This is a genomic window from Tessaracoccus flavescens (assembly GCF_001998865.1).
Taxonomy (GTDB): domain Bacteria; phylum Actinomycetota; class Actinomycetes; order Propionibacteriales; family Propionibacteriaceae; genus Arachnia; species Arachnia flavescens.
On the sequence record NZ_CP019607.1, the window covers coordinates 2,449,068 to 2,503,114 of the forward strand.

At 67.6% G+C, this 54,047-nt stretch carries 60 protein-coding genes, 1 tRNA gene and 3 pseudogenes (2 of these 64 cut by a window edge); 35 read left to right on the plus strand and 29 right to left on the minus strand.

What is annotated here, in order from left to right; genetic code table 11:
• Both BW733_RS11685 and BW733_RS11690 read right to left on the minus strand, forming a co-directional pair.
• A protein-coding gene (locus tag BW733_RS11685) for an IS256 family transposase (RefSeq protein WP_077348548.1) crosses the window boundary here: on the minus strand, nucleotides 1-692 show its 5' portion. It extends 607 nt beyond the left edge of the window; the window shows 692 of its 1,299 coding nt (coding positions 1-692); it begins with the start codon at nucleotides 690-692; its stop codon lies beyond the left edge, outside the window.
• A gap of 127 nt (nucleotides 693-819) precedes the next feature.
• A complete protein-coding gene (locus tag BW733_RS11690; protein WP_077352942.1) occupies nucleotides 820-1,656 on the minus strand; it encodes an integrase catalytic domain-containing protein in 837 nt (278 codons plus the stop codon).
• Nucleotides 1,657-1,897: 241 nt separating this feature from the next.
• On the opposite strand from BW733_RS11690, the gene BW733_RS11695 reads away from it, so the two are divergent.
• The 3 genes from BW733_RS11695 (at nucleotide 1,898) to mfd (ending at nucleotide 6,683) form a co-directional block, all read left to right on the plus strand.
• On the plus strand, nucleotides 1,898-2,521 hold the full coding sequence (locus BW733_RS11695; RefSeq protein ID WP_077350675.1) for a 50S ribosomal protein L25/general stress protein Ctc: 624 nt from the start codon (nucleotides 1,898-1,900) through the stop codon (nucleotides 2,519-2,521).
• A complete protein-coding gene (pth, locus tag BW733_RS11700) occupies nucleotides 2,518-3,102 on the plus strand; it encodes an aminoacyl-tRNA hydrolase (RefSeq protein WP_077350677.1) in 585 nt (194 codons plus the stop codon). The genes BW733_RS11695 and pth overlap by 4 nt, the downstream gene beginning before the upstream one ends.
• Nucleotides 3,103-3,194: 92 nt before the next feature.
• Nucleotides 3,195-6,683 (plus strand): transcription-repair coupling factor, encoded by a 3,489-nt coding sequence (gene mfd / locus BW733_RS11705; RefSeq protein ID WP_077350679.1) that lies wholly within the window; start codon nucleotides 3,195-3,197, stop codon nucleotides 6,681-6,683.
• Here mfd and BW733_RS11710 read toward each other — a convergent pair whose 3' ends face one another.
• A complete protein-coding gene (locus BW733_RS11710; protein ID WP_152024685.1) occupies nucleotides 6,684-7,184 on the minus strand; it encodes an SRPBCC domain-containing protein in 501 nt (166 codons plus the stop codon).
• 155 nt (nucleotides 7,185-7,339) lie between these two features.
• On the opposite strand from BW733_RS11710, the gene BW733_RS11715 reads away from it, so the two are divergent.
• From BW733_RS11715 to BW733_RS11750, 8 genes are all read left to right on the plus strand, one after another.
• Nucleotides 7,340-7,849, plus strand: a complete 510-nt coding sequence (locus BW733_RS11715) for a hypothetical protein (protein WP_077350683.1) — start codon at nucleotides 7,340-7,342, stop codon at nucleotides 7,847-7,849.
• A 2-nt stretch (nucleotides 7,850-7,851) separates the two neighbouring features.
• Nucleotides 7,852-8,466 (plus strand): nucleoside triphosphate pyrophosphohydrolase, encoded by a 615-nt coding sequence (locus BW733_RS11720; RefSeq protein WP_077350685.1) that lies wholly within the window; start codon nucleotides 7,852-7,854, stop codon nucleotides 8,464-8,466.
• A gap of 264 nt (nucleotides 8,467-8,730) precedes the next feature.
• Nucleotides 8,731-10,011 (plus strand): phosphopyruvate hydratase, encoded by a 1,281-nt coding sequence (eno, locus tag BW733_RS11725; RefSeq protein ID WP_077350687.1) that lies wholly within the window; start codon nucleotides 8,731-8,733, stop codon nucleotides 10,009-10,011.
• Between the two features lie 159 nt (nucleotides 10,012-10,170).
• Nucleotides 10,171-10,662 (plus strand): FtsB family cell division protein, encoded by a 492-nt coding sequence (locus BW733_RS11730; RefSeq protein ID WP_152024686.1) that lies wholly within the window; start codon nucleotides 10,171-10,173, stop codon nucleotides 10,660-10,662.
• Nucleotides 10,663-10,695: 33 nt separating this feature from the next.
• A complete protein-coding gene (locus BW733_RS11735) occupies nucleotides 10,696-11,208 on the plus strand; it encodes a DUF501 domain-containing protein (RefSeq protein WP_077350691.1) in 513 nt (170 codons plus the stop codon).
• Nucleotides 11,205-12,125 carry a Ppx/GppA phosphatase family protein gene (locus BW733_RS11740; RefSeq protein ID WP_077350693.1) on the plus strand — a complete coding sequence of 307 codons (921 nt, stop codon included), beginning with the start codon at nucleotides 11,205-11,207 and terminating at the stop codon, nucleotides 12,123-12,125. The genes BW733_RS11735 and BW733_RS11740 overlap by 4 nt, the downstream gene beginning before the upstream one ends.
• Before the next feature lie 154 nt (nucleotides 12,126-12,279).
• Nucleotides 12,280-14,853, plus strand: a complete 2,574-nt coding sequence (gene ptsP / locus BW733_RS11745; RefSeq protein WP_077350695.1) for a phosphoenolpyruvate--protein phosphotransferase — start codon at nucleotides 12,280-12,282, stop codon at nucleotides 14,851-14,853.
• 10 nt (nucleotides 14,854-14,863) lie between these two features.
• The gene (locus BW733_RS11750; RefSeq protein WP_077350697.1) at nucleotides 14,864-16,642 is read left to right on the plus strand and encodes a PTS transporter subunit EIIC; all 1,779 of its coding nucleotides are present in this window, start codon (nucleotides 14,864-14,866) and stop codon (nucleotides 16,640-16,642) included.
• A gap of 138 nt (nucleotides 16,643-16,780) precedes the next feature.
• Here BW733_RS11750 and BW733_RS11755 read toward each other — a convergent pair whose 3' ends face one another.
• A complete protein-coding gene (locus tag BW733_RS11755) occupies nucleotides 16,781-18,055 on the minus strand; it encodes an integrase catalytic domain-containing protein (protein WP_202970180.1) in 1,275 nt (424 codons plus the stop codon).
• A 164-nt stretch (nucleotides 18,056-18,219) separates the two neighbouring features.
• On the opposite strand from BW733_RS11755, the gene nrdH reads away from it, so the two are divergent.
• The 7 genes from nrdH to BW733_RS11790 all read left to right on the plus strand — a co-directional run bounded on the left by nrdH (nucleotide 18,220) and on the right by BW733_RS11790 (nucleotide 23,487).
• The gene (gene nrdH / locus BW733_RS11760) at nucleotides 18,220-18,456 is read left to right on the plus strand and encodes a glutaredoxin-like protein NrdH (RefSeq protein ID WP_077350699.1); all 237 of its coding nucleotides are present in this window, start codon (nucleotides 18,220-18,222) and stop codon (nucleotides 18,454-18,456) included.
• A gap of 10 nt (nucleotides 18,457-18,466) precedes the next feature.
• A complete protein-coding gene (gene nrdI, locus BW733_RS11765) occupies nucleotides 18,467-18,901 on the plus strand; it encodes a class Ib ribonucleoside-diphosphate reductase assembly flavoprotein NrdI (protein WP_237268175.1) in 435 nt (144 codons plus the stop codon).
• On the plus strand, nucleotides 18,886-21,039 hold the full coding sequence (gene nrdE / locus BW733_RS11770; protein ID WP_237268176.1) for a class 1b ribonucleoside-diphosphate reductase subunit alpha: 2,154 nt from the start codon (nucleotides 18,886-18,888) through the stop codon (nucleotides 21,037-21,039). The genes nrdI and nrdE overlap by 16 nt, the downstream gene beginning before the upstream one ends.
• Nucleotides 21,040-21,053: 14 nt before the next feature.
• Nucleotides 21,054-22,019, plus strand: a complete 966-nt coding sequence (gene nrdF, locus BW733_RS11775; protein ID WP_077352946.1) for a class 1b ribonucleoside-diphosphate reductase subunit beta — start codon at nucleotides 21,054-21,056, stop codon at nucleotides 22,017-22,019.
• 200 nt (nucleotides 22,020-22,219) lie between these two features.
• On the plus strand, nucleotides 22,220-22,402 hold the full coding sequence (locus BW733_RS11780; RefSeq protein WP_077350703.1) for an Rv3202a family protein: 183 nt from the start codon (nucleotides 22,220-22,222) through the stop codon (nucleotides 22,400-22,402).
• A gap of 125 nt (nucleotides 22,403-22,527) precedes the next feature.
• Nucleotides 22,528-22,659, plus strand: coding sequence for a PAS domain-containing protein (locus BW733_RS18300; protein ID WP_161490219.1), 132 nt, complete (start codon nucleotides 22,528-22,530; stop codon nucleotides 22,657-22,659).
• Between the two features lie 162 nt (nucleotides 22,660-22,821).
• Nucleotides 22,822-23,487, plus strand: coding sequence for an ANTAR domain-containing protein (locus BW733_RS11790; protein ID WP_202970192.1), 666 nt, complete (start codon nucleotides 22,822-22,824; stop codon nucleotides 23,485-23,487).
• A 26-nt stretch (nucleotides 23,488-23,513) separates the two neighbouring features.
• Here the strand turns inward: BW733_RS11790 and BW733_RS11795 are convergent, their stop codons facing one another.
• The 4 genes and pseudogenes from BW733_RS11795 to BW733_RS19660 form a co-directional block, all read right to left on the minus strand.
• On the minus strand, nucleotides 23,514-24,308 hold the full coding sequence (locus tag BW733_RS11795) for a sigma-70 family RNA polymerase sigma factor (RefSeq protein ID WP_077350707.1): 795 nt from the start codon (nucleotides 24,306-24,308) through the stop codon (nucleotides 23,514-23,516).
• Between the two features lie 107 nt (nucleotides 24,309-24,415).
• Nucleotides 24,416-24,685 carry an SDR family oxidoreductase gene (locus BW733_RS19730; RefSeq protein ID WP_250638012.1) on the minus strand — a complete coding sequence of 90 codons (270 nt, stop codon included), beginning with the start codon at nucleotides 24,683-24,685 and terminating at the stop codon, nucleotides 24,416-24,418.
• Nucleotides 24,628-24,897, minus strand: a complete 270-nt coding sequence (locus BW733_RS19735; RefSeq protein ID WP_250638006.1) for an SDR family oxidoreductase — start codon at nucleotides 24,895-24,897, stop codon at nucleotides 24,628-24,630. The genes BW733_RS19730 and BW733_RS19735 overlap by 58 nt, the downstream gene beginning before the upstream one ends.
• Nucleotides 24,898-24,928: 31 nt before the next feature.
• Nucleotides 24,929-25,321, minus strand: a pseudogene (locus BW733_RS19660) (SDR family NAD(P)-dependent oxidoreductase); the annotation flags it as partial.
• 142 nt (nucleotides 25,322-25,463) lie between these two features.
• Here BW733_RS19660 and BW733_RS11805 point away from each other — a divergent pair.
• Nucleotides 25,464-26,291, plus strand: coding sequence for a MerR family transcriptional regulator (locus BW733_RS11805; RefSeq protein WP_077350709.1), 828 nt, complete (start codon nucleotides 25,464-25,466; stop codon nucleotides 26,289-26,291).
• Nucleotides 26,292-26,363: 72 nt separating this feature from the next.
• Here the strand turns inward: BW733_RS11805 and BW733_RS11810 are convergent, their stop codons facing one another.
• The 3 genes from BW733_RS11810 to BW733_RS11820 all read right to left on the minus strand — a co-directional run bounded on the left by BW733_RS11810 (nucleotide 26,364) and on the right by BW733_RS11820 (nucleotide 29,046).
• Entirely contained in the window at nucleotides 26,364-27,884 is a 1,521-nt protein-coding gene (locus BW733_RS11810; RefSeq protein WP_077350711.1) for a flotillin family protein, read from the minus strand.
• 38 nt (nucleotides 27,885-27,922) lie between these two features.
• Nucleotides 27,923-28,435 carry an NfeD family protein gene (locus BW733_RS11815; protein ID WP_077350713.1) on the minus strand — a complete coding sequence of 171 codons (513 nt, stop codon included), beginning with the start codon at nucleotides 28,433-28,435 and terminating at the stop codon, nucleotides 27,923-27,925.
• A 140-nt stretch (nucleotides 28,436-28,575) separates the two neighbouring features.
• Complete coding sequence (locus BW733_RS11820) at nucleotides 28,576-29,046, minus strand: Hsp20/alpha crystallin family protein (RefSeq protein ID WP_077350715.1); 471 nt, start codon at nucleotides 29,044-29,046, stop codon at nucleotides 28,576-28,578.
• A 188-nt stretch (nucleotides 29,047-29,234) separates the two neighbouring features.
• Between BW733_RS11820 and BW733_RS11825 the strand changes: the two genes are divergently transcribed.
• Together BW733_RS11825 and BW733_RS11830 are read left to right on the plus strand one after the other, a co-directional pair.
• Nucleotides 29,235-30,221 carry an SPFH domain-containing protein gene (locus tag BW733_RS11825; RefSeq protein ID WP_077350717.1) on the plus strand — a complete coding sequence of 329 codons (987 nt, stop codon included), beginning with the start codon at nucleotides 29,235-29,237 and terminating at the stop codon, nucleotides 30,219-30,221.
• Between the two features lie 31 nt (nucleotides 30,222-30,252).
• Nucleotides 30,253-30,471: a type II toxin-antitoxin system antitoxin gene (locus BW733_RS11830; protein ID WP_077350719.1), complete on the plus strand. Its 219-nt coding sequence runs from the start codon at nucleotides 30,253-30,255 to the stop codon at nucleotides 30,469-30,471.
• Here BW733_RS11830 and BW733_RS11835 read toward each other — a convergent pair.
• Entirely contained in the window at nucleotides 30,442-30,975 is a 534-nt protein-coding gene (locus BW733_RS11835; RefSeq protein ID WP_077350721.1) for a hypothetical protein, read from the minus strand. The two genes, BW733_RS11830 and BW733_RS11835, sit on opposite strands and share 30 nt — an antisense overlap.
• A gap of 28 nt (nucleotides 30,976-31,003) precedes the next feature.
• Here BW733_RS11835 and BW733_RS11840 point away from each other — a divergent pair.
• Nucleotides 31,004-31,077 (plus strand) — tRNA-Leu (locus BW733_RS11840).
• Between the two features lie 11 nt (nucleotides 31,078-31,088).
• Here the strand turns inward: BW733_RS11840 and BW733_RS18305 are convergent.
• Nucleotides 31,089-31,247 carry a hypothetical protein gene (locus BW733_RS18305; RefSeq protein WP_161490220.1) on the minus strand — a complete coding sequence of 53 codons (159 nt, stop codon included), beginning with the start codon at nucleotides 31,245-31,247 and terminating at the stop codon, nucleotides 31,089-31,091.
• 275 nt (nucleotides 31,248-31,522) lie between these two features.
• Between BW733_RS18305 and BW733_RS11845 the strand changes: the two genes are divergently transcribed.
• Nucleotides 31,523-31,957 carry a DUF3060 domain-containing protein gene (locus tag BW733_RS11845; protein ID WP_077350723.1) on the plus strand — a complete coding sequence of 145 codons (435 nt, stop codon included), beginning with the start codon at nucleotides 31,523-31,525 and terminating at the stop codon, nucleotides 31,955-31,957.
• Nucleotides 31,958-31,962: 5 nt separating this feature from the next.
• Here BW733_RS11845 and BW733_RS11850 read toward each other — a convergent pair whose 3' ends face one another.
• Both BW733_RS11850 and BW733_RS19880 read right to left on the minus strand, forming a co-directional pair.
• Complete coding sequence (locus tag BW733_RS11850; protein ID WP_335755077.1) at nucleotides 31,963-33,126, minus strand: ATP-dependent DNA ligase; 1,164 nt, start codon at nucleotides 33,124-33,126, stop codon at nucleotides 31,963-31,965.
• Between the two features lie 12 nt (nucleotides 33,127-33,138).
• The gene (locus BW733_RS19880) at nucleotides 33,139-33,486 is read right to left on the minus strand and encodes a hypothetical protein (RefSeq protein WP_335755078.1); all 348 of its coding nucleotides are present in this window, start codon (nucleotides 33,484-33,486) and stop codon (nucleotides 33,139-33,141) included.
• Between the two features lie 164 nt (nucleotides 33,487-33,650).
• On the opposite strand from BW733_RS19880, the gene BW733_RS11855 reads away from it, so the two are divergent.
• A complete protein-coding gene (locus BW733_RS11855; protein ID WP_335755079.1) occupies nucleotides 33,651-34,316 on the plus strand; it encodes an MFS transporter in 666 nt (221 codons plus the stop codon).
• Between the two features lie 61 nt (nucleotides 34,317-34,377).
• On the opposite strand, the gene BW733_RS19480 is transcribed toward BW733_RS11855, so the two are convergent.
• The 3 genes from BW733_RS19480 to BW733_RS19785 all read right to left on the minus strand — a co-directional run bounded on the left by BW733_RS19480 (nucleotide 34,378) and on the right by BW733_RS19785 (nucleotide 35,955).
• Nucleotides 34,378-34,689, minus strand: coding sequence for an MBL fold metallo-hydrolase RNA specificity domain-containing protein (locus BW733_RS19480; RefSeq protein ID WP_237268177.1), 312 nt, complete (start codon nucleotides 34,687-34,689; stop codon nucleotides 34,378-34,380).
• Between the two features lie 28 nt (nucleotides 34,690-34,717).
• Nucleotides 34,718-35,743, minus strand: a complete 1,026-nt coding sequence (locus BW733_RS11860; RefSeq protein ID WP_237268178.1) for an MBL fold metallo-hydrolase — start codon at nucleotides 35,741-35,743, stop codon at nucleotides 34,718-34,720.
• A gap of 83 nt (nucleotides 35,744-35,826) precedes the next feature.
• Nucleotides 35,827-35,955 carry a hypothetical protein gene (locus BW733_RS19785; protein ID WP_257787446.1) on the minus strand — a complete coding sequence of 43 codons (129 nt, stop codon included), beginning with the start codon at nucleotides 35,953-35,955 and terminating at the stop codon, nucleotides 35,827-35,829.
• Between the two features lie 678 nt (nucleotides 35,956-36,633).
• Between BW733_RS19785 and BW733_RS19790 the strand changes: the two genes are divergently transcribed.
• Nucleotides 36,634-36,762, plus strand: a complete 129-nt coding sequence (locus tag BW733_RS19790; RefSeq protein ID WP_257787447.1) for a hypothetical protein — start codon at nucleotides 36,634-36,636, stop codon at nucleotides 36,760-36,762.
• Between the two features lie 8 nt (nucleotides 36,763-36,770).
• Here BW733_RS19790 and BW733_RS20130 read toward each other — a convergent pair.
• Nucleotides 36,771-36,887: pseudogene (locus BW733_RS20130) on the minus strand (hypothetical protein); the annotation flags it as partial.
• Between BW733_RS20130 and BW733_RS11870 the strand changes: the two are divergent.
• Together BW733_RS11870 and BW733_RS11875 are read left to right on the plus strand one after the other, a co-directional pair.
• On the plus strand, nucleotides 36,862-37,143 hold the full coding sequence (locus BW733_RS11870) for a hypothetical protein (RefSeq protein WP_152024689.1): 282 nt from the start codon (nucleotides 36,862-36,864) through the stop codon (nucleotides 37,141-37,143). The pseudogene BW733_RS20130 and the gene BW733_RS11870 sit on opposite strands and share 26 nt — an antisense overlap.
• 597 nt (nucleotides 37,144-37,740) lie before the next feature.
• Complete coding sequence (locus tag BW733_RS11875; RefSeq protein ID WP_077350731.1) at nucleotides 37,741-38,586, plus strand: Bax inhibitor-1/YccA family protein; 846 nt, start codon at nucleotides 37,741-37,743, stop codon at nucleotides 38,584-38,586.
• Here BW733_RS11875 and BW733_RS11880 read toward each other — a convergent pair.
• Nucleotides 38,576-39,271 (minus strand): NUDIX hydrolase, encoded by a 696-nt coding sequence (locus BW733_RS11880; protein WP_237268179.1) that lies wholly within the window; start codon nucleotides 39,269-39,271, stop codon nucleotides 38,576-38,578. The genes BW733_RS11875 and BW733_RS11880 overlap by 11 nt on opposite strands.
• A gap of 136 nt (nucleotides 39,272-39,407) precedes the next feature.
• Between BW733_RS11880 and ypfJ the strand changes: the two genes are divergently transcribed.
• On the plus strand, nucleotides 39,408-40,289 hold the full coding sequence (gene ypfJ / locus BW733_RS11885) for a KPN_02809 family neutral zinc metallopeptidase (RefSeq protein ID WP_077350733.1): 882 nt from the start codon (nucleotides 39,408-39,410) through the stop codon (nucleotides 40,287-40,289).
• On the opposite strand, the gene BW733_RS11890 is transcribed toward ypfJ, so the two are convergent.
• Entirely contained in the window at nucleotides 40,286-40,753 is a 468-nt protein-coding gene (locus BW733_RS11890; protein ID WP_077350735.1) for an aminoacyl-tRNA deacylase, read from the minus strand. The genes ypfJ and BW733_RS11890 overlap by 4 nt on opposite strands.
• Nucleotides 40,754-40,772: 19 nt before the next feature.
• The gene (locus tag BW733_RS11895; protein WP_152024690.1) at nucleotides 40,773-41,783 is read right to left on the minus strand and encodes a hypothetical protein; all 1,011 of its coding nucleotides are present in this window, start codon (nucleotides 41,781-41,783) and stop codon (nucleotides 40,773-40,775) included.
• 234 nt (nucleotides 41,784-42,017) lie between these two features.
• Here BW733_RS11895 and BW733_RS11900 point away from each other — a divergent pair, with 234 nt between their 5' ends.
• From BW733_RS11900 to BW733_RS11910, 3 genes are read left to right on the plus strand one after another with little or no spacing between them, the layout of a single operon-like run.
• Nucleotides 42,018-42,614: an HdeD family acid-resistance protein gene (locus tag BW733_RS11900; protein WP_077350739.1), complete on the plus strand. Its 597-nt coding sequence runs from the start codon at nucleotides 42,018-42,020 to the stop codon at nucleotides 42,612-42,614.
• On the plus strand, nucleotides 42,611-42,964 hold the full coding sequence (locus BW733_RS20135; RefSeq protein WP_077350741.1) for an acylphosphatase: 354 nt from the start codon (nucleotides 42,611-42,613) through the stop codon (nucleotides 42,962-42,964). Before BW733_RS11900 ends, BW733_RS20135 begins: the two co-directional genes overlap by 4 nt.
• Entirely contained in the window at nucleotides 42,915-44,039 is a 1,125-nt protein-coding gene (locus BW733_RS11910; RefSeq protein ID WP_077350743.1) for a cytochrome P450, read from the plus strand. Before BW733_RS20135 ends, BW733_RS11910 begins: the two co-directional genes overlap by 50 nt.
• 1 nt (nucleotide 44,040) lies before the next feature.
• On the opposite strand, the gene BW733_RS11915 is transcribed toward BW733_RS11910, so the two are convergent.
• On the minus strand, nucleotides 44,041-44,862 hold the full coding sequence (locus BW733_RS11915) for a phosphotransferase (RefSeq protein WP_077350745.1): 822 nt from the start codon (nucleotides 44,860-44,862) through the stop codon (nucleotides 44,041-44,043).
• A 307-nt stretch (nucleotides 44,863-45,169) separates the two neighbouring features.
• Here BW733_RS11915 and BW733_RS11920 point away from each other — a divergent pair, with 307 nt between their 5' ends.
• Entirely contained in the window at nucleotides 45,170-46,183 is a 1,014-nt protein-coding gene (locus BW733_RS11920) for a tyrosine-type recombinase/integrase (RefSeq protein ID WP_077350747.1), read from the plus strand.
• 68 nt (nucleotides 46,184-46,251) lie between these two features.
• On the opposite strand, the pseudogene BW733_RS11925 reads toward BW733_RS11920, so the two are convergent.
• Nucleotides 46,252-47,557: pseudogene (locus BW733_RS11925) on the minus strand (ISL3 family transposase).
• A 572-nt stretch (nucleotides 47,558-48,129) separates the two neighbouring features.
• Nucleotides 48,130-48,333, minus strand: coding sequence for a hypothetical protein (locus BW733_RS17925; RefSeq protein ID WP_152024691.1), 204 nt, complete (start codon nucleotides 48,331-48,333; stop codon nucleotides 48,130-48,132).
• Nucleotides 48,334-48,441: 108 nt separating this feature from the next.
• On the opposite strand from BW733_RS17925, the gene istA reads away from it, so the two are divergent.
• Together istA and istB are read left to right on the plus strand one after the other, a co-directional pair.
• Complete coding sequence (gene istA / locus BW733_RS11935; protein WP_202970175.1) at nucleotides 48,442-49,749, plus strand: IS21 family transposase; 1,308 nt, start codon at nucleotides 48,442-48,444, stop codon at nucleotides 49,747-49,749.
• Nucleotides 49,746-50,552 (plus strand): IS21-like element helper ATPase IstB, encoded by an 807-nt coding sequence (istB, locus tag BW733_RS11940; protein WP_077348793.1) that lies wholly within the window; start codon nucleotides 49,746-49,748, stop codon nucleotides 50,550-50,552. The genes istA and istB overlap by 4 nt, the downstream gene beginning before the upstream one ends.
• A gap of 513 nt (nucleotides 50,553-51,065) precedes the next feature.
• Here the strand turns inward: istB and BW733_RS11945 are convergent.
• From BW733_RS11945 to BW733_RS11960, 4 genes are read right to left on the minus strand one after another with little or no spacing between them, the layout of a single operon-like run.
• Nucleotides 51,066-51,668, minus strand: coding sequence for a hypothetical protein (locus BW733_RS11945; RefSeq protein ID WP_077350751.1), 603 nt, complete (start codon nucleotides 51,666-51,668; stop codon nucleotides 51,066-51,068).
• Nucleotide 51,669: 1 nt separating this feature from the next.
• Complete coding sequence (gene msrA / locus BW733_RS11950; protein ID WP_152024692.1) at nucleotides 51,670-52,335, minus strand: peptide-methionine (S)-S-oxide reductase MsrA; 666 nt, start codon at nucleotides 52,333-52,335, stop codon at nucleotides 51,670-51,672.
• Between the two features lie 58 nt (nucleotides 52,336-52,393).
• Entirely contained in the window at nucleotides 52,394-52,597 is a 204-nt protein-coding gene (locus BW733_RS11955) for a hypothetical protein (protein WP_077350753.1), read from the minus strand.
• Between the two features lie 4 nt (nucleotides 52,598-52,601).
• Nucleotides 52,602-53,291 carry a uracil-DNA glycosylase gene (locus tag BW733_RS11960; RefSeq protein WP_077350755.1) on the minus strand — a complete coding sequence of 230 codons (690 nt, stop codon included), beginning with the start codon at nucleotides 53,289-53,291 and terminating at the stop codon, nucleotides 52,602-52,604.
• A gap of 116 nt (nucleotides 53,292-53,407) precedes the next feature.
• Between BW733_RS11960 and BW733_RS11965 the strand changes: the two genes are divergently transcribed.
• On the plus strand, nucleotides 53,408-54,047 hold the 5' portion of the coding sequence (locus tag BW733_RS11965; protein ID WP_077350757.1) for a hypothetical protein. Its footprint extends 170 nt past the window's final position; 640 of the gene's 810 nt are visible here — the first part of the coding sequence; its start codon is at nucleotides 53,408-53,410; its stop codon lies beyond the right edge, outside the window.

Genomic DNA, 54,047 nt, shown 5'->3' on the forward strand with positions numbered 1-54,047 from the left:
GCCCACGACTCCGAGGATTCCCGGAACCCGTCGGCCAGGGCGATCAGCTCCTTGCGGCCATCAGAGCGGACGCCGATCATGACGAGCAGGCAGACCTTGTCCTGGTCCAGACGGACCTTCAGGTGGATCCCATCGACCCACATGTAGACGTAGTCCGACCCCGCCAGGGACCGTTCGTTGAAGGCCCGGGCCTCGTCTTGCCACTGCCTGGTCAACCGGGTGATCACCGCCGGCGAGAGGCCCTTGCCGGTGCCCAGGAACTGCTCCAACGCGGGGGCGAAGTCATTGCTCGACAGGCCGTGCAGATACAACAGCGGCAGCACCTCGGCGACCTGGGCCGATTTGCGCGCCCACCTGGGCAGGATCGCCGAAGCGAACCTTGCCCGCTTACCGGTGGCCTCATCGACGCGCTTATCGTTGACCCTGGGCTGGCGGACCTCGACCGCGCCAGCGGCGGTGGTCACCAGCCGCTGGGCGTGGTAGCCGTTGCGCACCACCAGCCGGCGGCCCTGCTCGTCCACCTCCGCCTGGAACTGCTCGATGTAAGCGTCGACCTCGGCCTGCAACGCCGCAGCCAGCATCCGCCGGGCACCATCACGCACGATCTCATCAAGCACCGGCCCGTCTCCCTCTCGAGCCTCGGTCGGCTGCCCCTGGTTGGCCTCCCAGCCCTCGGGAACTACATTGGACATGGACGCACCTTCCCGGACCAACGCTTCCAACGTCGGCCCATGATCAGAATCTCTGTTACTGAAAGATCATCCCCGAGAAGGTGCGTCCCTCGCACCCCAGCCCCCGGGGACCATCCACAGGATTTGATCATTCCTCATCGTTTTTCTTGTAAGGCCGCGACCGGGTGAAGAACACCTCTCGTTGGCCGGCCCAGCCGATCAGGTCGTGGTTGATGAACTCCGAGCCGTTGTCACAATCGATCCCGGTGACCGCGAACGGGACCTGGGCGATGAAGTGGTCGAACGCGGTCCGGATGTGGAGGTGGGCGTTGTTGCGGATGGAGTAGGTGAAGCTCCAGCCGGTGTGCATGTCGGTGAAGTTCACGCTGCGGGCGAACTCGCCCTTCAGCGTGGGGCCGCAGTGGGCCACGGTGTCGACTTCGAAGAACCCGGGTTCGGCTTCGACCTCGTCACCGGCTTTACGCACGGTGATCGAGTTTCGTAGCAGGCTGCCGGGCTTGGTGGCGGTCTTTCCTCGGATCGGGTCCTTCGCCCGCGCCGGTGCGAGGTACCGGTCGATCGTGGCCGCCGACATCGATTCCAGCTCGGCCCTGACCTCGGCGCTGTAACGGTCCTGGCTAGGCACCAGTTCGCCTTCGGCTTCCATCGCATCGATCAGATCGCTCATGGATGCGGCGAGGTACTGCCCGCAGCTGCCCCCCGAGGCCGCCCATACCCGCTGCAGGATCAGCCTGGCGTCGTAGGAGTACTTACACGCCTTGGTCTTGCGCCGATCGATCACCGCGACCGTCGCGGTGGCCCGTCCCGGGGCCTGTTTCAACCGGGCCACCAACTGCTGGCGGGCATGGTCACGGTTCCAGCCGGTGATCTCGACCACGTGGTCGAGGATCTGGGACTTGCCCTTCTTCGGGGCCGCGGCATAGGCCTTGGCGTACTTCTTCGTGATCTCGACTCGGGCTGCCATCGACAGCTTCTCTCCAACCTCCACACCCCATCGTGGCCGGTCACTGTTTCCCGGGGAAAAGTATGTGAGGTACGGCCCCTTCGTTCGCGGGGACTATGTATGAGTGTCGTCGTCGGCTTGGTCGCGCCGCCGGGGGCGGTGTAAGCTGACACGGTTGCCTGGCGAGGGGCCGAACGGCCCGTGATCGACTAGCTCTTTCCTCGCTCGGCGTCCGCTTAACCCAGAGCTTGAGGAGTTCCCCATGGCAGACGTCACCCTGAACGCCACCACCCGTACCGAGTTCGGCAAGGGCGCCGCCCGTCGCCTGCGTCGCGACGGCCAGACCCCCGCCGTTCTCTACGGTCACGGCACCGATCCCGTGCACCTGGCACTCCCGGCGCAGGAGACCTTCCTGGCGCTGCGCGCCGCCAACGTGCTGCTCGAGATCGTCGTCGACGGCGGCAAGAAGGCCGTCCTCGCGCTGCCGAAGCAGGTTCAGCGCGATCCGATCTCCCCGCTCATCGAGCACGTCGACCTCCTGCTGGTGAAGGCAGGCGAGAAGGTCGCCGTCGACGTTCCGCTGGTCCTGGTCGGCGAGGCCGAGCGCGGCTCCATGATCAACCACGACCTCACCTCGCTGCCGGTCCTTGCGCCCGCCACGAACATCCCCAACGAGTTCGAGGTCTCCGTCGAGGGCATGGAGATCGGCGACCAGATTCTGGTCTCCGACGTCAAACTGCCTGAGGGTGTCGAGGTCAACACCGATCCCGAGGCCCTGGTGCTCTCGGTCGTGGTGATCCCGGTCGTCGAGGAGCCCGAAGAGGGCGAAGAGGCCGAGGCCGCTGAGGGCGACGCCGAGGCTGAGGGCGACGCCGAGTCCGAGTGACGAACTCCCCGTACCTCGTGGTCGGGCTCGGAAATCCGGGCCCGACCTACGACTTCACCCGACACAACGTCGGGTTCTGGGCCGTAGCGGACCTCGCGGATCGCTACGGTTCCTCCTTTTCCCTCAACACGCGCCAGCGTGCGGAGGTGGCCAGCGTCACGCTTCCCGGGCCTGAGCAGGTGAAGCTGGTGCTTGCCCGGCCCACCACCTTCATGAACGACTCCGGAGTCGCGGTGAAGGCGATCGCGGCCTTCCACAAGATCGCGCCCGATCACGTCATCGCGGTGCACGACGAGCTCGACCTTGATCCTGGCCGGCTCCGCGTCAAACTTGGTGGCGGCGACAACGGCCACAACGGCCTGAAGTCGATGCGCGCACATCTCGGCACGGGCGACTTCTATCGGGTCCGGGTCGGGATCGGCAGGCCCCCCGGTCGGCAGGGCGCGGCAGACTATGTGCTGAACAAGCTGAAGCCGGCCCAGGCCGACGAGATGCGGGTCGACGCGGCCGTCGCGGCCGACGCCGTCGAGTTCCTCGTGCGCGAGGGGCTCACCGCCACGCAGAACCGCTTCAACGGCTAGGAGTCGCTGGGGCGACCCACCTGATCATCTTCCGGACCCGCCTGCCGACGGGGTTTCGGAGGCGCAAGGACCACCGACGTAAGGATGAACCCGTGAAGTATCCCGGCCTGGTCTCGCTGCTCGAAGCCGACCACGGGTTCGCCGCCACCCTCGCCGATTCCCGCCGACCCGGCGTCACGACCCTTGACGTCACAGCCGTCCCCTCGTTCTTCCCGCTGCTGACCGCCTCCATCGCGGAGGCGTCGGCGCAGACGGTGCTTCTCGTGACCTCCACCTACCGCGAGGCTGAGCAGTATGCGGCCGAGGTCGGCGGGCTGATCGGCGAGGAGGACGTCGCCTACTACCCGGCCTGGGAGACACTCCCGCACGAGCGGCTCTCACCCCGCGCCGACACCGTCGGCCGACGGCTCGCCGTCCTGCGTCGGCTCTCCGGCAAGGACGAACAGCCGCCTCCCCGGGTGGTCGTCGCGCCGATCCGCTCGGTGCTGCAGCCTCAGGTCAAGGGCCTCGCGGAGATGGCTCCCGTGCGGATCACGGTGGGGGAGACCTATGAGCTCGGTCAGTTGCTCACAGATCTGACCGACGCCGCCTACAACCGGGTCGACCTGGTCGAGCGGCGCGGCGAGTTCGCCGTGCGTGGCGGCATCGTCGACGTGTTCCCGCCGACGGCGGAGCATCCGGTGCGCATCGACTTCTTCGGCGACGACGTCGACGAGATCCGCTACTTCACCGTCGCAGATCAGCGCTCCACCGGCGACACCCTGAACTCCGTCGTCTGCCCGCCGTGCCGCGAACTGCTGCTCACCCGGCAGGTCCGGGCACGGGCCAGGCAGCTCGCCATGGAGCACCCCGAGCTGAGCGACATGCTTGCCCGCATCGCCGAGGGGCAGGCGGTCGAGGGCATGGAGGCACTGACCCCGGTGCTGGTCGACGGGCTGGAGTTGCTGGTCGACGTGCTGCCGAAGGGCTCGCTGATCCTCGCCGCCTCCCCGGAGCTGATCCGCGCCCGCGCGGCCGAGCTCGTCCAGACCAGCCAGGAGTTCCTGGAGGCCAGCTGGGCTGCCGCGGCAGGAGGCGGCACCTCACCGATCGACCTCGGGGCCTCCGCCTACTGGAGCCTCGCCGATGTCCGGCAGCACGCCCTCAGCCTGGGCGAGCGCTGGTGGTCGCTCTCCCCGTTCGCCGCAGGCGACGAGGAGGTGGCCGTCCATGACGCCGACTCCGTGCACACCCGCACGCTCGGCATCAGCCCCTCCGAGACGTTCCGCGGCGACACCGACGCGGCGACCCGGCACATCGCGGCCCGCGTCAAGGCAGGGTGGCACGTCATCCTCGTCGTCGAGGGAAAGGGCCTCGCGCAGCGTCTGATCGAGCTGCTGGGGGAGGCGGGCCTCACGGCCCACCTCGATGATCTCGACACCACGCCCGAGCGCGGCCACATCTCCGTCGTGCTCAGCTCACTGCGGCAGGGGTGGCGGGCAGACGAGGCGCAGGTCGAGGTGATCACCTCCGCCGAGCTCACCGGCCAGCACACCGTCGACCGGGCCGAGCGGAAGCTCCCGTCGCGGCGCAAGGCCACGATCCAGCCGCTCGAGCTGAAGGCCGGCGACCCCGTCGTCCACGAGCAGCACGGCGTCGGCCGGTTCGTCGAGCTCGTCCAGCGCGTCGTGCAGGGAGCAACCCGCGACTACCTCGTGATCGAGTACGCGCCGAGCAAGCGCGGCCAACCCGGCGACCGGCTGTTCGTGCCGATGGATCAGCTCGACCAGCTCAGCCGCTACGTCGGCTCCGAGTCGCCGGCTCTCGACAAGATGGGCGGCGCCGACTGGACCAAGCGCAAGGCGAAGGCGCGCAAGGCCGTCCGCGAGATCTCCTCGGAGCTGATCAAGCTCTACGCCGCCCGCCAGGCGACGAAGGGCTACGCCTTCGGGCCGGACACCCCCTGGCAGCGGGAGCTGGAGGACGCGTTCAGCTACGTCGAGACGCCCGACCAGCTCTCGGCCATCACCGAGGTCAAGGCCGACATGGAGAAGGTCGTCCCCATGGACCGGCTGATCTGCGGCGACGTTGGCTACGGCAAGACCGAGATCGCGGTCCGAGCCGCGTTCAAGGCGGTGCAGGACGGCAAGCAGGTCGCCGTGCTCGTGCCGACGACGCTGCTCGTCACGCAGCACTACCAGACGTTCGCCTCGCGGTTCGCGGGCTTCCCCGTCCACCTGGCCCAGCTGTCGCGTTTCCAGAGCGACGCCGAGGCCAAGAAGGTCATCGACGGTCTCGCCACCGGCAAGGTCGACGTCGTGATCGGCACCCACCGGCTGCTCGGCAAGGAGATCCAGTTCAAGGACCTCGGCCTCGTCATCATCGACGAGGAGCAGCGCTTCGGCGTCGAGCACAAGGAGCGGCTCAAGTCGATGCGGGTCAACGTCGACGTACTGTCCATGTCGGCCACACCCATCCCCCGCACGCTGGAGATCGCGATCACCGGCATCCGCGAGATGAGCGTGATCGCCACGCCGCCGGAGGAGCGCCACCCAGTGCTCACCTTCGCCGGGCCCTACGACCAGGCGCAGGTCAAGGCGGCCATCCGCCGAGAGCTCGCTCGCGAGGGTCAGGTCTTCTTCCTGCACAACCGGGTCGGCACCATCGAGAAGACGGCCGCGGCCCTGCGTGAGCTCGTGCCTGAGGCCCGCGTCGCGACGGCGCACGGCCAGATGAGCGAGAAGCGCCTCGAGCAGGTCATGCTCGACTTCGGTGAGCGTCGGGCCGACGTGCTGGTGTGCACCACCATCGTCGAGGCTGGCCTCAACATCCAGAGCGCCAACACGCTCGTGATCGACCGGGCCGACATGCTCGGCCTCTCTCAGCTGCACCAGCTGCGCGGCCGCGTCGGTCGTTCCCGCGAGCGCGGCTACGCCTACTTCCTGTATCCGCCGGACAAGCCGCTGACCGAGGCCTCGCACGAGCGCCTCGCCACGATGGCTGCCAACACCGACCTCGGCGCGGGCATGGCGATCGCCATGCGCGACCTCGAGCTGCGCGGAGCGGGCAACCTGCTCGGCGGCGAGCAGTCCGGCCACATCGAGGGCGTCGGCTTCGACATGTACCTGCGCATGGTCGGCGAGGCGGTCGCCCACTACCGCGGCGATGCAGAGGAGCCGGAGCCGACGATGCGGGTCGAGATCCCCGTCGACGCCCACCTGCCGGAGGACTACATCGCCTCGGAGCGCCTGCGGCTCGAGATGTACAAGCAAATCGCCGAGATCCGCGGCGACGCCGACATCGAGGCCGTCCGCGCGGAGCTGGCCGACCGCTACGGCGAGCTTCCCGCTCCGGTGGAGGCCCTGCTCGGGGTGGCTGCGCTGCGCAACCTCGCGCGCGAGCACGGCATCCAGGAGATCGTCCCGCAGGGAAGGGTGGTGCGGTTCTCGCCGATGACACTTCCCGAGTCGAAGCAGGTGCGCCTGCAGCGGCTGTACCCGGGCTCGACGGTCAAGTCTGCGCTCGACCAGATCCTCGTCCCGAAGCCGGAGGGCGACTACCTCGCCTGGGCGACGACCTTCCTCACCCAGATGTACGCCTGATCAGAACGTCATCTGATCGGCGAGGCGCGCGTAGTAGCCGCCCTGGGATGGGTGGTAGCCGTCGAAGTTGATCGTCGCCGGGTCGCGGCCGTTCTCCACGGCGACGAGCCGGTCGAGGTAGTACTCCCAGCCGGGGCCGATCCTGTCGATCCGGTCGGCGGAGTCGAAGGTCTGCACCAGCGTCAGCGTCGTGAAGCCCTCGATCTCGGAAAGGTCGACCGCGAGCACCCAGGTCGGTCCCTCGCCGAGGGTGCGCACGGCATAGCCGGACGGCTTGTCGCAGCGTTCGACCCGGACCGGGCTGCCCTCCCGGTCGCCCTCCGCCGTCATGAACAGGCGCACCTCGCCGGTGGCCGGGTCTCCGGTGAACGTGCCGTACCAGCGGTCGAGCAGTTCCGGCACGGCGACCGCGTCCCAGACGTGCCCGATCGGGGCGTTGAAGGTGCGGCTCCACGCCAGCTGCGACGTTCCGCGCAGGTGGCCGGTCGGGGCGGCGGTCATGGCGTCTCCTTCGTCGTCGCTTCCAGTGTCACAGCCAGTCGCCGGCCGGTCACGGTTTTCGGCCGATCCGACGCGGATCGGTCGGCGGCGGGCCATGCGGTACTCTGACGGAGGTGCGCTGAGCGCCCGAACACCTGCCATGTGAGAGGACCACCGTGAAGCTGACCCGCGTCATTCCCGCCGTCGCCGCCGTCGCGCTGCTCGGCGCCTGCAGCCCGATGCCGGGCACCGCCGCGGTGCTTGACGGGAAGACCTACTCGCACGCCGACGTCGACCGGATGGCCGACGCGTGCAACAAGGTGCTCGGTGCGGACAGCCTGAACGGGCAGTTCGTGATGACCTCCCTCGTCGGCGGTTTCCTGTTCGAGAAGGTCGCCGAGGCGGCCGGTGCGGAGATACCGGACGAGCAGATTGACGCGATGCTCGTGCAGAGCGTCGACGGGGCCCAGGCACTGCTCGACGAGGAGGACTGCGCGCCCGTGATGCGCGCCTACGCCAAGTCCGCCAATCTCGCCCAGCTCGACCAGGCCGCGGTGCAGTCGGTCGCGCAGGACGCCGATGTCGAGCTGAACCCCCGCTACGGCCGCTGGGATCCCAACGCCGCCTCGCTGCTCGCCCAGAGCGGCTCGCTCTCTGTCCCCGCAGCGGAGCAGGCCCAGCAGTAACCATGTCCGAGCTGGAGCGGCTGCGCCAGATCATGGTCGACCTGCGTGACAGGTGCCCGTGGGACGCGGAACAGACGCACGCCTCGCTGCTCAACCACCTCGTCGAGGAGACCGCTGAGGTCGTCGACGCAGTCGAGACCGGCACCGACGACGACCTGCGCGAGGAGCTCGGCGACCTGCTGCTCCAGGTCTACTTCCACGCCCGGATCGCCGAACAGGAGGGACGCTTCTCACTCGAGGACGTCGCCCGCGGCATTTCGGACAAACTCGTGCGCAGACACCCCCACGTCTTCGCCGACGAGGACGTCCCCGACGACATGTGGCAGTCCTGGGAGGAGCGCAAACGGGCCGAGAAGGGCCGCACCTCCGCCCTCGAGGGCATCGCCGGGTCGCTCAACGTCGTTCCCCGCACCCAGAAGGTCATCTCGCGCTCACGGTCCCACCAGGTTCCGCTCGAGCTGCCGACCGAACCCATCGACGAGGCGTCCTTCGGCGACGAGTTGCTCGCCCTGATCGCCCGCGCCCAGGCGAGCGGCATCGACGCGGACGCGGCCGCCCGGTCGGCCCTGCGTCGGTTGGAGGCCGACGTCGTCGCGGCCGAGGAGACGCAGCGGTAGAGGCTGGGGCGGGATCGCGATGAGCACTTTCCCGGACTCGTTGCGTCTGCTACCGCTAACACGGCGGCTCGAGATGAACGAACCCGGAAAAGTGCTCAAGGTGTCAGCCCGCGGCGCGGCTGATCCGGACGCGGTCGTCCGCGGAAGCGGGCGTCGTCAGCCGCCCTTCGCGGCGGTTGCCTGCAGATGACCCCGAGACGTACATCTCGGTCGGGTGACGGTAGGCTGAGCCACGAAAGAGAAGACTCTTTGAAAGGGAGCTACATGGCATCCATCGAATACATCCAGGCTCGCGAGATCCTCGATTCCCGCGGCAACCCGACCATCGAGGTCGAGGTGGAGCTTGACTCCGGCGCCAGCGGTCGCGCCGCTGTCCCCTCGGGTGCCTCGACCGGCGCCTTCGAGGCAGTCGAACTGCGCGACGGCGACGAGTCGCGCTACGGCGGCAAGGGCGTCCTGACCGCCGTCAAGAACGCCACCGAGATCATCGGTGAGGAGATCCTCGGCCTCGAGGCAGACGAGCAGCGTCTCGTCGACCAGGCCATGATCGAGCTCGACGGTACCGACAACAAGGCCAAGCTCGGCGCCAACGCGATCCTCGGCGTCTCGCTCGCCGTGGCGCACGCCGCCGCCGAAGAGGCAGGCCTCCCGCTGTACAAGTACGTCGGCGGCCCCAACGCGCACATCCTGCCCGTTCCCATGATGAACATCCTCAACGGTGGGTCGCACGCCGACTCCAACGTCGACGTCCAGGAGTTCATGATCGCCCCGATCGGCGCCGAGTCGTTCGCAGAGGCCCTCGAGATGGGCGCCTCTGTCTACCACGAGCTGAAGAAGGTCCTCAAGGCCCGCCAGCTCAACACCGGCCTGGGTGACGAGGGTGGCTTCGCCCCCAACCTCGACAGCAACCGCGAGGCCCTCGACCTCATCCTGACCGCGATCACCGACGCCGGCTACAAGCCCGGCACCGACATCGCGCTCGCCATGGACGTGGCCGCCTCCGAGTTCTTCGAGGACGGCGCCTACAACTTCGAGGGCGAGAAGAAGACCTCCGAGCAGATGGTCGACTACTACGCCGAGCTCGTCGACGCCTACCCGCTGGTCTCCATCGAGGATCCGCTGAACGAGGAAGACTGGGACGGCTGGAAGCTGATGACCGAGCGCCTCGGCGACAAGGTCCAGCTCGTCGGCGACGACCTGTTCGTCACCAACGTCACCCGCCTGCAGAAGGGCATCGACACCGACACCGCGAACGCGCTGCTGGTGAAGGTGAACCAGATCGGTTCGCTGACCGAGACCATCGACGCCGTCGACCTCGCTCACCGCAACGGTTTCCGCACCATGATGTCGCACCGCTCCGGTGAGACCGAGGACACCACCATCGCCGACCTGGCCGTCGCCCTCGGCTGTGGCCAGATCAAGTCCGGCGCCCCGGCCCGCACCGACCGTGTCGCCAAGTACAACCAGCTCCTGCGCATCGAGGACGACCTGGACGAGGCGGCGGTTTACGCCGGTCGTTCGGCCTTCCCGCGTTTCAAGGGCTGACATCTGGGGGGTGTGAGGAATACTTGACGGGTGCCTCAGACCCCTCGCAACAAACCGGTAACCAGTGGTCCGGGTCGCGGAACCCCGCGGTCCCGGACCACTGCGCGTCCGGGGGAGCGGACGGGGCGCTCCCGCGTCAGGGCCCTCGAGCCTGACGCCGTGCCCCAGGCGATGTCCGCCGACCCGACCCCCGTTCCCCGATCCCAGCGCGCGATGACGGCCACCTGGCGGCTCGCGGTCCTCGTGGTCGTGAGCGCCGGGATCGCGCTCGTGCTGGCCAACTCGCTGCGCGTCTACTTCGCGCAGGCGAGTGAACTCGCCGAGGTGCGAGGCCAGATCGCCGCGGAGAAGGACCGGATCGCCGATCTGGAGGACAAGCTCAAGCGCTGGGAGGACCCCGAGTACGTCAAGTCGATCGCCAGGGTGCGCCTCGGCTGGGTGATGCCCGGTGAGGTCGGCTACCGCGTGATCGGCGCAGACGGCCAACCCCTCGACGGCGCGGCCATCGAGGAGAAGGCCGAGGAGCCGCCCGGCCAGTGGTGGGAGAAGATGTGGGGCTCGGTCCGGGTCGCCGACCAGCCGGCCCTCGCTCCGGAGGACGAAGCCACCCCACAGCCGACGCCAAGCCCAACGCCAAGCGAGACCCCGTAGCGGGCACCGCCCGGGAACGAGAACGAGGAACCCCTGTTGACCGAACCGACCGAAGCCGACCTGGCCATCGTCGAGGCCCAGCTCGGCCGCGAGCCGCGCGGCGTCGCCGCCGTCGCCTGGCGCTGCGCCTGCGGAAAGCCCGGCGTGGTCAAGACCATGCCCCGGCTGCCGAACGGAACGCCGTTCCCCACGACCTACTACCTGACGAACCCGCAGCTCGTCTCCGCCGTCTCGACGCTGGAGGCCTCGGGCCTCATGACGCAGATGAGCGAGCGCATCGCCTCCGACGAGGACCTCGCGGCCCGCTACCTGGCCGCCCACGAGGCCTATCTCCGCGACCGTGAGGAGCTCGGCCACGTCGACGAGATCGACGGGATCAGCGCGGGAGGGATGCCCACCCGCGTGAAGTGCCTGCATGTTCTGGTCGGCCACGCCCTCGCGGCGGGTCGAGGCGTCAACCCGATCGGGGACGAGGCGCTCGACCTGCTCGGCGACGAGTGGCACGTCGCCTGCGCAGCCGAGACCGCGGCCGGAGACCGGGAATGAGCCGCACCGTCGCCGTCGTCGACTGCGGCACCAACTCCGTCCGCCTGCTGGTCCTGCGGCGGCTCGATGACGGCACCGTCGAGGAGCTGACCCGGCAGACCCGGCTCGCCCGGCTCGGCCAGGGCGTCGACGCGACCGGCGAGTTCCACCCGGACGCGCTGGAGCGCACCTTCGCCGTCGTCGACGAGTACGCCGCCCTCATCGCTGGCCTCGGCGTCGACGAGGTCCGGTTCGTCGCCACCTCCGCCGCCCGCGACGTCAGCAACCGGGACGTCTTCTTCGACGGCGTGCGGAAGCGCCTCGGCGTCGGGGTCGACGTGATCAGCGGCGACGAGGAGGCCCGACTCTCGTCGGCTGGCGTCCTGAGCGGGGTCGAGTCCCCGCGCCCCACCCTGATCTTCGACATCGGAGGCGGCTCGACCGAGCTCGTCGTCGTCGGCGAGGGCGAGGCCATCGTGTCGGCCGTGAGCCTCAACATCGGCGCGGTCCGGATCAAGGAACGCTTCCTGCTCACCGAGCCGCCGACCGCGGAGGAGCGGGAGGCCGCGCGCGGCTTCATCGACGCCCAGCTCGACGGCTCGGGAACCGACTTCGCCGTCGCCTCGGCCATCGGCGTGGCGGGAACGGTGACCAGCGTGGCGGCCGACTTCCTCGGCCTGCAGCAGTACTCGCGCGACGCCGTGCACCGCACCGTCCTGACCACCGGAGCGATCGACGCAGCCAACCGGCGCTGGCTGGGCCAGACCACCGACGAGATCGCCAAGCATCCGCTGCTGCCGCCGCTGCGGGCCGCGGTGATCGGTGCCGGCTCGATGATCCTCGCCGAGATCGCCCGCCGTGTGCCGTCGGGTGCGATCATCGTCAGCGAGACCGACATCCTCGACGGCATCGCACACGAACTGCTCGACCGTTCCTGAGCGGTCGCGGGACACCGGGTCCCGGGTCAACGACCAACTTTCGGCGACGAATCGGGTCAACTGCCTTGTGACGTCGGTGCGCTGACGTAGGCTGTTCCTACACCGCGCAGGGTCGCGACGGGACAAGCGGCCGCGCCAGACGGGAAGGCGCGCCATGAGCGAGCAGTTGACCCAGATCCGCACCCAGATCGCCGCGCCGATCTCCGGCATTCTCGTGCCGCTCGACCAGGTGCCGGACCCCGTCTTCGCGAAGAAGATGGTCGGTGACGGCTTCTCGATCGACCCGCTTTCCAACCTCCTCGTCGCACCGGTCCCGGGCGAGGTGGTCGACCTGCAACCCTCCCACCACGCCGTCACCATCCGGTCCGAGGACGGGTTGGAGATCCTGATGCACATCGGGCTCGACACCGTCTCCCTCCTGGGCGAGGGGTTCACGCCGAAGGTCAGGGAGGGCGCCACCGTCGCCGTCGGGGACCCCCTCATCGAGTTCGACCTCGACGCCGTGGCCAAGGCCGCGAAGAGCCTGCTCACCCAGGTCGTCATCACGAACATGGACCTCGTCGACGGCCTCGATGTCCAGACGGGACTGGTCAGCCACGGAGACCTGGTCGCCACCGTCGAGCTCAGGGCCGCGGGCGGGGAAGACGCCGACTCGGGCGTCGCCACGACTGCCACGTCCGAGGCGATCATCGTGCCGAATCCCACCGGCCTCCATGCCCGGCCGACCGCGACGCTGGTGAACCTCGCCAAGCGTTACCGATCCGACATTCGGCTGCGCCGTGGAGACGACTCGGCCAACGCCAAGTCCATCGTCTCCATCATGGGCCTGGCCGTAGGCCGGGGCGAGAAGGTCGTGGTCACCGCACACGGGAGCGACGCCGCCGAGGCGGTGGCCGAGGTCGCGAAGGCGATCAGGGAGGGGCTCGGCGAGGAGGCTCCGCCGGGCGCGGGCACCGAGGACACCGCCCCTCTACCTGCCGTCGCCCCGGAGCCGGAGCCCGTGAAGGAGGCTCCCCGCTCCGGAGACCCTGACCTGCTGATCGGCGTGGCCGCGTCCCCCGGGCTGGGGATCGGCACCGTCGTGCAGTTGCGCCACGACGACATCGTCGTCGCCGAGTTCGGCGACGACCATCACACGGAGCGGCGCAAGCTCAACTCGGCGATCGACCGTGCCTCGCTCGACCTGTCCGCGCTCGAGCGGAAGCTCGAACGCGACGCCTCCCCGGACAAGGCCGCGATCTTCGCCGCCCACCGCGAGATCCTGCAGGACCCGGAACTGCTCGACATCGCTGTCAGCGCCATCGACAAGGGCAAGAGTGCACCCTACGCCTGGCGGGCCGCCTACAACTCGTTCGCCGACCAGCTCGCGGGCCTCTCCAACGAGGTCCTCGCAGGGCGCGCCAACGACGTGCGAGACGTCGGGCAGCGCGTCCTCGAGGAACTCACCGGGCAACGCGGCGAGAAGCCGCAACTGCCCGCGGAGACCATCCTCATCGCAGAGGACCTGACGCCGTCGGACACCGCCCAGCTCGACCGGACGAGGGTCGTCGGGTTCGCCACCACAAGCGGAGGCGCCTCGTCGCACGTGGCCATCATCGCGAGGTCCCTCGACATCCCGGCCGTGGCAGGCATCGAGTCGCGCGCCCTAGACATCGCCGAGGGCAGCCGGGTCGTGCTCGACGGGACCAACGGCCAGCTGAGACTCAACCTGACCGATGCCCAGATCGACGACATCGCCGCGCGGCAGCAGAGGATCGCCGAGCGGAGGGCGCGCGAGGACCTGCTCAAGGATCAGCCGGCGGTCACTCCGGACGGGCACCGGGTCAAGGTTGTCGCCAACATCGGAGGCGTCGACGATGCCGTCGAGGCGATGACGATGGGCGCAGAGGGGGTGGGCCTCCTGCGCTCGGAGTTCGTCTTCATGGGGCGCGCGACGGCCCCCACGGAGGCGGACCAGGCGAAGGTGTACGCCGACTGCGCGAAGGCGCTGCGGCGCGGCGACCCGCTCGTCATCCGGACCCTGGACGTCGGCGGTGACAAGCCGCTGACCTACCTGCCGATCCCCAAGGAGGAGAACCCGTTCCTCGGGATCCGGGGCGTCCGGGTCGGGCTTGAACAGCCCGAGGTGCTGCGCACTCAGCTCCGCGCGATCCTCGCCGCGGCCGACGACGGGGCCGAGCTGTGCGTGATGTTCCCGATGATCGCCACCATCGCGGACTGGCGCTCGGCGAAACGGATCTTCGACGAGGTCCGCGCCGACTCCGACGTGAACGCGAAGGTGAGCGTCGGGATCATGATGGAGGTGCCCTCGGTGGCGGTGATGGCAAAGCAGTTCGCCGCCGAGGAGGGCTGTGACTTCTTCAGCGTCGGCACCAACGACCTGACCAGCTACACGCTCGCGATGGATCGCGGACACCCGAAGCTGGCGTCCCAGGTCGACCCGTGCAACCCCGCCGTCCTGACCCTGATCGGCAACGCCGCCGAGGCGCTCCATGAGCGGGGCAAGTGGCTTGGAGTGTGTGGCGGCGTCGCCTCCGACCCACAGGCCGTCCCGATCCTCGTCGGTCTCGGCGTCGACGAGCTGAGCTGCTCCATCCCGGCGATCCCGTCGGTCAAGGCGGCCGTCCGCGCCTACCCGCTCGACATGTGCACGACGTTGGCCGAAAGGGCCATCGCCTGCTCCACCCCTGAGGAAGTCCGAGCCCTCGTCCCCCAGAGCGACGAGTGAGGAGATCGCCATGAGCACCGCAGAAGAGATCGTCGAGGCAGTCGGCGGCCCGGACAACATCGTCAGCCTGACCCACTGCGCCACCCGACTGCGCTTCCAACTCGCCGACGCCTCCGGCATCGACACCCCGAAGGTGGAGTCCATCAAGGGGGTGATGGGCGCCGTCCCGCAGGCCGGTGAGCGCTACCAGATCATCATGGGCGGCGCCGTCCAGAACACCTACCAGGCGATCAACGAGCTGCCCGAGATGCAGGGACGGCGCGAACTCACCGACGCCGAACTCAAGGCCGCGGCCCGGGCCGGGGGAGTGCGCGGGAAGTTCGCCTGGATCGACTCGTTCTTCGAGTTCCTCTCCGACTCGTTCCGGCCCATCCTCGGCGCGCTGCTCGGGGCATCGCTGTTCATCACGTTCATGTCGCTGATGTCGACGCTGGGCGTGATCGGCAACTGGGCCGATCCGCGCACCGAGCTTCCGCCGTCGTGGCAGTTCGTCAACCTGCTGTGGCAGTCGGTGTTCGTCTTCCTCCCACTGATGGTCGCCTACAACGCGAGCAAGAAGGTCGGGGCCGACCCCTGGGTCGGGTTCGCCATCATGGCGCTGGTGATGCTGCCGGGCTTCACCGGCCTTGGCGCCTCGGAGGCCGCCTACACCGCCAGCGTGGCGGGAAGCGAGGTCACGCTGATCGACATCTTCGGCGTGCCGCTGACCATCTTCAGCTACAACTCGCAGGTGTTCCCGCCGCTGCTGATGGCCGGGCTGTTGGGCCCCCTGTACAAGCTCCTGAAGAAGATCATCCCCGACAATCTCCAGCTCATTTTCGTGCCATTCCTCGCGATGCTGATCATGCTCCCGCTGACGGCCTTCCTGATCGGTCCGATCGGGGTGTTCATCGGTGCCTGGGTCGCGGGTGGTCTCGGCGCGATCAACGCACTCAACCCGCTGATCTTCGCCATCATCATCCCGCTCGCCTACCCCTTCATGGTGCCGCTCGGCCTGCACTGGCCACTCAATGCGGTGATGCTGCTCAACATCCAGAACCTGGGGTACGACTACATCCAGGGGCCGATGGGTGCGTGGAACTTCGCGTGCTTCGGTGCGACGGCCGGCGTGCTGTTCCTTGCCTGGCGCGATCGTGACGTCCAGATGCGTCAGACCGCGACCGGAGCGCTGGCGGCAGGCCTCCTCGGTGGTATCTCGGAGCCGAGCCTGTATGGCATCCATCTCCGGTTCAAGAAGATCTATCCGCGGATGTTGGTGGGCTGTCTCGTGGGTGGTCTGATTCTCGGTATCGGGGGGTGGCTGACGACGCCGGTGCATACCCAGGCCTTCGTGTTCACGTCGCTGCTGACCATCCCCGCGTTCACGAATATGCCGCTGTATGCGCTGGCGATCGGGGCCGCGTTCTTCACGTCGATGATCCTGGTGATCATCTTCGACTACCGCACGCCCGAGCAGAAGGCCGCGGCCAAGCTCACGGGCGACGCCGACGTCCCGGTCGAGGCGGAACCGCGCGTCATCGTGGTCGGGGACGTGGAGACGAACCAGGCGAGGCAATGGGTGGCGGCGCTCGGAGGAGAGTCGAACATCCTCGCCGTGGAGCCGGTCGCCGAGACGAGGATCCGGGTCGAGGTCAGAGACACCGACGCCGTCGACGCGGAGGCCCTGCGACGTGCGGGTCTGGCCGGCGCGGTCCAGGTCGCGCCGGGGGTGTGGCATCTGGTCGCCGGGCTCGAGGCCGACCAGTACGCGGAGGGGATGCGCCGACGTCTGGCGGCGGTCAACGCCTGACGAACCGCTTGTTCCACGAGGGTCCCGGCCATGCGAGATGGCCGGGATCCTCGTCGTTGCGCGGGTTGTGCGCGTCCCCCATGGTCCAGGAATGACACCCGTGCAACTACTACTGCTTGTGGTGCCCGTTGCCTCATGTCAAGATGCCCGCTTGGTTTGAGTCGTTGCCTCATCTGAAGATGCCCGCGTGATTTTGGTGCGGGAGAGGTAGACGTGGTTGCGTTTCGCGCGTCGCTGGACGGCTCCGCGGCGTTTGGCGAGGTCGAGCAGGTTGCCTTGGATCACAGCGATCTGGTCGCCGAGTTCGATGGGGTCGACGGTGTCGAGGCGGTCGTGGAGGGCAGCGTGCTCGGCTGGGGTGAGCGTGTCGGGGTGGTCGCGAAGGAGCCGGTCGGCTGGTGTGGTGGCGGTGTCGTGGCGTTTGGTGACTTTCGCGCCGGTGCGGGTTTTCGAGATCAGTTTCTGGCTGGGCATCAGCAGGTTGTTTCGGGTGTTCCAGGCGGGCCAGAGGTGGTTGAGGAGGTCAAGTTCGCGGGCGGTGTCGTAGCGCCAGTAGCCGACGGCGCGGCGCACGATCGACCAGTTCTTTTGCTCGATGTGGGCTTGGTCGTTGGAGTGGGAGGGCCGGCCGCGGGTGAAGGTGATCTGGCGCAGGTTGCAGTAGCGGGAGAGGTGGTGGTTGATGAACTCGGATCCGTTGTCGGAGTGGATTCCCAGGATCAGGAACGGGAACCGGCCGATGAGTTGGTCGAGGCCAGCGGCGACGATGCGTTCGCCTTTGGAGCGCACGGTGCAGGTTTCGGTCCAGCCGGTGGCGATGTCGGTGGCGTTGAGGCTGTAGTGGAAGGTGCCGTTGTTGTCGCCGCCTTCGTGGCCGACCAGGTCGATCTCGATGAACCCGGGTTCGGTGTCGTTCCACTCGGCCCAGGTCTTGAGCGGAATCGAGGACTTCAACAACGAGCCGGGTTTGGTGTGGGCGATGCCTTTGGCAGCGATCAGTCCGGTGCGGTAGGGCTGCAGGTGCCGGTCCATGGTGGCCGGTGACATGGCCAGGAGCTGGTCACGGACCTCGACGCTCATGTCGAGTCGGTCGAGGCGTTCCAGCGCGGCCAGCAACCGTGGCAAGGCGGCTGCGAGACGTTTCGAGGCGATCCCGTCGAGCATGGCCCAGCACCGCACCAATGCTTCGGTGACGTGTGTGTCGTAGCGCCTGATCGCCTCTCGGGGTTTGCGGGGCCCGGGCATCTGACCGGTCGCGGCGCGGCGCAGCATCTTGCGGGCATGATCGCGATGCCAGCCGGTGACCTGGACCACCGCGTCCAGAATCGCGGCCTTCTCCGCCTTGGTCGCCTTCGTCCATGCCTTCGCCTGGGCCGTGGTGATCGCTTTGCGCTGGGCCATCGTCAACTCCATCCTCGTAGCGTGCCGCTACGCGGGCATGTTGAGATGAGTCAACGAATCGACCTACGCGGGCATCTAGCGTGAGTCAACTCGTGGTGTTGACCTGACGCGACCCCTATATGTAGTGTGAGTGCTCCCGGTTGGGCTCAACTGGTGCCGACGCAGAGGAGCAACGAATGACGATCACCGTGTACACCAAGCCCTCGTGCGTGCAGTGCCGCGCCACCTACCGCGCTCTGGACTCCAAGGGCCTGAGCTACACCGTGCTGGACCTCACTGAGAATGACGCGGCGATGGATATGGTCAAGGCGCTTGGGCACCTGCAGGCGCCCGTCGTCATCACCGATGACGACCACTGGTCGGGCTTCCGCCCCGACAAGATCGCGGCGCTCGCTGCGCGCGCCGTGGCCTGACTCATCGGTCGTGTCCGCCAACGCCCCGGGGGTCCCGCAACTCGTCTACTTCTCCAGCGTCTCGGGCAACACCGCCCGGCTGGTCGAGAAGCTCGGGCTTCCGGCGCTGAGGATCCCGATCCTGGCGACCAAGCAGCCCTTGCGGGTCGACGTCCCGTTCGTGCTGGTGACGCCCACCTATGGCGGTGGTCAGGGTAGGGGCGAGGAGAAGGGGGCCGTCCCCAAGCAGGTCATCCGGTTCCTGAACGACGAGCGAAACCGGAGCAGCATCCGAGGTGTCATCTCGGCAGGCAACACCAACTTCGGTGAGGCGTTCTGCGTCGCTGGAGACATCATCAGTCGCAAGTGTCAGGTGCCGCACCTGTACCGCGTGGAACTCTTCGGCACGCCCGAGGACATCAGGTCGATTCGTGAGGGATTGGAACAGTGGTGGAGACAGCAGTGACCGAGGCTGGGTTCAAGACCGATCCGGCGTACGCGGGGATGGACTTCCACGCGCTGAACGCCATGCTCAACCTGTACGACGCCGACGGCAGGATCCAGTTCGACGCGGACAAGAGGGCTGCGCGGGAGTACTTCCTGCAGCACGTCAACCAGAACACGGTGTTCTTCCACTCCCTGCGTGAGCGCATCGACTACCTGGTCGAGAAGGGTTACTACGAGGCCGAGGTCGTCAATGCCTACCCCTTCGCCTTCGTGGAGGAGCTGACCGACCGTGCGTATGCGGCGAAGTTCCGCTTCGAGACCTTCCTGGGCGCCTTCAAGTACTACACGAGCTACACCCTGAAGACGTTCGACGGGACCCGCTACCTGGAGCGGTTCGAGGACCGGGTCGTCATGACCGCCCTGACCCTGGCAGCCGGCGACGAGGACCTCGCCCGACACATCGTCAACGAGGTCATCTCCGGACGCTTCCAGCCCGCCACCCCCACGTTCCTCAACGCTGGGAAGGCCCAGCGCGGGGAACTCGTCTCCTGCTTCCTGCTGCGCATCGAGGACGACATGGAGTCGATCGGTCGCGCCATCAACTCGGCGCTGCAGCTGAGTAAGCGTGGCGGAGGCGTCGCCCTCCTGCTGAGCAACATCCGCGAGGTGGGTGCCCCCATCAAGCAGATCCAGAACCAGTCCTCGGGCGTCATCCCCGTGATGAAGCTCCTCGAAGACAGCTTCAGCTACGCCAACCAGCTGGGGGCCAGGCAGGGAGCGGGAGCCGTGTACCTGTCGGCCCACCACCCCGACATCATGCGGTTCCTCGACACCAAGCGTGAGAATGCGGACGAGAAGATCCGCATCAAGACGCTGTCGCTCGGCGTCGTCATCCCCGACATCACCTTCGAGCTGGCGAAGAACGGTGAGGACATGTACCTGTTCTCGCCCTACGACGTGGAGCGACTCTACGGGGTGCCGTTCGCCGACATCTCCGTCACGGAGAAGTACCGCGAGATGGTCGACGACCCGCGCATCCACAAGACCAAGATCAATGCCCGCAAGTTCTTCCAGACGCTCGCCGAGATCCAGTTCGAATCCGGCTATCCGTATGTCGTGTTCGAGGACACGGTCAATGCGGCCAACCCCATCAAGGGCCGGATCAACATGTCGAACCTGTGCTCCGAGATCCTCCAGGTCAACACGCCCTCGGCGCTGAACGACGATCTGTCCTACGAGGTCATCGGCAAGGACATCTCCTGCAACCTGGGATCGCTCAACATCGCGCTCGCCATGGATTCGCCCGATCTGGGTGCCACCATCGAGACGGCCATCAGGGCCCTGACCGCGGTGAGTGATCAGAGCCACATCGGATCCGTCCCGTCCGTCGCCGCCGGCAACGACCGCTCACATGCCATCGGCCTCGGGCAGATGAATCTCCACGGTTACCTGGCGCGTGAACGGGTGCACTACGGCTCCGAGGAGGGTATCGATTTCACCAACATCTACTTCCTCACTGTGCTGTTCCATGCGCTCAGCGCGTCGAACCGCATCGCCATCGAGCGGGGCGTGACGTTCGAAGGTTTCGCCGACTCGAAGTACGCGTCCGGGGAGTTCTTCGACAAGTACCTCGATCGGGACTGGGAGCCGCAGACGCAGCGGGTGCGTGAGCTGTTCGAGGGCCACCACATCCCCACCCGAGATGACTGGGCCGAGCTGAAGGCGTCCATCCAGGCGCATGGCATCTACAACCAGAACCTGCAGGCCGTTCCGCCGACCGGCTCGATCTCCTACATCAACAACTCCACCAGCTCGATCCACCCGATCGCAGCCAAGATCGAGATCCGCAAGGAGGGCAAGCTCGGGCGCGTCTACTACCCGGCTCCCTTCATGGACAACGACAACCTGGAGTTCTACAAGGACGCCTACGAGATCGGGTACGAGCGGGTCATCGACACCTATGCCGCCGCGACCCAGCACGTCGACCAGGGCCTGTCCCTGACGCTGTTCTTCACCGATGCCGCGACCACCCGCGACATCAACAAGGCCCAGATCTACGCTTGGCGCAAGGGCATCAAGACCATCTACTACATCCGGCTTCGGCAGCAGGCCCTTGAGGGCACTGAGGTCGAGGGCTGCGTCAGCTGCACGCTGTGACGGGGGAGAGCACCATGAACAATCACCTAGCGCATGTCCAGGCGATCAATTGGAATCGGATTCCCGATGACAAGGATCTCGAGGTCTGGAACCGGCTCGTCAACAACTTCTGGCTGCCCGAGAAGGTGCCGCTCAGCAACGACATCCAGTCATGGCAGAGCCTCTCCCATGAGGAGCAAGAGCTGACGATGCGGGTCTTCACCGGTCTCACGCTGCTCGACACCATCCAGGGCACCGTCGGCGCCGTTTCCCTGATCCCGGACGCGCTCACGCCCCATGAGGAGGCGGTTTACACCAACATCGCATTCATGGAGTCCGTCCACGCGAAGAGCTACTCCTCCATCTTCTCCACGCTCTGCTCGACCCAGGAGATTGATGACGCCTTCCGCTGGTCCGTCGAGAACGAGAACCTGCAGCGCAAGGCCAGCATCGTCCTGTCCTACTACGAGGGCGACGAGCCGCTCAAGCGCAAGGTCGCCTCGACCCTGCTGGAGTCGTTCCTGTTCTACTCAGGCTTCTACCTGCCGATGCACTGGTCCAGCAGGGCCAAGCTGACCAACACCGCTGACCTGATCCGACTGATCATCCGCGACGAGGCGGTGCACGGTTACTACATCGGGTACAAGTTCCAGAAGGGCCTCGAGCGCGTCGACGCTGCCAAGCGTGAGGAGATCAAGGACTACACCTTCTCGCTGCTGTTCGAGCTCTACGAGAACGAGGTGCAGTACACCCAGGACCTGTACGACGCAGTCGGGCTGACCGAGGATGTGAAGAAGTTCCTTCACTACAACGCCAACAAGGCCCTGATGAACCTCGGATACGAATCGATGTTCCCGGCCGCGGTGACGGACGTCAACCCTGCGATCCTGGCTGCGCTTTCGCCGAACGCCGACGAGAACCACGACTTCTTCAGCGGTTCGGGGTCGTCGTACGTGATCGGCAAGGCTGTGGCCACGGAAGACGACGACTGGGACTTCTAGTCGACCATGCGGGGGATACCCGGGGCGGGGCTCGGACACCGACATCCAGTCGGATGAGGCGTTGCCTGACGGGATCTGAGCTTCGAGAAGCCCGGTCCTGATCGCCCTGGGCCCTGATGCGGACGGAGTCCACCGAAGCCGATCAGGTGCGGGAGGCGGCAGGTATCGTGGGTGACAACGCCCAAGGTAGGAGGCACGCCATGTCATCCGAGCAGACGGGACCTGAGGTCAACGAGGCAGACCTCGCCGAGCAGCGCGCCGGGATCGACAGCAATGAGGAGCGGGAGCCCGCTGATGGCAGCGCGCCGCCTCTGGTTGACGAGGCGGACTGGCTCGAACAACAGATCGATGCGCCGCTTGAGGACGACGGACCAGAGCGTTGACGCAGACATCCCCCGACTCCGGAAGAGGGGCGGTCGGGCCGCAGGTCGCGATGCCACGCCAGGCAGTCGGGACACCGTTCCCGCTGGAGTCTTGTGCTCTCGAGCGGGGGTGGCGCGTGGCCCTGATGGATGCCATCGATGACGCCGTGGTCATTCTCGATGATCGGGGAACGGTGCTGGCCATGAACACCGCGTTCGCCGAGCTCACCGGCTTCAGTCTCGACAGCGGCCCCCATGTGCCGCCCTACCCCTGGTGACCGACCGCCTGCGAGGACCCGCGGGCCCACACCGACCTCGATCACAAGCTCGCTGCGGTACTGGAAGGCGAGCCGACCGTCCACGAGTTCCAGCTCTACCGACCAGACCGCTCCCGACGGTGGGTCGAGTCGAATGGGACATGCATCGATCATGGCTCCGGTGTGGTCACGCATCTGCGGATCCTGCGCGACATCTCCACCGGACAATCGGCCCATGGTCGGCGTGCAGCCGCTGCCGAGGTCAGTCGAGATTTCGCCACGGCGCAGGACATGGGCGATCTGATCAGCCTCGCAGAGCACGGCTTTGGCCTCCTGTTCGACGGTGAATGCACCATCCGTCTCAGTGACGGCACCGACCTGCACTGGTTCAACGCGCTCGATGTCGTCGAGCCCTCGGGGCTGTCCGCTGCGGTCCTCCACGGTCTCGACGGCAGGGTCAGCGCCGACTCCGCCAGCCTGCGCCCCGGCATCCTGCTCATCCCACCGCCTTCCGATATCGAGGCGAGGGCCTGGGTGCAGTTTCCGCGCCCACGGAGGATCAGCGTTGAGGAGATGATCGCCGCGGACGTGATGGCGGCTGCCTTCGCTGCGGGGCTTCAGCGGATGTCGGCTGCCCATGAGGCGGCGGGCAGGGAGGCCGACCTGAGACGCGCCGTCGAGAGCCACCGTCAGATCGGCCAGGCGACGGGGATCCTCGTCGAGCGGCATCGGTTCTCGACAGTTGAGGCATTCAACGAGCTTCGCCGAGCGAGCCAGGACCGCAACGTGAAGCTGCGCGATCTCGCGGCCAGGATCATCGAGACGGGTCTCGAACCGGGTGAGGCGTGACCGGTCGTAGCCTGGCACCCTTTCGGCTACGCTGCCTGCCCCTCAGGCTCATGGAGCCGTGACCGGAGCAGCCTGAGGACTCGACGCAGCTGCCGTGAGACCTGCATCTGCGAGACTCCCAGACGTGAGGCTATCTGGGTCTGGGAGAGGGACTCAACGAACCGCAGCCGGATCAGCAGACGGTCCTGAGCCGGCAGGCTCTGCACCGCACGATCGAGCCAGATCCGGTCGATGAGGTGATCGACGACGTCTTCAGCCGGGAGGGTCTCGATGAGACGCACAGAGGAGTCGGGATGCGTCGCACTATCCAGCGAGATGGGGTGGAAGCCGGTGGGCGCGCCCATGCACGCCGTCACCCGCCCCACTTCCACTCCGAGGTGGCGGGCAATCTCGGCGAGCGTAGGAGGATGCCCCAGCTCCTGCTCCAGCACCCTGCGGGAATCGACCACCCGGGGATGCAGCTCCTGGATCGAGCGGGGTGGGCGGACGATCCAGCACTGGTCCCGGAAATGGCGCTTGAGCTCGCCGGATATCGTGGGCACTGCGAAGGATGCGAAGGCTGGGCCCCTTCCGGGGCGGTACCGCCGGATCACCAGCAGTAGCCCGACCCTGGCGACCTGAATGAGGTCATCACGGTCATTACCGCGGCCGAAGAATCGGCTTGCGACGGCGGTGCAGAGCGGAAGGTTGAGCTGGGCGATCTCCCGGGTGAGGAGTTCGCGTTCGCTCTGCGCCCTGGTTACCAGGAGCTCCTGGAACAGGGTGTGCGTGCGGCTCTCTCGCGCTTGATGTGGGGTTGCTGCGGTTTGGGCACGTGGCATGGCAAACCTTCCGGACAGGTTCGCAAGTTAGGCACGTGGTTTGACCCCTTGACGCGTCCAACGATGCCACGGCACCGGTGCAGATGTGGCAACCGGAGGCATGTAGATCAGAACACCGGCCTACCGCCCGTGACGCCAAGGACAGTGCCAGAGACGTAGGACGCTTCGAGGTCGGAGGCGAGGAACACGAAGGCTCCGGCCAACTCCGCGGGCTGGCCCGGCCGGCCCAGCGGCGTGTCCTCACCGAAACCCGGGATGGTTGATGGTTCGCGGGTGGCTGGTTGTAGCGGTGTCCAGATGGGGCCGGGGGCAACCGCGTTCACCCGGATTCCACGTGGCCCGAGCTCGGCGGCGAGGTTGACCGTGAAGTTGTTGATCGCCGCCTTGGTGGCTGCGAGTCGATCAGCGGGACCGAAGGGTCGTAGGCCTGGATCGAGCTGACGTTGATGATGCTGGATCCCTCGCCCATGGCGCCAAGCGCCTGCTGGGTGACCCAGAACAGGGCGTAGAGGTTGGTCTTGAAGACCCGGTCCATCTCGTCGGTGGTCAGATCCTCGAGCCCGTTCTCTCGCCTGGCCCATTGATGCATTGTTGACGAGGATGTCCAGCCCGCCGAGCTGTGCGACGGCGTCATCGACGGCCCCGCGCGCCGTCTTCTCGTCGGTCAGGTCGCCCGGCAACAGAATGCACCGCCGGCCCGCCTTCTCAACCCATGCTGCGACATCGTCCGCATCGCTCTGTTCCTGCGGGAGATAGCTGATGGCCACGTCGCAGCCTTCGCGCGCGAAGGCGATTGCGACGGCCCTGCCGATACCCGAGTCACCGCCCGTGATCAGCGCCGTGCGCCCCTTCAGCCGGTCGCGCCCCGTCCAGGTCTCCTCGCCATGGTCCGGAACCGGCGTCATGTCGGTCGTGAGACCCGGCGGCTGCTGCTCCTGTTCGGGGAGGCCTCCGTCCCTTGTCGCCTTGTCCTGTGCTGTCTCCTTGGGCCCATGAGGTGTGTTCGTGTTCATGTCCCTCCCTTACCCAACGGTGCCGCGAGTGACACACATGGGCAGTGGGCCTTCTGTCGGCGGTCGCCCGTCTGGATGTCCCAGCGGTGGCCTTGTGGCGACGGGTTGCTTCTGACACGGTGTCAGCATGTGTGCTGGTCGCATGGAGAGTCGAAGTGGAGACGAGCTGCTGCGGATCGGGGTCTTCTCAAACCTGAGCAGGATCAGCGTGAGGATGCTGAGGCATTATCAGGACAACGGGATCCTCGAACCCGACTCGGTCGACCCGTACACAGGTCACCGCTACTACCGGGCGGAGCAGCTTGTCACCGCCCACTGGGTGGTGGCGATGAGGGATGCGGGCCTTCCGGTGGCAGACATCGCTCAGGCACTGATCCACCGCGACAATCCTGAACGCCTCAGAGAGCTGTTGACCCACCAGCGAAGGCGGATCGCCGCCGAACGCGAACGGGTCGTCAACTTGGAGAACGCGTTCGACCGCATCAACACCTATCTTCAGGAGTCCCCGATGGACATCAACGTCCGCACCGAAACCCTATCCGCACACACCGTTGCCGCCATCCGTCGCATCATCCCCACCTATTCCGACGAGGGAGCGTTGTGGTCCGAGCTCTCGAACCTGCTGCCGGTCAGCACCGCTGTACCATCGCCTCATGGCCTGGGCGGGGCCACGTTCTACGACGCGGAGTTCCGCGAGGCTGACGTCGATGTGGAGGTGTGGCTCCAGGTCGAGGCCCCCTTTGTCGCCGTCGCGCCGCTCGCGTGTCAGGTGCCCGCGGTCGATGTGGTGATGGCCACCCTCAAGGGCGGCTACGAAGGCTTGCCCGAGGTCACCGCTGCCATCGGCGCCTACATCGCGGCCAACGGGCTGGAGACGGGAACGATGTCCAACATCTACCGCGTAAGCCCGGCGCAGAATCCGGACCCCGCCACCTGGGTGACCGAGGTGTGCTTCCCGATCCACAGCTGAGCCGCGTTCCCGACCCCGGATGTGAAAGGACGCGCCGACCGGCCAGGTCGGCGCGTCCGGTCAGGAGAGGTCTCAGGCCAGATCGCCCTTGACGACGTCCGACTCCTGGTCGTCCTTCTTGGCGCCCGAGAACCGGTCGATCAGGTTCGACAGGTCGAAACCGGTGGTGTCCTTCAGGAGCTGGATGGTCTGCAACACGTTGTCGTTGACCTGACGCGGGAGAGTCGACGCGCCGTCCGAGGAGATCACGGTCAGCTTGTCGATGCTGCTCATTGGCGCAGCGATCCTGCCTGCCATCTCCGGGAGCACCTCGATGAGCATCTGCAGCACAGCGGCATCGTTGTAGTGCGCGAATGCCTCGGCCCGCTTGTCCATCGCCTCCGCCTCGGCCTGGCCGACCGCGAGGACCGCGGCGGCCTTGGCCTCACCCTCAGCCCTGACGGCCTCCGCCTCCGCGATACGGCGGGCCTTTTCTGCCTCGCCCCGCTTGGCGCCCTCGATGGCCTCCGCCTCTGCGAGCGCCGATCGCCTCGACTTTTCGCCGACACCCGTGAGGCGGGCCTTCTCAGCGTCCGCCTCCGCGTTGGCGATGCTGGCCGCCTTGCGTGCCTCGGCCTCGAAGATGGCAGCGTTGCGCTGAGCCTCTGCTGCCGTCTCCACCCGGTACCGCTCGGCGTCTGCCGGTCGACGCACCTCGGTGTCGAGCTGGCGCTCCTTCAGGGCGGCCTGCGCGACGGCAACCTTCTCTTGCTCCTGCAGGATGGCCTGGTCCCGATCAGCCTGGGCGAGGGGCCCTGCGGCCGCGGCCGTGGCGCGGGCTGCGTCGGTCTCCGACTGGATCTCTGCCTGCTTCAGCACCAACTCGCGCTGCGAGATGGCGATCTGCTGCTCGGCGGCGATCGTCGCCTGCTCGGCCTCACGGCGGGCCTCGGCCTCTGCAACCGCTGCCATGCGGCCGAGCTTGGCCGACTCCGGCCGACCGAGGTCGCTCAGGTAGGAGCCGTCGTCGGTGATGTCCTGGATCTGGAAGGTGTCCAGTACAAGGCCCTGGCCTGTCAATGACGACTCCGACTCGTCGGTGACCCGCTGCGCGAAGGCGGCGCGGTCACGGATGATCTGCTCGACCGTCAGCGAGCCGACGATCGAACGCAGCGAGCCCGCCAGGGTCTCCTGGGTGAACGTCTCGATCTCGTCCTGCTGGGAGAGGAAGCGTTGCGCGGCCGCGCGGATCGAGTCCTCGTTGCCGCCGACCTTGACGATGGCGACGCCGTCGACGTTGAGCTTGATGCCCTGGCCGGACACGGCGTTGCGGATGGTGACCATGATGCGGCGCGACGACAGGTCGAGCACGTGCAGGCGCTGGATGAACGGGACGACGAACACGCCGCCGCCCATCACGACCTTCTGGCCGCTGAGGTCGGTGGAGACGAGACCCGTCTCCGGGTTGCGCACCTCCTTGCCCTTACGGCCGGTGATGATGAACGCCTCGCTTGGCTTGGCGACCTTGTAGCGGCTCGCGATCAGCAGACCCACGAGCAGGAGGAGGACCACCAACCCGATGATGGCGATCGCGATGGGACTCAGTGTTGGCATGGCAGCCTTTCTTTCTGGCGGTTCGGTGCGCTGGTGGATCAGGCGGTGAGTTCTGGGGTGGTGGGGGTGACCTCTACGGCGGTGGGGGAGAGGATCGCTGAGACCCAGACCTCCTGGCCCGGCAGGACGGGCTCGGTGGCCTTTGCGCTCAACTTGCGGACGTGGCCCCCGGCCGAGATGCGGATCTCTCCGTAGCCGCCCTCGGGGATCGCGGTGATCACCTGGCCGGAGTGGCCGATCATCGAATCGGAGCGGAAGCTGGCCGCGTCCTCACCGGACTTCAGTGCCCTGGTCAGCGAGATCGCTCCCCACGCTGCGAGCGCTCCGACCACGAGTCCGACGATGACGGCGACGAGCATGTTGTCGATCAGGGCGAGCCCGATGGCGCCGCCGAAGCCGAAGGCGCCGACGAAGGCGGCGAGGCTGGAGATGGAGAAGAGGTCGCCACCGAGGACATCGAGATGCAGCAGTCCGTCGAGGAGGTCACCGACGACGAGCGTGACGAGCACCAGCGCCACGCCAATGGCCCCGATGGTGAGAAAAGTCGTCACTGTGCCCCTCGTTTGCTCTCTTCCACAGGGTAGCGGGCGTCCCGTCCACTGGGATCAGACCCCGGTCCCGGGTTGTCTGCCTGGACATGGCGACGGCCACGGGGGCATCGCGCCACCCGTGGCCATCGCCGTCGAAGAGGTCAGTTCTCAGACAGGTTCTCGTCCTCGGAGGCGACCTCGCCCTTGACCGTGTCCGGCTCGATCTCTCGGCTGGCCTGCGTGTGTTGCACGGAGATCTTCCGCGGCTTCGACTCCTCGGCCACCGGGATGGTGAGCGTCAGTACGCCGTCGGAGTAGTCGGCGGCGATTTGCGCCGAGTCGACGCCGCGGCCCAGCGAGAGCTGGCGGGCCACAGTGCCGTTCGCGCGCTCGCGGACGAGCCACTGCTCGGCCTCGCCCGCGCGGCTGGTGCGCTCGGCGCGGACGGTCAGCGTCCGGTCGTCGATGTCGATGTCGATGGACGAGGGGTCGACACCCGGCAGGTCGAACTCGGCCACGAAATTGTCGCCGCTGCGGTAGAGGTCCATCGCCAGGCCCGGCTGGGACGCCGTCCGGGCGACCTCATCGAAGAGACGGTCCATGTCGCGGAAGGGATCGAAGGTGCGTGCCATTTGGGAACTCCTCTCGTTGAAATGGCGGGTTGAGTGTTCTGGGCTCAACTTTAGGACGTATTCCTTGAACCGTCAAGCCCAAGTTGAGTTGAGTTCGCTCAAGGTTGAAAACCGGCCCTGGTGTCCTTGACCGCCCCGTGAAAAAGTGTCGATATCACTTTGATATCGACTACTTGAAAGGCGACACCATGAGCAACCCGCTCGTCCCCGCTCCCTCCACCGATCCCGACGGCGACTCCGTCGGTGGTCACCCCGCCGGCCGCCCGGTCGGGCGCGAGGGGACCCGAGTCGACATCCAGGAGAAGAAGGCCTGGTACATCGACGGCCTGCTCGCGTTCGCCGTCGCCGTCGTCCTCCTCGGCGTTGCCGTCTCGCAGGTCGTGCCGGCCACCATCCAGCTCGACGCCGGCACCGGCGGTGGCCCGCAGTTGGTGCTGGCCATGCTCCTGTTCATCCTCGCGATGGTCGTCTTCTCCAGCCTCACCATCGTCAGCCCCGGCGACACGAAGGTGGTCCAGTTCTTCGGCCGCTACATCGGCACCATCCGCCGCTCCGGCGTGCTGATGACAGTGCCGTTCACCACGAAGAAGAAGGTCTCGGTCAAGGTCCGCAACTTCGAGACCAACGAGCTCAAGGTCAACGACGCCGACGGCAACCCCGTCACCATCGCCGCCATCGTGGTGTGGCAGGTGGCCGACACCGCCAAGTCCGTGTTCGCCGTCGAGAAGTACGATGAGTTCGTCGCCGTCCAGGCCGAGTCGGCGCTGCGCCACGTCGCCACCACCCACCCCTACGACTACGCCGGCCCGGGGGAGGAGAGCCTCCGCGGCTCCACAGAGCTCGTCGCCAAGGAACTGTCCGAGGAAGTGGCCGCGCGCATCGCGATGGCCGGCCTCGAGGTGGTGGAGACCCGCATCTCGTCGCTCGCCTACGCCCCCGAGATCGCCCAAGCGATGCTGCAGCGCCAGCAGGCGTCGGCCATCATCGCGGCCCGCGAGAAGATCGTCGAGGGCGCCGTGTCGATGGTGGAGACCGCTCTGGAGCGGCTCGAGTCCAACAACGTCGTCTCCCGGGACGACAAACGCAAGGCCGCCATGGTGTCCAACCTGCTCGTGGTGCTCACCGGTGACTCTCGCGTCACCCCCGTCGTCAACGCGGGCACACTCTACAACTGATGATAATCGTGGCGACGGCGGAGGTCCTGTGATGGCGGAGCGCAAGAGCGTCCTGCTCCGCCTGGACCCCGCCGTGCACGACGCCCTCGCCCGATGGGCGGCCGACGACATGCGCTCCGTCAACGCGCAGATGGAGGTACTCCTCCGAGACGCCCTCAAGCGCGCCGGGCGGATGCCCAAGGCCGCCGGAGACCTGCTGGTGAGGGGCCGTCCGCCGAGGTCATGCTCCGACGGCGACGCCGTCGGCTAAGCGGCGCCGTCGGCCGATCGCCAGCAGCCCGCCGATCAGCGCGACGGCGCCCCCCGCGGCGAGCAGCCAGACGTACTCGAGGAAGCCGCCGACGAACACGCCGTAGTAGCCCATGGCGACGACGTGGTCGATGTAGGCTCGCCACTCCTCGTCGACCCTGGCCAGGGCCTCCTCATCGACGTAGGGCGCCTCGGGGAGCAGCACCTGTTCGAGCGCGCCCGAGGTGTGCTGGTAGTCCGTCTGTGCCTCGTAGGCGGCGAGGTCCGCCACCCCGCCGACGGCGCCCGTCTCGACGAAGCGGTGCTCGAGTGCCGGGGTCTCGCCCAGCCCGGCGATGGTGTCGGGAACCACCTCGTCGACGGCGCTGGCCTGCTCCGCCGGGACCTCCTTGTCCCTGCACTCGATGGCGAGAAAGCCCGTCAACGCCTGGCTGATGAGGAACCCCAGCACGAGGGACAGGTCGAGGACGACGATGGACCCGGCTGCGTGGCGGCGAATGGCCACACTCTGCCTCACTAGACTGACAAGACACGCCCTCGTAGCCCAACTGGCAGAGGCAGGCGGCTTAAACCCGCCCGAGTGCGGGTTCGAATCCCGTCGGGGGCACCGAGGCTGGCTCACGCGGCGGCGGAGCGCAGCCTTCCGAGTGCGGCGACCTGGCTCCCGGCGAACAGGGCGACGTCGATCGCGACGGCGAGCCCGACCAGCAGCACGACAAGCGGCGCGAGCGTTGCGGAGAAGACGGCAAGCGCCAGCGCGGCGCCGACGTTGCCCACAACACGGTCCGCAGGGCCGAGGCGAGGCGGACCCGGGCCCGGACCAGCTCCACGACGCCGGCCCAGAGCACGACGCCAGCCCGGTGACGGTCACAAGAGGCACGGGGAGGGCGACAGTGTCGGCGATCGGACGCCGGCGATCGCGATGATGAGGCCGAGCAGAAGGCAGTAGAGGGCGTCGAGTCGCAGGCTGAGTCTGCCGAGTCGGGTGCCGTCCGTGGTTCAAGCCTAAGTCAGCGGCGCCGACCGCTCAGGCGAGCGCCTAGGCTGAGCCCATGCTCCGTCGCTGCCTATCGCTGCTCGCCCTGCTTGTCGTGGGCTGCAGTGCCATCCCCGAGCCGACGGTCACGCCGAGCATCGATGCGCCGAGTGTCTCGGCCGACGGGCTGCTTGACCGCGCCGCAGTAGCCGCGGCGATCGACGACGAACTCGACTGCTCGTCCGGAGAGGTGACGATCGACGAGTTCGACGACACGGTCAAGATCGTCGGCGACTGCGAGAAGGTCACCATCAGCGGGGAGTCTGTGCTCGTCGTCGCTGAAAGCATCGGTTCGCTGCGGATCACGGGTTACGGCAGCGTCGTGATCGCACGCAGCCTCGACGAGGTCAGGATCGAGCCCGGAGGGCAGGCATCGCTCGTCCAGTACGAGCAGGGAGCACCGCAGGTGGACAACAGGGGCGAGATGTCGGTGGTGCGGAAGGCCGAATGAGGCCTTCAGGTCCGCAGAAAGGCCCGGACCGCGTCGATGGTGTCGGCCTCGTCCGCCCGCTTGTCGTCCCGGTAACGCAGGACCCGCGCGAAGCGCAGAGCCACGCCGCCCGGATAGCGCCGCGACCGCTGCACGCCGTCGAAGGCGATCTCGACCACCTGCTCGGGGCGCACCGAAACGGTCCACCCGTCGTCGCCCGTCGAGAGCTCGGTGAAGCGCCGCGTCTGCCACGCGAGCATGGCGTCGGTCATCCCCTTGAACGTCTTGCCGAGCAGCACGAAGCCGCCCGTGTCCGGGTCCCGGGCGCCGAGGTGGATGTTGGAAAGGGTCCCCTTCCGGCGACCGCTGCCACGTTCGACGGCCAGCACCACCAGGTCGAGCGTGTGCACCGGCTTCACCTTCACCCACGCCGATCCGCGTCGTCCCGCCGCGTAGGGCGACTCCAGGTTCTTCACGACGACGCCCTCGTGCCCGGCGGCGAGCATGTCGCGCGCGAAGTCCTCTGCCACGGCCGCATCGTCGGTGACGATCCGGGCCACCCTCAGCGGTTCCGGGACGATCCGCTCCAGCTCGGCGAACCTGACGTGGGCGGGCTCGTCCAGCAGGTCACGGCCGTCGACATGCAGCGCGTCGAAGAAGAATGTCGTGATCTCGGTGCCCGCGTCGGCCGCGGTGCGTGCTGCCGTCTCCTGGAAGGCCATCGCTCTTCCGTCCGGATCCAGCGCGATGGCCTCCCCGTCCAGCACGCAGCGCGTCACGGGCAGCGCGAGCACCGCCTCGACGACCTCCGGCAGCCGCGCGGTCACGTCCTGCAGGGTGCGGGTGGCCAGCCGTACGACGTCTTCGTCGCGATGGACCTGCAGCCGGATCCCGTCGAGCTTCGCGTCGACGGCCACCGCGCCTCCTGACCCGCCCGTCGCCTTCGCAACTGCCGCCTCGACGGTCTTCTCGGAGGCGGCCAGCATCGGAAGGACCGGCCGTCCGACCTGCAGACCCACCGCGCTCAGGGCGTCCCGGCCGCCGGTCAGCGCCAGGCGTGCAGCGGTCGCGACAGAGCCGGAGAGCATCGCCGCCCTGCGGATCTCGGCGAGCGGGACCCCTGCCGCTTTCGCCGCCGCGTCGAGCACCATCGCGTCGAGGGCGCCCTGTCGCAGGTTCCCCGTGACCACGGCGGCGAGCCACTACTGCTCGGAGGCGGTCGCCGCCCCGAAGAGGTCGCGGAGCTCCTCCTTCCTTGCCGCGACCGAGCCCTGGCCGGAGAGGGCGGCCAGGCGATCGAAGGCCGCGTCGACGGCGGCGACGTCGAGGGTGGCCCCGACGGCGGGTGTCGGCCGCTCGCGCAGCGATCCCCAGTCGACCCCGGTGCGACGTTGCCGAAGCGTGCCTGCCAGATAGTGCGCGACCAGGTCGACGTCCTCGGGTGGCACCCTGCCCAACAGGTCGGCCAGCACCGCCACCTTCACCCCTCGGGCGCTCGCAGCGGAGACCTCAGAGGAGGCCCGCACGACCTCGGTCAGGAGAGTGGACACGAAACAATTGTGCTCGTGTCATGCGTCGTCCGCTGAAGATTCCCCCCTCGTTTCCTTGTCTCTGTCACACCTCGGGCGTAGATTTCGCGGGGCGCGTCGGACGGTGCGCAGATCTGGAGTGCACTGTGGACGCCGCGCGATCCCCATGGCCGGGATTCCTGTCCATGATCATCGGCTTCTTCATGATCCTGGTCGACTCGACGATCGTCACGATCGCGATGCCGCACATCATGAGCGCCTTCGGGGCCGACCTGAACAACGTGATCTGGGTAACGAGCGCCTACCTCCTCGCCCACGCGGTCCCGCTGCTGATCACCGGGCGGATGGGCGACCGGCTCGGCCTCAAGACCGTCTTCATCGCGGGGCTCTTCGTGTTCACCGCGTCGTCGCTGTGGTGCGCTCTGGCGGGCAGCATCGAGATGCTGATCCTCGCCCGCGTCGTTCAGGGGCTCGGCGCGGCGCTGATGGCTCCGCAGACGATGGCCGTGATCATGCGGACCTTCCCACCAGAGCGCCGCGGCGCGCCGATGGGGCTGTGGGGAAGCGTCGCGGGCCTCGCCATGCTGGTCGGTCCGCTGCTCGGCGGTTTCCTCGTCGACGCCTTCGGCTGGGAGTGGATCTTCTTCATCAACGTGCCGGTCGGGATCGCGGGCATGGTCCTCGTCGCAGTCAATGTGTCGAAGTTGGAGACGCACAGCCATTCGTTCGACTGGCTCGGCGTCGCCCTGAGCGCACTCGGGCTCTTCCTGATCGTCTTCGGCATCCAGGGCCCGCGGCTGGCAGGCTTTGCGTCATTCAAACCCCTTGTGAAGGGCCGGTCAACCCCCTGAACTCGGCGGACGCACGGCAAACCGGCCTTGACAAGGGGCGGGATTTGAAACGCTTTCCTGACTAGGGGACGTCGAGGCTGACCACCTCTCCGTGGTGCGGCACGACGGCTGGGTAGCCGAGTTCCTGTTCGATGTCGGTGGCGAACGACGCGGCGACCTGCGGCTCGCCGTGCACGACGAAGACGATCTTCGGGGCGGGATCGAGGGCCTTGAGCCAGTCGAGCAGGTCGGACCGGTCGCCGTGGACCGAGAACTCCCTGTCGCGCACGATCTCGGCCCTGACCGGGACGTAGCGACCGTTGATCTTGACGGTGTGCGCCCCGTCCTCGAGTTGGCGCCCGCGGGTTCCGACCGCCTGGTAGCCGGTGATCACGACGGTGTTGCGCGGGTCGGGGAGCAGTCTAGAGCACGCGGCCCCCCTCGGCCATCCCCGAGGAGGAGATGATGATCATCGGATCGCGGCGACGGTTCAGCTTGCGCGACTCGGCCCCCCTGCGGGTCTCGGTCAGGTTGAGGCCGGTGAAGTCGGCCACGGTGATGTCGTCGTGCAGTTCGTCGTGCGAGTCGCGGTAGACGTCGAGCGCGGCGAGCGACATGGGGCCGTCGACGACCACCGGCACATCGGGGATCCGCCCCTCGCGTCGCATCTGGACCAGCGCGTGCAGCACCGTCTCCGTCCGGTCGATGGCGAAGGCGGGCACGACGACCTGTCCCCCGCGATCGATGGTCCGGCGGATCGCGTCGGCGAAGATCTCGTGCGCGACCTCCGGCTCGGGATGCTCGCGGTCGCCGTAGGTCGACTCGCAGAGGACGACATCGGCTCCCTCCGGGGTCTCCCTGTCCCTGAGGATCGGGTGATCGTGGCGGCCCAGATCACCGGAGAACAGCACGCTGTACGGGCCGGCCTCGACATGGATGCTCGCCGATCCGAGGATGTGGGCCGAGCGCGCCCAGCGCGCCCAGGCGACGCCTTCGACGTCGATGTTGGTGTTCCACTCGACGGCGCGGAACAGGGGGAGGGTCGCCTCGACATCCGCGGTGGTGTACAGCGCCTCCGGGTTGTCGTGCTTGGACCAGCCACCGCGCACGGCGTCGTCGGTCGCCTGTTCCTGCAGCTTTCCCGAGTCGCGCAGCACGATCTCCGCCAATCGGATCGAGGCCTCGGTCGCGTAGATCGGTCCGGAGAAGCCGTGCTTGACAAGGGCGGGCAGGTAGGACGAGTGGTCAGCGTGGGCGTGGGTGAGCAGGATCGCGTCGATCGAGGCCGGGTCGACGGGGAACGGTTCGCGGTTGCGGTTGCGCCACTGCTTCTCGCCCTGGAACATGCCCGCGTCGACCAGCAGCCGGGTCTCGCCGATGGTCAGGAGGTACTTGGATCCGGTGACGGTGCCTGAGGCGCCGAGAAAAGTCAGGGTTGGTGCGCTCATACCCGATCGTCGCACGCAACGCCGTTGTCGCACCGGAAGACGAAGGGAGGGGCCGACGGATCGTCGGCCCCTCCCAGCGCTGGTCAGGAGAAGCGGACCATGTTGTTGAACACGAACTTCGTGGTCTCCCGGTAGCCACCGGAGACCGTCTCGATGACGGTCGCCTCGGCATAGACCGACACCCGCCCCGACCGGTGGCCGCGGTGTCGCACTCGGTGCGCCAGCGGCGAGCGTCCGAGGCAGTCCAGGCCCCGGTGTTGCCGAGGGGGTTGCCCGCCCACAGGGCGCGCCTGGACGGCAGGTAGGTGAGGTTGTTGAACATCCAGCCGTTGGTGACGCTGCACCCCGCGCCCGCGTTCTTGACCGTCGTGCCCCAGATGTTGGTCCAGCAACGGCGGGTCTGAGAATAGTCCTCGCAGGCCGTCATCCACACCCGGCCGCCGACCCGGTGCACGCCCGGCGTGGTGTACAGGTCGCCCGGTCCGGGCGTCGGGGTCGCCGACGGTGTGGGCCGGGGCGTCGGGGTGGGGGATGGGGTGGCCGTTGGGCTGGGGCTCGTCGAGGGCGACGGGCTCGGCTCCGGCGTGGGCGTCGGGTCTGCAGTGACGGTGACGACGCGCTCTGCGCTCACCTCGTTGCCGTAACCGTCGGTGACGCTGTAGCCGAGGGTGTAGTCGCCCGGCTCCGAACCGACCTCGCCCGAGTCGTGGGTGATCTTCAGTCCCTTGTCGCACGGGTCGGTCGCGACGACGCCCGCAAGGGGATCGAACGCGGCCACCTCGGACGCCTTCAGCGTCACGGCGGGCGCCTCGAGCTCCGGACAGGCCTTCGTCGAGTTGACCGTGACCTCGTCGACCACAGCGCGGTCGGTGGTGCGGTAGGTGGTCACGGTGGAGGAGCACTCCGTCACGGTGAGGGGGCTGAAGGTCGGCACCCGCAAGAAGAACTCGACCGGGCCGGCTGCCGGTGTGGTGAAGGTGTGCGTGCCGAGCCAGGCGTCCTGGGAGCCGATCCGGTAGGTGTACGAGGTCGCGGGTGCGAGGTTGTCGAAGGTGACGTGGTGGAAGCTCTGGCCGGGGGCCGCCGCCTCGCCCGAGACAGCCGCGAAGCTGCGCGCAGTGTGGGGGAAGGCCCTGTCCTTCACCTGGGACGTCGGGTTCGACGACTCGACGGCCGCCTGCGTGTCGTCGAGGGTGAGCGAGAGGGCGTCCAGGTGCAGGTCCGAGCTGGACTCGCGTCCCTGGTTCGGCCGCAGGGCGACCGTGTTGGTGCCTGCCGAGATCGCATCGAGCGGGATGGAGACGGTTGCCAGCTTCGGCGTGGAGGCGTTCGAGCCTCCGAAGTCGGGGTTCCTCGTGGCGCTGGCCTGGATGGCGGCGTCATCCCCGCCTCCGATGTAGCGGCCGTTGACGAACAGCGAGACCGCGTCGTCGTAGAGGACCTCTGCGGTGGCGCTGCGCGCGGCACCCAGCTGCTCCGCGGTGGCCGTGATCTCCGTGCGGAAGAAGAATGCGGGACGGTCGGTGGTGCCCGAGGCGTACTGCGACAGCAGCGTCTTCGGCGTGTATCCGCCCTAGAGCTCGCCGATGGCCCGCGCAGGGCGCCGAAGGAGCCCTTGGCCTTGGTCCAGGCGGCGTGGTCGAAAGCCGGGCCTCGTCCAGGCATCGGGATCTACGGACGGGCCGGTCCCGTCGTCGAGGGTAGCGCCAGGTCGTGCCTGCCGTGGAGATGAGGGGGACTGGGGCGGCGCCTGCGGTCGGCGCAAGCGTCACCGCCCCGGCGAGGATCACTGTGGCGGTGAGCGCGCCGACGGCACGCCTCGCGGTGGACAAGCATTCGTGACTCACTTGTTCGAGGTTCGTCTTGGACGTTAGGGAGCAGAGGTGATCCGGGCGTGACGCGTGGGTGGGCGGAAAATACCCTCGTGGCGCGTTGAAGCGCACGGTAGGATGGAGGGAGGAAGCCTCCATAGCGAGACTGAAGAGAGAGCACCTGAGATGGCAAATCCGATCATCGGTCGCCCGGACGCCTTCACGCGTCACAGCACCCCGCAGCAGACCTACCCACAGGGGTACGGGCAGCAGCAGGCCCCCGGGCAGGACCCGTACCAGCAGCAGTTCCCGCAGCAGCAGGGACCGACCTACAACCCGTACCAGCAGCCCGCGTCCACCGGCGCGGTGATGACGCTTGACGACGTCATCGCCAAGACGGCGATCACGCTCGGAGTGGTCGCCGCGGCCGCCGTGCTGGCCTTCCTGTTCATCCCCGTGCAGTTGCTGACCCCCGCCCTGATCGGCTCGGGCATCGTCGGCCTCGTCACGGTGTTCCTCGTCGCCGGACGGGCGAAGCTGCCAATCGGTGGCGTCCTGTTCTACGCGGTGGTCGAAGGCATCTTCGTCGGCGCCTTCTCGAAGTTCTTCGAGCTGATGTGGCCAGGCATCGTCGTCAACGCCGTCCTCGCCACGTTCGTGACGGCGGCCGCGACGCTCGCCGCCTACAAGTTCTTCAACATCCGGGTGACCGACAAGTTCCGCAAGGTCGTCACCATCGCGACGATGTCGCTGGCAGGCGTCCTGCTCGTCAACTTCGTGCTGTTCCTGTTCGGCGTCAACACCCCGATCCGCGAGGTCGGCTCCGGCGCGGGCTGGCTGGCCATCGGCATCTCCGTGGTGGCCGTCCTGCTCGCCGTGCTGAATCTGATCACCGACTTCGACTCGGTCGAGCGCGGCATCGCGGCGCAGGCCCCGGCGCAGGAGTCGTGGCGCGCAGCCTTCGGCATCACCATCACGATGGTGTGGCTCTACACCGAGATCCTGCGCATCCTGAGCTACTTCAGGGACTGACCGGACGCGACAGCCGCCTGGCGTACTGCGCGAGCAGCGTCCGGGAGCTGTTGGTCCAGTGCAGCGTGCGCCACGAGCGCACAGGCACCCAGTCGGCCCGCTGAGTCGATCCACCGATGTCATGGACGACCGGGTCGCTGGGTGTTTTGCATGTCGCCCCGTAGACGATGCGCAGGGCGTGGAAATCCTCGAGCGTTCCTGAGATAGAGCGGCCGATCCAGTGCTCCGACTCAAGGGTCAGGACCCGGTCGATGACGATCTCCTGGCCCGTCTCCTCGAACACCTCGCGCAGCACCGCATCGGACGGGGACTCGCCGGGATCCACGCCGCCACCGGGCAGCGTCCACGTTCCGGGGGCGAGCGTCAACGTCGAGTTCACTGTGCCGAGGATCCCGCGCTCGGAGGTGACGAGCGCATAGGCGCCGATCCGCTGGTGCCGTTGCGGTTTCTCCCCTGACGAGGCAACATAGACGGTGTGGCGCTCCTGCGGGCGATGATCGGCCGCGGTGATCTCGCGCACCAACCAGGTGAAGGCGATCTCCCTGTCCTCGACGAGCGTCGCGGCAAGGGGACGCACGGGCAGGTAGCCGTGGTCGAACATGGTGACCCTCGGATGTTGCCCGTGCGTGATGGCGAAATCGGCCACAGGCGCCCCCAGAGGGTGGGTGACTCCGATGACGCGCATTCAGAAAGCTTAGTCGGTGCTGATGACGCGCATCGGCACGTGAGTCGCGTCTGGCCGCCGAACCACGCTTGGACGCACTACGCTTGTTCCGTCACAGAGGCTCGGGGCGACCCGGCAGGAACGGCAGGTGGTTCGGATGGAGTATCGCGACAATGTCGGGCTCGACCAGTCCCGCGTGCGCTACGGCGGCGGCGGAGGCGGCGGTGGCCGCAGGATCGCCGTCGGCGGCGGACTCGGAGGCATCGTCCTGCTGCTGATCGCGCTGTTCTTCGGCGGCGACATCGGCAGCATGCTCGGAGGAGGGGAGACCCAACCCAGGACCCAGAACACGGCGGGGCAGCCCAACTGCGACAACACCGATGACCTCGAGGCCAACCCGGACTGTCGCTGGGTGGTCTACGAGAATGCGCTCACCGACTACTGGTCCGGCGCCTTCACCTCGGGCTTCAAGCCGCCGGCCGGTATGCAGATCTTCTCGGGCCAGGTGGCGACCGCGTGTGGCACGGGCTCCTCGGAGATGGGCCCCTTCTACTGCCCTGGCGACACCACGATCTACCTCGACGACCAGTTCACAGCCCAGCTGCTCCAGCAGCTCGGCACCGAGCGCAGCGACGTCGCAGAGCTCTACATCGTGGCCCACGAGTACGGCCACCACATCTCGAACCTGACCGGCCAGATGTCCGAGGCGCGCTCCAGCGGCAACGACACGGGCCCGAAGTCGGCCCAGGTCCGCCTCGAGCTGCAGGCCGACTGTTACGCCGGCGTGTTCTTCGCCAACACCATCAAGGATCAGAACTCGCCCATCGAGTCGGTCACCCAGGAAGACTTGGACCGGATCGTCGAGGCGGCTCGTGCTGTCGGCGACGACCACATCCAGCAGCAGTCCGGCGGTCGCGTCGTCCCCGAGAGCTGGACCCACGGATCGTCCCAGATGCGTCAGTACTGGACGGCCACCGGCTTCCAGAGCGGCGACCCGAGCAGCTGCGACACCTTCTCGACCGACGATCTGGGCGGCTAAGCCTCCGGGTCGGTGACGTCGGCCACAGTGGCCGACAGGTGCGCGAGCAGCGCATCCCCGTCGAGCGTCGCGGCGACGCCGTGTTCGCCTGCGCCGATGGAGACACGGCCACCAGCGATCCTCTCGTCTGCGACGACCGGCAGGGCGGTCAGCGTGCCGAACGGGGTGATCGTGCCGCGTTCGAACCCGGTCACCTCGCGCGCCTCGTCGGCGTCGGGCATCGACAGCCGGTTCACGCCCAACAGGGAACGCAGCTTCGGCCAGGAGATCGTCCGGTCGCCTGGGACGAGGACGAGCACGTGGTCTCCCTCGCCCCGCCGCACCACCATGGTCTTGACGATGGCGGAGGGCTCGACGCCGCGTGCCGCGGCAGCCTCTGCCAGCGAACGGACGCGGCCGTGCCGGGTGATCTCGTGGGCAAGGCCCGAGGCCTTGAGCGCCTCGACGGCACGGTTGGTGGTCATGGACCAAGCGTAGGTCGGCTCAGCCGACGAGGCTCGTCATGTCGCGCCCGGCCATGTCCGCGTACTCGGTCGTCGAGCCGCACTGGACCTTCGCGACAGGGGCGGAGCGCTTGTGCGACATGTCGATCGTGACGATGCATTCCTGATCGGGCGACTCCTGGGCACGGGCGACGGCCTTCGCGAGCCCTGCAGGCTGGATGAGGGCGGGGTCGAACGGCTCGTTCGACGGCGACTCCGAGCGCCGAGTCTCGTAGACGGGCATCGCGGCGGGCCGGGTCCGGTTCAGGACGACCCCGTCCTGCGCATCGGGAAGATCGACCGCGTAGCCGGTCGTGGGGTTCACGACGACCGAGTAGACCTCGGTGGCATCCCCGACGACCTCCTCGATGCCGGCCGTGAGGTCGGCGACGCTCGTGAAGCCGAGCATCGACACCGCGGTGCCGTCCTTGCGGAAGAACACCGTCTTCGACTCGGGGCGCGAGGAGACGGTCATCAGGACCTCCCCTGCCCGGTACTCGACTATCTGCAGCACCTGCTTCCCGCCACGCACGCCCTGCAGGTCGGCCACGCTGAACATCCGGCCGACCGAGGAGATGGGATAGTCGCTCGGATCGAAGGTGGCCTGCTCGAGGTACTGGATGTCCGAGTCCGTGCGGGTGATCTCGCCGTCGCGCCACACGAAGCTGATCACGCTCCGGTCGGCTTGGAGTGCGGTGAGGGTCGCCTCGTCCTCCGTGAGGTTGAGCTTCAGGACTGGCAGCCCGCCTGCGACGCGGTGCAGTTCGTCGACCACGGCCCCCGCGTCGCCCTCGGTGAGCTTGCCGCTGATCGGATAGGAGACCGGCAGCCGGTCGTCAGGGACGGGGGTCCCCGAGGGCGTCGGGGTCGGCGACTGTGCCGACGGCGTCGCGCTGGGCGAAGGAGTACTGCCCGTGGCGGGTGGTGGGGGAGGCGACGTCTCGCCCGGAGTGGAGGAGCAGCCCGCCAGTGCCATGCAGGCGCCCACGATCGCGGCTGGCCATTTCGTCATGCGGACAAGTCTAGGTGTGGGCCCGCCCACGGCCCTAACAGGCACCTGTCCTGCGGAGATGCGCCGGGCCGCGCGGCGCACCAGCCTGTGCCGAGGTTGCGGGGCGAGGTGCCGGGTCGCCCCGCACCGACGGCCTCTGGCCGGGGCGCTCGACGTCGAGCAGATTTGCCGCAACGCTCGCCCGCACCCGCCCACTGGGTATAGCGTGTTACCAGAGTCAACTTAGGAGAAAACATGCTCACCTTCTCACAACGGGCCTGGCCCTGGATCCTCGCGCAGGGGATCCTCGCCGTGGTCCTCGGCATCCTGATGTTCGCGCTTCCGGGGGTGACGCTGATCACGATCGGCATCTTCGTCGGGGTCTGGATGATCATCGACGGCATCAGCATGATCGTCCACGCCGTGATGAGCTCAGGGTCGACCGCCGAGCGCGTGATGCTCGGCCTGTTCGGCGTGCTCGGCGTCCTGATCGGCGGTTTCGCCGCCTGGAACCCGATCGCCACCGTCGCAGCCCTCGCGATTCTCGTCGCCGTCTGGTTCATCGTCGCAGGCGTCCGCGAGATCGTCCTGGCCGTGCGGATCCGCAAGGAGATCACGGGGGAGTGGTTCCTGATCATCTCGGGTGCGCTCGCCGTCGTCTTCGGTCTGGTCGCGCTGTTCTGGCCAGGGCTCGCGCTCGTCACCCTGATCTGGCTCATCAGCGTCGGGGCGATCCTGTTCGGCATCTTCATGATCGTCTCCGCCTTCGCCATCCGCCGCCCCACGAAGAGCGGCGAGGAAGGCGAGAAAGGCGAGAAAGGCGAGAAAGGCGAGGAAACGGCGGCTGCGTGACGGAGTCGATCACGGCGAGGGTCACCGGCCAGGTCCAGGGCGTCGGGTTCCGATGGACGACCGCGCGTGAGTTGGAACGCCTCCGCGTCGACGGCGCGGCCGGGAACCTGGCAGACGGATCGGTGCGCGTCACCGCCACCGGCGCTCGCGACTCGCTGCTTGCCCTCGTGGACTGGTTGGATGGACCAGACACGCCGGGCCGGGTCCGCGGCGTCGACGTCACCTGGGGCTCGCCCCGCGAAGCACCCGAGATCCGGCGATTGATGCAAAAAACTAGTATCAGACCCGGAGGTGGCTTCTGTGAACAACTGGCCCGACGATGTGGACCCCACCGGACGGGACCTGCGTGAACTGACCGACGAGCTGCGCGCTGGGCACACGGTTGTGAGGAACCGACGAGGCGAGTGGGTGCTGCTCGGCCACGCCGAGGTCAAGGCCGCGGCCGAGGATCCCCACAGCTTCTCCAGCGCCGTCGCGTCCCACCTGCAGATCCCCAACGGCCTCGACGGCGCAGAGCACGCCGAGGCGCGCGCCATCCTCGATCGCTACTTCACCCCAGAGGCGCTCGCGCCGTTCGAGGCTCCGTTCTCGAAGATCGCGGCCTCGCTCGTGGCCTCGCTGCCCGCCGAGATCGACGCCGTGGGTGATCTGGGCACCGTCTTCGCGGTCCGGGCACAGTCGGCCTGGCTCGGCTGGCCGCGTGAGCTCGAGGCGCGCCTGCTCGCCTGGATGCGCGACAACCACGAGGCCACCCGCTCGGGTGACCGGGTCCGGATGGCCGTGGTGGCCGACGAGTTCGACGAGCTCATCCGCCAAGTGTTGGAGCCGCGACGCGTGATGCCGGTCGAGGACGTGACGAGCGCCCTGATGGCCGAGGGATGGAAGGGCCGCTTCTTCACGGACGAGGAACTCGTCTCGATCCTGCGCAACTGGACCGGTGGGGATCTCGGCTCCATCGCGCTGTGCGTAGGGGTGCTTGCCTCGCACCTCGCCGCGGATCCCGCCCTCCAGGCGCACCTGCGCTCCGGGGGCACGGACGCCGAGCTCGACGCCGTGGTCGACGAGATCCTGCGCATCGACGACCCCTTCGTGACCAACCGCCGCAAGACGACGTGCCCGGTACACGTCGGCGGCGTCGACATCGCGGAGGGGCAGGTCGTGAAGCTGAACTGGACCTCCGCGAACCGGGACGAGTCGGTGTTCGGCGCCGACTTCGACCCGGCCGGTCACGCCGCGGACAACCTGGTCTACGGCATCGGTCCGCACGTCTGCCCCGGGCGGCCGCTCGCCACCATGGAGCTGAGGATCGCGGTACGCGCGCTGCTTGCGGGCACCTCAGCGATAGAGCCCGGAGCCGAGGAGGCCGAGCGCGAGGTGCATCCGGTCGGCGGGTTCCGCCGCGTGCCTGTGCGGCTCGGCCACTAGCTCAGCGGGCGATCGTGCGGGCCCAGTCGATGGACGGCCCCGCCCACGCAGGCGTCTCGTCGAACTCGCTCGCCATGATGAGCGCGACCAGGTGGGCCGTCGCGGCGTCGAGTTCGAATGCGGCCTCCGGGAGGTGGGCACCCCGCGCCTCGCAGAGTCGCCGGTACTGCGTCAGGAACGCCTCCGCCGCGACCGGTGAAAGGGCGAGGGTGACATTGCGCAGGTCGCTCGCCCGCAGACCCATGCCGGTGAGGTTGTGGTCGAACATCAACGCAGAGGAGCCGTCCCAGGAGATGGCGAGGTTGGACGACCAGAAGTCGTTGTAGGTGAGCGTGTGCGGCAGCTCGGACAGTTCCTGACGCCATGCCGGAAGCCGGCCCGCGGCCCAGGCGGCCGCGTCGGCGAGGTCCGGCCACCTGGCTGCGACGCGGGAGAGGCCTTCGTCGTCGATCAGATCGAACTCGCTGTACTCGATGGCCTCGGAGCCGAGCGCATCGCCCGCTCCGTGCAGGTGGTCGTGCCAGCGGGCGATCAGTCGCGCCACGTCCGGATCGGCGAGGTCGTCCGCGGAGGCCTGCCGGTAGCCGGCGCTGGTGAGGTCCTCCAGGATGATCCAGTCGGGGCCGCTGCCGAGCACAGGAAGGGTCGGGACACCGAGCCGCTCGAGGAGGGCGTAGGTCGACACCTCCCGTGCTGACGGGCCGGTGAACCGCTTGACCACGACCGGCAGGTCGTCGACCTGCCCGCGCACAACCAGCACGCCGTCGTCGTCAGAGATGACATCGCCCCAGGCGACGTCACCGAGGTCGGCCTCCCCGTTCACCTCAGTCGCGGGGCCCGCACTTCACGCCGGTCGCGTGGTTCGGGCAGTAGCCGTTCGGGTTCTCCAAGAGTTATTGGGCTCTTCACAATGCAGGGTGTAGGTGGGGTTTGAATCCTCCGGTTTCGAGGAGGCTTCTGGCTATGGTATGTCGACCTCGGGGTTATGTTGACCGACGTCGTGGGGTGCCTGTTCCAGTGCGGGTTGGGGCCTGATCCGGTCAACATAACGATGAATGCTCGGGTCGGGGTTCGCTTGATCTGACCGGGCGATCGTTGGGATCGCCTGGCTTCGGGTCAGGAGGACCAAGATGGTGATTCATCGTGATCAGTGCCGCGCTGACGCGCGGGACGTGCTGGACGAGTTCGAAGCGTGGCTGCTGCGGGAACGGTCCACGCAAGAGGGCACCGCTGCTGCCTACGCCGACACGTTCCGGCTCCTGCTGACCTACGCCCAGCAGGCCACCGGGATCGCCCCGTCGGCGTTGACCCTGGCCGATCTGGACGCGGACCTGATCGGCGGATTCCTCCAGCATCTGGAAACCGAGCGCGGCAACTCCGCCGCGACCCGCAACGCCCGCCGGGCCGCGCTGCGGTCGTTCTTCAGCTACGCCAGCTACCGGGCACCCGACGCGATCGCAACGATCAGCCAAGTCCTCGCGATCCCCGCGAAACGCACCAAGACCACCCTCGTGTCGTTCCTGACCGCTGCCGAAGCCGAAGCCCTCATCGCAGCCCCGGACACCGGCACCTGGCTCGGGCGCCGAGACCGGCTCCTGCTGCACCTGGGCATCCAAACCGGACTCCGCGTCAGCGAGCTGACCAGCCTGCACATCGACAGCATCCAGATCGGCCCGCACAGCCAGCTCGAATGCATCGGCAAGGGCCGCAAGCAACGCGTGATCCCACTCCAGAAGAACACCGTCCAACTCCTCAACGCCTGGTTCGGCGAGCTTCCACCCGTACCGGACGGGCCACTGTTCCCGACCCACGCCGGGACGCCACTGACCAGGGCTGCGGTCGGCAAGCTCATCGCCCGTCATACCGCTGCCGCGGTCGGACGGTGTTCTTCCTTGGCCGAGAAGAACGTCACGCCCCACACGCTGCGGCACACTTGCGCAATGAGCCTGCTGCACGCCGGGATCGACACCGCGAGCATCGCGCTCTGGCTCGGGCACTCGAACATCCAGACCACGCAGATCTACCTCCACGCCGACCTCGAACTCAAACGACGAACCCTGGAACGCGTCCCCGCCGTCGATGAGCGGCCACCGGCCCGCTACCAAGCCTCGGACGCTCTCATCGCGTTCCTCAAGAACCGCTGAACCCCGCACGGTTATGTTGATCGGCTCAGGCCCCAACCCGCACTGGAACAGGCACCCCACGACGTCGGTCAACATAACCCCGAGGTCGACATACCATAGCTTATGCGGAATTCCGCATAAGCGACGTAGTGGGTCAGGTTCCTAAATCCCAAGGCGATCCCGCGGAGGTGTTCGAGGCGTCCGTTGATCGCTTCGGTTGGGCCGTTGCTGGTGCCTGGGCGGTCGAAGAAGGCGAGCACGTCGGCCGCCCGTCGGTGGAGGGTCCGGCCCAGGCTGACGAGCTCGACGAGGTCTCTCGGGACGCCGGTGCTGACCGAGTCGATCACGCCTTGAAGGAGGAACCGTCCAAGTTGCTTGTCGGGATTCCGGTAAGCCACGACGAGTCGTTGGTAGATACTCCATGTCGCGTAGACCTCGGTGTGCTGTTCGTCGGCGAACAGTGCCTCCAGTCGGGCGACTTGCTTGTCGGTGAGTAGATCGACGCCGGTGAGCAGGGTGCGGCGGGCGCGGTAGAGCGGGTCACCGGCGCGGCCCCGATGCCCGCAGGTGTCTTGCTGGACGCGCTGGCGGCAGCGGGTGAGCGCTTCGCCGGCGAGCCGGACGACGTGGAACGGGTCCATCACCGTGGTGGCGTTGCCGAGTTCCTCGACCGCCGCGGTCTTGTAGCCGGTGAATCCGTCCATCGCGACGACCTCGATCCCCTTGCGCCAGGCTCGGGGGCGGGCGGCGAGCCACGTCTTGAACACCTGTTTCGAGCGTCCCTCGACCATGTCCAACAAGCGCGCCGGACCGGTGCCGTCCCTGGTGGGGGTGAGGTCGATGATCACGGTGACGTATTTCTCACCACGGCGGGTATGGCGCCAGCAATGCTCGTCGACCCCGATCACCTTGACCCCGTCGAACCGGGCCAGGTCGCTGATGAGGACGCGCTGTCCTTCTGCCAGCACGGCGTCGTTGGCGGTGTTCCACGCGACGTCGAGACCGGCGGCGATCCTGGACATGCTCAGGTGTTGGACCACAAGTCCTTCCAGTCCCCAACGCAGCGCCGCGCGCGACAGCTTCGAACGCGGCTCGGCTGCGGCACTGGTGTCTTTGACGCCACACCCGCCCGCACTCGATGCACCGATAGCGCCGGAGCCGCACGTGCAGCACGGTAGGGCGCCACCCCAGCGGGACATGCGACAAGAGTCGCACCACCGAGCCCCGGATGAGGCCCTGGCCGCCGCAGTCTCGGCACCAGTCGTCGGCGTCGACCGGGCGGCAGGCCAGGATCGCACGGTCGGGTTCGATGCGCTGGCCGGTGACTTCCAACCCGAGGCCGTCGAGACGGCAGAAACTAGTCAGATCAGGGCACGTGAAGGTAGCGTCGGACACGTCGAGGTCTTCCAGATGGGGAGCGTGAGAACTTCCATCTTCGGAGGGCCTCGACCCCTTCAGCCAGCCGCCACGCCGCAACCCCGAACAGCGCTACCTACACCCTCGATTGTGAAGAGCCAGTTATTGATACCTACATGCTCGGGTAGCTGTCTGTGCTGTATCAAACTCCTGCCCGGATGGCTGCCCAGTCAGTCGGGACTACCTGTTGTCCTCACTGTTCGCTGACCAGCTGGCATCTCCGGTTGGCCAGTCCGGCGTCGTCGTCCATTCGGCGTTCCGGTGGAGTTCCCATCTACCTCCACGCCGTTGAACGTCAAGGCGACCCGATGGTGGGCAGGTCTCTACCAGTTCGATGAGGAAACCAATGAGTGCGTCGGTGGCCTCGTCGACTGTGGGGTGGCCATCCTTGCGCAACTGCCTGTGCACGAGATTGAGGTCGCGCTGGGAGATGGTGACGGGGACGCTTACCTGTCCTTGCTGCACGATAAGCCCAGTCGAGGTCTCTGTGGTGGGGACGCCTAAAAGGTTGAGCTGCTGAGCGAGCTGGTTCAGGGTTAGGACAGGGCTGCTCATGTGTTCTCCCTAGGTTGGCTCAGGGGCTGGGGGCCAGTCAGCCCTACGTTGGCGTTCGTGCACTGGTCACTGCTTGGGAAGATGGTGATGACCTTGCCTGTTGTATATACGTAGATGACTTTGTACACCTTCTCCGAGACAACCTTTCCGTTGACGGCGCTCACTGAAATTCCCCAGTTCTGCTCATCGAAATTCCTCACCCTGGGTCGCTCCGCCGCATGAGGCGGGCCCTCCCCGAGACTGGTGGTCTCTGACCACACACCACCTCGAGGAAGGCCCTTGTTCTTATGCTCTCAGAAAGGAGCAGCGTGTATATCCACGCTCTGAAACGGCAGGGGATGACGATCAGCGAGATCGCCCGCCGCACCAACCATGACCGCAAGACGATCCGCGCGTACTTGAACGGGGACCGGGTCCCGGGGCGGCGGCAACGCGCCGTGCCGGACTCGTTCGAGGCGTTCGTCGACTACGTGAGCGCGCGCCTATCGGAGGACCCGCATTTGTGGGCGGCGACGTTGCTCGACGAGCTGCGCCCGCTGGGCTACGCGGGGTCGTATCCGACGTTGACCCGACAGATCCGTGACCGCGGGCTGCGGCCGGCCTGCGCCGCCTGCGCGCACGTCACGAAGCGTCCGAACGCGGTCATCGAGCATCCGCCGGGTGAGGAGACCCAGTTCGACTGGCTCGAGCTGCCCGATGCGCCCACGCACTGGGGGTTCCCGACGAAGAAGGCGTTCCTGCTGGTCGGCTCGCTGGCCCACTCGGGGGTTTGGCGGGCGGTGCTCGCCCCGTCGATGGATCTGCCGCACCTGTTGGCCGCGATGAGCACCTTGCTGCGTCTGCTGGGTGGGCTCACTCGCGTGTGGCGCTTCGATCGGATGCGCACCGTGCTGGACCCGGTCACGGGGGATCTGACGGCGATGTTCGCCGGGTTCGCGAAGCACCACGGCGTCCAGGTGGTCGCCTGCCGGCCCCGCTCCGGCAACCGCAAGGGCGTGGTCGAGAAGAATAACCACACCGCCGCGCAACGCTGGTGGCGGACTCTGCCCGACGAACTCACCCTCGAGCAGGCCCAGGCCGGTGTCGAGGCGTTCGCCCGCCGACAAGACCAGCGACGCCGGGAAGACGTGTCCGGGTGGAGCACCGCGAAGGCGATGTTCGCCGCCGAACGGCTCCGAGCGTTGCCACCGACGGTGTTCCCGGTGATCCTCACCGAGGAACGCACCGCCACCCGGCAGGCGCTGATCGACTGGCGCGGCAACCGGTATTCCGTCCCACCCGAACTCGCTGCCGGGAAGGTCGTCGTCCATCACCGCCACGGCAGCGACACCATCGACATCGCCACCCTCTCCGGCGCGGTCCTCGCCCGACACCGAGTCGCCGAACCGGGCCTGGGGGTCACGATCCGCGACACCGGACACGTCACCGCCCTCGAAACGATCGCCCTCGCCTCGGCACCGCCGGGACGCTCCCACCGCCGCAAGGAACGCATCCCACCCGGCGCCACCGCCCTGCGCGCCGCCGCCGTGCTCACCGGCGCCGCGGAACCGCTCTCGACCGTGATCAGCCTGGCCGCCTACGAGCAGGCCGCGAAGAACAGGAACACCCTCCCATGACCACCACCACGAACACCGCCGCCAGCGTCTACCAACAGCTGCGCAACCACCTCACCGACCTGAAACTCGCCGACGCCGCCGACGCCCTCCCGAAGGTGCTCGACCAAGCCCAAACCGAGGGCTGGAGCCTCACCCACACCCTCGAGCACCTACTGCGCATCGAGGTCACCGCCACCGAAGCCCGACGCCTCGCCGGCCGGTTCCGTTTCGCGAACCTCCCCACCGGCGCCACCCTCGACGACTTCGACCTCGACCACGCCTCCGGCATCGACCGAAACCTGCTCACCGAACTCGGCACCTGCCGCTACCTCGACACCGCCACCAACATCCTCCTCATCGGCTCACCCGGCGTCGGGAAGACCCACATCGCCACCGGCCTCGGGCACGCCGCCGTCACCGCCGGCTACCGCGTCTACTTCACCTCCGCCGCCGACCTCGCCGCCCGCTGCCACCGCGCCGCGATCGAAGGCAAGTGGTCCACCATGATGCGTTTCTTCGCCGGTCCGACCCTGCTCATCATCGACGAGCTTGGCTACCTCCCGCTGCCCGGCGAGGCCGCCTCAGCCTTGTTCCAGGTCATCAACCAGCGCTACCTGAAGACCTCGATCGTGATCACCACGAACCGGCCGGTCGGAGCCTGGGGCGAGATCCTCGGCGACACCACCGTCGCCGCCGCCATGCTCGACCGGCTCCTCCACCGCTCCGTCGTCATCACCCTCGACGGCCCCTCCTACCGACTCCGCAACCACCACGCCGCAGCCGACGAACTACGCCGCGCCACAACCGGCACCAACCTGCGCTAACCTAACCCCGCGACCTGAGGAACTTCGACGAGCAACTCTGGGGAAAATCGCTGAGCACCGTCACCGTGTTGGTTCAACAGGCGGAGAACTCGGCTCCTGCAAGCCTTGTTTTTCTCCTTGTTGACTCGGAACTCGTCTGGGTCGTATTGGTTCCATGCCAGTGCAAAATGAACCAAGTCTTCCCACGTCCGTCCTGCGGGGGCAGCCAACATAGCGAACTGTGTCTTGTGGTTTGCCTTGACGTGGTTATAGCCATCAGCCCGCGTCTTGACAGAACCGCAGCGAAGCTTGAGGAATCCGTAGTCGAAAACCAGCTTGGCCTCTTCGGAGAAGGCGCCGCAAGCACCCCACACGGGCCGGATTCCCAGTTTGTTGGGGGGCGCGGCCGCGGCAGGCTGTGTGGCTGCTGGCATGAGTATGACGAGGGCGAGAAGGAAGGAAAGAAGGGGGCCTATGCGACGGACAGATGCGTTCATGGCGGAGACTTTTGCACGCATTGTTTGGGTGGGAGCGCTAAGGGTCGGGGGAGAGACCCATGCCGGTGAGGTTGTGGTCGAACATCAACGCGGATGAGCCGTCCCAGGAGATGGCGAGGTTGGACGACCAGAAGTCGTTGTAGGTGAGCGTGTGCGGCAGCTCGGACAGTTCCTGACGCCATGCCGGAAGCCGGCCCGCGGCCCAGGCGGCCGCGTCGGCGAGGTCCGGCCACCTGGCTGCGACGCGGGAGAGGCCTTCGTCGTCGATCAGATCGAACTCGCTGTATTCGATGGCCTCGGAGCCGAGCGCATCGCCCGCTCCGTGCAGGTGGTCGTGCCAGCGGGCGATCAGCCGCGCCACGTCCGGATCGGCGAGGTCGTCCGCGGAGGCCTGCCGGTAGCCGGCGCTGGTGAGGTCCTCCAGGATGATCCAGTCGGGGCCGCTGCCGAGCACAGGAAGGGTCGGGACACCGAGCCGCTCGAGGAGGGCGTAGGTCGACACCTCCCGTGCTGACGGGTCGGTGAACCGCTTGACCACGACCGGCAGGTCGTCGACCTGCCCGCGCACAACCAGCACGCCGTCGTCGTCAGAGATGACATCGCCCCAGGCGACGTCACCGAGGTCGGCCTCCCCGTTCACCTCAGTCGCGGGGCCCGCACTTCACGCCGGTCGCGTGGTTCGGGCAGTAGCCGTTCGGGTTCTTGTGCAGGTACTGCTGGTGCTCGCGCTCCGCATAGTAGAACCTCTGGTCGGGCGTGATCTCGGTGGCGATCTGGCCGTAGCCCGACTCCTCGAGCCGCCGCTGGAAGGCCTCAAGGCTCTTCTCCGCGGCGACCCGCTGCGCCTCGTCGACCGGGAAGATCGCGGAGCGGTACTGGGTGCCGAGATCGTTGCCCTGGCGGTTCAGCTGCGTCGGGTCGTGGTTCTCCCAGAAGAGCTGCAGCAGGTCGTCGTAGCTGACCTGCGACGGGTCGAAGACCACCTGCACCGTCTCGGTGTGGCCGGTCTGGCCTGTGCACGACTCCTCATAGGTCGGGTTGGGGGTGAAGCCCCCCATGAAGCCGACCGCGGTGTTCAGCACGCCGGGGGTCTCCCAGAACATGCGCTCCTCGCCCCAGTAGCAGCCGAGCGCGAAGTAGGCGACCTCTGCGCCGGCCGGAACCTCGTCGAGCGGCAGGCCGAGCACCTCGTGCGTCGGCATCGGGTCGAGGATCGGGGTCTCGCGGCCCGGGAGGGCGTCGTCAGGGGAGACCAGTTGGGGCGTGGAGAGACGGTTGTTCAGCCAGGAGAGCACGTCGATGTCCATGCCCCCAAACTACCCGCGGCGACAAACCCGCGGTGCGGGCAGGGGGAAGCGGTGCGCGTCAGGGCTGCGCGGCCATGATGGCCTGCACGATGCCGCTGATGATCATGTACCCGCCGATCGCGAAGCCGATGATCCACAGGGACTTGCGGGCCTTGGTGATCTGCGGCTGCTGCGGCTGCTCAGCGGGCGTCTGGTCGGCGTCGTCGCTCACGGGGGCGGGCGGCGTCGGCTGGGCATCTTCGCCCTTGCGCTGGTACGGCATGTGCCTAGTCTGCCATCGACGCGGGAAGCGCCCAATCGACGGGGTCGGCTCCTTGTTCCTGCAGCAGCCGGTTCGCCGTGCTGAACGGACGTGAGCCGAAGAATCCGTTGCGCGCCGAGAGTGGGGACGGGTGGGCGCTCGCGATGATCGGAACCTCGCCGAGCAGCGGGCGTGCCGTCTGCGCGTCGCGCCCCCAGAGGATCGCCACCAGGGGCCCGCCGCGCCGGGCGAGGGCCTCGACGGCGCAGGCCGTGACCTCCTCCCAGCCCTTTCCGCGGTGCGACGCGGGCGCGCCGGGGCGAACGGTGAGCACCCGGTTCAGCAGCAGCACGCCCTGCCCGAACCAGTGGCTCAGGTCGCCGTGCTCCGCGGGCGCGATGCCGAGGTCGGCCTCGAGTTCCTTGTAGATGTTGCGCAACGACCCGGGAAGTGGGCGCACGTCGGGGGCGACCGAGAAGGAGAGCCCGACCGGGTGCCCGGGGGTCGGATACGGATCCTGTCCGATCACCAGCACCCGCACGTCGGCGAGCGGGAGCGTGAAGGCGCGCAGCACCGCGTCCCCGGCGGGCAGGTAGGGGTGACCTGCCGCCATCTCCTCACGCAGGAAGGAGCCGAGCGCGGTCACCTTCGAGGCGACGGGCGAGAGGGCCTCTGCCCAGTCGGGTGCGACCAGTTCGTGGAGCGGCTTCGGCATGCCTCAGCGTTGCACACGGGTCACCCCGTCCGCTCGGGTGGCTGCGTGACCCAGCGTCACCAAAGAAAAATGGAAAACTCCTTTTAGGAAGTGAAAACCTCGGTTACCATTTCCTCATGAGCAACGTAGACCTTGGTCCAATCCTGGACGATCTGGCAGCCGGGCGTATCGACGCCAAGGAGGCCAGCCGCCGCATCGAGGCAGCCAAGCGCGCAGGCGCCGCAGCGGACGATGCCTATGAGGTCCCCGACGAGGAGACCCCCGCAGACACCACGCGCAAGGGCGGCCCGAAGGCGGGCGGCCTCGCCCGTGTCTCCATCACCGCAGTCGGGCGCCGTGTCCGCGTCGAGGGCGACCCGAGCGTCTCGACGCTGACCATCGAGGGTCCCCACGTGCTCCGCCGCGTCGGCACCGTCATGGAGGTCAACTCGACCGGGGAGATCGGCCCCAACTTCGGCGGCTTCTCCCTGATCCGCCCTCCCCGCAGCCTCGACGATCTGCGCGACATCGGGCTCGGAAAGGAGTTGGTCGTCAGGGTCAACCCGAAGCTGATCGTCGATGCCGAGGTCACCACCGGTGGCTTGCGCACCATCGGAGTCCCTCGCCTCGGCCGGATCCGGGTCACGGCGGGCGGGTCGAACCTCGAGGACGTCCAGGAGGTCGAGGATCTCCTGAGCCAGGCAGGCGGAATCAGCGTCGAGGGCCCGATCAGCCTCGGTCGCTCGCGGCTGAAGGTCGAGTCCGGCAGCCTCTCGA

What these genes read in the sequence shown, in the direction of transcription:
- BW733_RS11920 (WP_077350747.1), top strand. Translation starts at nt 45,170, where the DNA reads ATGGTGATTCATCGTGATCAGTGCCGCGCTGACGCGCGGGACGTGCTG.
- BW733_RS11900 (WP_077350739.1), top strand. Translation starts at nt 42,018, where the DNA reads ATGCTCACCTTCTCACAACGGGCCTGGCCCTGGATCCTCGCGCAGGGG.
- BW733_RS19735 (WP_250638006.1), bottom strand. Translation starts at nt 24,897, where the DNA reads ATGCATCAATGGGCCAGGCGAGAGAACGGGCTCGAGGATCTGACCACC.
- BW733_RS11895 (WP_152024690.1), bottom strand. Translation starts at nt 41,783, where the DNA reads ATGACGAAATGGCCAGCCGCGATCGTGGGCGCCTGCATGGCACTGGCG.
- BW733_RS11855 (WP_335755079.1), top strand. Translation starts at nt 33,651, where the DNA reads ATGATCATCGGCTTCTTCATGATCCTGGTCGACTCGACGATCGTCACG.
- nrdH (WP_077350699.1), top strand. Translation starts at nt 18,220, where the DNA reads ATGACGATCACCGTGTACACCAAGCCCTCGTGCGTGCAGTGCCGCGCC.
- BW733_RS11755 (WP_202970180.1), bottom strand. Translation starts at nt 18,055, where the DNA reads ATGGAGTTGACGATGGCCCAGCGCAAAGCGATCACCACGGCCCAGGCG.
- BW733_RS11830 (WP_077350719.1), top strand. Translation starts at nt 30,253, where the DNA reads ATGGCGGAGCGCAAGAGCGTCCTGCTCCGCCTGGACCCCGCCGTGCAC.
- msrA (WP_152024692.1), bottom strand. Translation starts at nt 52,335, where the DNA reads ATGGACATCGACGTGCTCTCCTGGCTGAACAACCGTCTCTCCACGCCC.
- ypfJ (WP_077350733.1), top strand. Translation starts at nt 39,408, where the DNA reads ATGGAGTATCGCGACAATGTCGGGCTCGACCAGTCCCGCGTGCGCTAC.
- BW733_RS11710 (WP_152024685.1), bottom strand. Translation starts at nt 7,184, where the DNA reads ATGACCGCCGCCCCGACCGGCCACCTGCGCGGAACGTCGCAGCTGGCG.
- BW733_RS11740 (WP_077350693.1), top strand. Translation starts at nt 11,205, where the DNA reads ATGAGCCGCACCGTCGCCGTCGTCGACTGCGGCACCAACTCCGTCCGC.
- BW733_RS11875 (WP_077350731.1), top strand. Translation starts at nt 37,741, where the DNA reads ATGGCAAATCCGATCATCGGTCGCCCGGACGCCTTCACGCGTCACAGC.
- BW733_RS11890 (WP_077350735.1), bottom strand. Translation starts at nt 40,753, where the DNA reads ATGACCACCAACCGTGCCGTCGAGGCGCTCAAGGCCTCGGGCCTTGCC.
- eno (WP_077350687.1), top strand. Translation starts at nt 8,731, where the DNA reads ATGGCATCCATCGAATACATCCAGGCTCGCGAGATCCTCGATTCCCGC.
- BW733_RS11960 (WP_077350755.1), bottom strand. Translation starts at nt 53,291, where the DNA reads ATGCCGAAGCCGCTCCACGAACTGGTCGCACCCGACTGGGCAGAGGCC.
- istB (WP_077348793.1), top strand. Translation starts at nt 49,746, where the DNA reads ATGACCACCACCACGAACACCGCCGCCAGCGTCTACCAACAGCTGCGC.
- BW733_RS11805 (WP_077350709.1), top strand. Translation starts at nt 25,464, where the DNA reads ATGGAGAGTCGAAGTGGAGACGAGCTGCTGCGGATCGGGGTCTTCTCA.
- BW733_RS11750 (WP_077350697.1), top strand. Translation starts at nt 14,864, where the DNA reads ATGAGCACCGCAGAAGAGATCGTCGAGGCAGTCGGCGGCCCGGACAAC.
- BW733_RS11820 (WP_077350715.1), bottom strand. Translation starts at nt 29,046, where the DNA reads ATGGCACGCACCTTCGATCCCTTCCGCGACATGGACCGTCTCTTCGAT.
- BW733_RS11810 (WP_077350711.1), bottom strand. Translation starts at nt 27,884, where the DNA reads ATGCCAACACTGAGTCCCATCGCGATCGCCATCATCGGGTTGGTGGTC.
- BW733_RS11955 (WP_077350753.1), bottom strand. Translation starts at nt 52,597, where the DNA reads ATGCCGTACCAGCGCAAGGGCGAAGATGCCCAGCCGACGCCGCCCGCC.
- BW733_RS11860 (WP_237268178.1), bottom strand. Translation starts at nt 35,743, where the DNA reads ATGAGCGCACCAACCCTGACTTTTCTCGGCGCCTCAGGCACCGTCACC.
- BW733_RS11720 (WP_077350685.1), top strand. Translation starts at nt 7,852, where the DNA reads ATGTCCGAGCTGGAGCGGCTGCGCCAGATCATGGTCGACCTGCGTGAC.
- BW733_RS11880 (WP_237268179.1), bottom strand. Translation starts at nt 39,271, where the DNA reads ATGCGCGTCATCGGAGTCACCCACCCTCTGGGGGCGCCTGTGGCCGAT.
- ptsP (WP_077350695.1), top strand. Translation starts at nt 12,280, where the DNA reads ATGAGCGAGCAGTTGACCCAGATCCGCACCCAGATCGCCGCGCCGATC.
- BW733_RS11690 (WP_077352942.1), bottom strand. Translation starts at nt 1,656, where the DNA reads ATGGCAGCCCGAGTCGAGATCACGAAGAAGTACGCCAAGGCCTATGCC.
- BW733_RS11795 (WP_077350707.1), bottom strand. Translation starts at nt 24,308, where the DNA reads ATGCCACGTGCCCAAACCGCAGCAACCCCACATCAAGCGCGAGAGAGC.
- BW733_RS11780 (WP_077350703.1), top strand. Translation starts at nt 22,220, where the DNA reads ATGTCATCCGAGCAGACGGGACCTGAGGTCAACGAGGCAGACCTCGCC.
- BW733_RS18300 (WP_161490219.1), top strand. Translation starts at nt 22,528, where the DNA reads ATGGATGCCATCGATGACGCCGTGGTCATTCTCGATGATCGGGGAACG.
- BW733_RS11695 (WP_077350675.1), top strand. Translation starts at nt 1,898, where the DNA reads ATGGCAGACGTCACCCTGAACGCCACCACCCGTACCGAGTTCGGCAAG.
- nrdF (WP_077352946.1), top strand. Translation starts at nt 21,054, where the DNA reads ATGAACAATCACCTAGCGCATGTCCAGGCGATCAATTGGAATCGGATT.
- BW733_RS11825 (WP_077350717.1), top strand. Translation starts at nt 29,235, where the DNA reads ATGAGCAACCCGCTCGTCCCCGCTCCCTCCACCGATCCCGACGGCGAC.
- BW733_RS11845 (WP_077350723.1), top strand. Translation starts at nt 31,523, where the DNA reads ATGCTCCGTCGCTGCCTATCGCTGCTCGCCCTGCTTGTCGTGGGCTGC.